Source organism: Aliidongia sp., from assembly GCF_035943795.1.
In the GTDB taxonomy this organism is placed as follows: domain Bacteria; phylum Pseudomonadota; class Alphaproteobacteria; order ATCC43930; family CGMCC-115725; genus Aliidongia.
Genome location: NZ_DASZBY010000124.1, coordinates 1 through 52,884, shown reverse-complemented (window position 1 = coordinate 52,884; position 52,884 = coordinate 1). Strand labels below are relative to the sequence as shown.

Genomic DNA, 52,884 nt, shown 5'->3' with positions numbered 1-52,884 from the left:
CCGCGTCCTTGTCCCAGCCGCCGCCGAGGGATTTGTAGAGCATCACGAGGTTGGTCGAAATGGTGGCGCGGCTGTCGGCCTCCTGCTGCTCGGCAGACAGCACCTGGCGCTGGGCGTCGAGTACATGCAGGAAGTCGGTCTCGCCGCGCCGATATTGCTGCTGGGCCAGGCCCAGGGCCTGGTGGGTCTGGTCGACCTGCACGCGCAACTGCACGTCGCGCCGCTGCTCGGCGTCATAGGCGACCAATGCGTTGTCGACCTCGGACCAGGCGTTCAGCACGGTCTTCTGGAAGGTGATGGCCGCTTCCTGCTGTTCGGCCTTGGTCAGCTCCAGATTGCCCTTGAGCTTGCCGCCCTCGAAGATCGGGATGCTGATGCTGGGGCCGAAGCTGTAGGTCCGTGCGTCCCAGCTGGCCAGATTGTTGAAGTGGATCGCCTGGATGTCGAGGCTGCCGTTCAACGTGACGCTCGGGTAGAACGCGGCCTCGGCCACGCCGATCTCGGCGGTCGCCGCATGCAGTTTCGCCTCCGCCTCGCGGATGTCCGGACGGCGGCGGGCGAGTTCCGACGGCAAGCCGATCGGCACCTGCGGCGGCACCGGCGGCACGGCGCGGGGTGCCGACAGTTCGGCCGCGAGGGCCCGGGGCGGCTCGCCCATCAGGAAGCCCAGCTGGTTGATCGCCGCGGCCTCGCGCTGCTCCAGCTGCGGGATGGTCGCGGCCACGCTGGCCAGTTGCGCCGCCGAACTGGCGACGTCGAGCTGGGTCGTCATGCCGTGGGCCGCCTGCTGACGCGTCAGCCGCAGACCCTGCTCCGACACATCGCGGTTGGCGCGCGCGATGCGCAGCTGATCCTGCACGTCGCGCAGCTGGACATAGTCGCGCGCCACCTCGGCCATGGTCGACAGCAGGATGTCGCGCCGCGCCTCGGCCGAGGCATCGACGCTGGCATCGGCCGCCTCGACCGACCGCCGGACCTTGCCCCACAGGTCCAGCTCCCAGCTGGCGTCGAAACCATATTGCCAGAGGTTGAACGGCTTGATCGGGGCCGAGCTGGGGACGCCGGACGCGCCGCCGGCGCCGCCACCGCCCAACAGGCTGAACTCGCCCTTGGGGCTCGGCTTCTGGCGCACGTAGGATGCGGCGCCGTTGACCTGGGGAAACTCGTCGGCCGCGGTGATGCGGCGCTGCGCCCGGCTTTCGGCCAGCCGCAGCGTGGCGACGCGCACGTCCGGATTCGCATCGGCCACGCGCTGCTCCAGCGAGGTCAGTTCCGGGTCGCCCAGTAGCGCCCACCAGTCCGCGCGGATCGGTTCGTTGACCGGCAGGCTCGCCACCGGATCGGGCTTGGGCGCCGGTGCGAACCAGGTGTCCGGCTGGAACATCTTCGGGGTCTCGAAATCCGGCCCCAGCGTGCAGCCGGCCAGGACCAACCCCAGGAGCGGCGCCAGCGTTCGATCAAGCCGCCTCATGGCCGCCTCCCTTCTTGTCGGAACGAAGCAGCAGGGTCAGCGGCATGGCGAGAAAGGCGAAGATCGCGCAATAGGCGAAGATGTCCATGTAGCCGAGGATCGAGCCCTGCTGGCGCAGCGTCTGATAGATCAATCCGGTCGGACTGCCGCTGGACCCCGCCACGGCGCCGTGCCCGGCGAGCGCGCCCTTCACCCGGCCCAGCAGGGTCGAGTAGCCGGGATCGAGCGGCGACAGGTGCGCCTGCAGATGGGCCAGCCGGATCTGGGTGCGCTGGGTGATCATCGAAGTCGAGATCGAGATGCCGATCGAGCCCGCGACGTTGCGGAACATGGTGAACAGCGCCGTGGCGTCGCCGTTGTCCTTGGGGTTGATCGTCGCGAAGGCGACCGTGGTCAGCGGCGCGAAGATGAAGGCCAGCCCCCCGGCCTGGGCCGCGCGCATCAAGGACAGGGTGAGGAAATCCACGTCGGGCGTCAGGTTGTGGGAATAGACCATCGCCAGGCCGATGCAGAGGAAGCCGAAGCAGATGACATATTTGGTCGGCGTCACGCTCTGCCATTTGTTCGCGACCGGGATCAGCAGGCAGATCAGGATCGCGCCCGGCGACAGGATCAGGCCGGCCAGCGTCGCGGTATAGCCCAGCACCTGCTGGGCCAGCTGCGGCAGGACGACGGCACTCGCGTAAAGGATCGAGGCCATGGCGACCATCAGCAGAGAGCTGACCGCGAGGTTCCGATCCTTGAGCACGCGGATGTTGACGATCGGGTCCTTGGTGTAGAGCAGCCAGGCGACGGCGCCCAGGATGCCGACGATCGCCAGCGCCGCGAAGATGCAGATGAAGTTGGAGGCGAACCAATCCTCGTCCTCGCCGCGATCGACCATGACCTGCAGGCAGCCGAGGCCGAGCGCGATCAGCGAGAGCCCGATGACGTCGATGCTCTTCGGCCGCTTTTCCTTGATGTTCTGCACCAGCGACATGACGCCGAAGAAGGTCAGCGCACCGACCGGCACATTGATGAAGAAGATCCAGCGCCAGCTGTAATTGTCGGTGATCCAGCCGCCGAGCGACGGGCCCAGCACGGGCGCCACCACGGTCGCGATCGCCGTGATGGCGAAAGCGCGGCCACGCTGCTCCGGCGGGAACGTGTCGAGGATGATCGCCTGCTGGTTCGGCTGCAGGCCACCACCGAAGAAGCCTTGGGCCAGGCGGCAGATGATCAGTTGCGGCAGGCTCTGCGACAGGCCGCACAGCAGGCTGCACACCGAGAACATGCCGATGCAGATCAGGAAATAGCGCTTGCGGCCCAGCCTGCGGCCGAGCCAGCCCGAGATGGTCAGCACGATGCCGTTGGCGACCAGGTACGACGTCAGCGTCCAGGTCGCGTCGTCGCTGCTGACCGACATGCTGCCGGCGATGTGCGGCAGCGCCACGTTGACGATCGTGGTGTCGAGCACTTCCATGAAGGCGGCCAGGGTCACCACCAGGGCGATCAGCCAGGGGTTGGCCGCTGGCTTGGCACCGTCGCTCATTCGAGCGTGACCGTCGGCGTGACCGACAGGCCGAGCGGCAATGGGAGATTGGGATTGAGCCCGCCGTCGATCACGATCTTGACCGGAATGCGCTGCACGATCTTCACGAAATTGCCGGTGGCATTCTCGGCCGGGAAGGCAGAGAAGCGCGACCCGGAGCCAAGCTGGACGCTGTCGACATGGCCGTTGAGCCGCAGCGACGGGTAGCCGTCGACCCGGATATCGACATGCTGGCCCGGCCTCATCCGGTTGAGCTGGGTTTCCTTGAAATTCGCAGTCACCCAGACCTGGGGCGAAACGATCGAGATGATCGGCGCGCCGGGGGCGGCCAGATCGCCGACCTCGACGTTGCGCTTGGTGACCCAGCCGTCCTGTGGCGCCGTCACATGGGCGTAGCCGAGGTTGATCGCGGCGGACTCCTGGCTCGCCTTGGCCTGGAGCAGCTGGCCCTCGAGCTGCGCCACCTGGGCCTCGGCCTGGGCTACGTTCTGTGGCACCAGATCGGCCTGCTTGACCTGGGCCTCCGCCTGCTCGACCTGGCCCTGGGCCTGCAGCAGGCCGGCATCGGCCTTGTCGATGTTCTGCTGGGAGGTCGCGGCGCGCTCGATACTGTGCTGGCGATTGTATTCGGCCTTGGCCTGGACCAGCTGGGCCTTCGCCTGGTCCAACTGCCCCCGGGCTGCAAGCAGCTGGGCCGGCGCCGTGACGCGCGCCTTGTCGAGCGCGACCCGGGCATTGGCCAGTTGGGCCTCCGCCGTCTTCACCTGACCCACCGACTGGTCGGCAGACGCCTGGAACACACGCGGATCGATCTCGATCAGCAGGTCGCCCTTGTGGACGAACTGGTTATCGTTGACCAGGAGCGCCGTGACCGTGCCCGAGACCTGCGGCGCCACCATGATGGCGCGGCCATCGATGAAGGCATCGTCGGTATCCTCCAGGTTCCGGTTCATGAACCAGTAGGCCACGCCGGCGATGATGGCGACGACGATGCCGATGGCCAGCGCGATCAACGGCCAGCGGCTGTGCGGCTGGTCCTTCTTCTTTTTCTTGTCCTTGTCTTTCTTCCCCTTGGCCTTTTCGCCACCCTCGCCTTCGGGATTGCCTTCCGTGCGATCGCGGTCTTCGGTCGGTTCTTCCTGGTCGGGCTGATTGTCTTCGGGCATGGCGTCGTCCTGGCAGGCGGCGTGAGAAGGAGGGTTGGTCCCATCGCGTCGGTCTGCCCGAGCGCATTGCACAGGGCAGGAAACTCCGCCCGTTGCAATTGCGTTCCATCGGGTCTCTTCCGGTGGGACGAGAGGCCGGTGCCCTGCCGAGGCTAAGCCCCGGCCGCCTCGTCCAGTCGATCCCATACCTCCGCCAGCGCCGGGGCACCGAGGCGTCCGCCAAAGCGCTCGCATTTGATGGCGGCGGCGACATTGGCGACCCGGACCACCCGTTCCAGATCCCATCCCTGAACCAGGCCATGGACATAGGCGCCATGCCAGACGTCGCCGGCGTTCAGCGTATCGCGCGCGACGATCGGGATCGTCGGCACGATCCATGCGGCCCGGTCGCCCCGTCGCCGGATCAACGCACCCTGGGCGCCGCAGGTGACGCCGACCACCGCTGCGTCGAGGGTGCCGACGATCGCATCCAGCGCCGCCTCGACCGAGGCCGCGGCCGGCACGAGCGACAGCAGCGCGGGTTCGGAAAACAGCACATGGTCCGCCAGCGGGATCAGCTCGCGCAGGATTTCAGGAGGTGCGATGTCCGCGTCCAGGATCGTCGGGACACCATCGCGCCGGGCCTGATCCAGCAAGGCGCGGGCGCCCTCGATCCAGCGGACGTCGACCAGGACGGCGCCGGCATCCGCGACCCGATGCAGCGGCAGCCAGGACGCATCCGTATCGAGGCCGGGATCGGCGTACGGCACGACCAGCCGCTCGCCGGCACGGTCGACCAGGATGGTCGAGATCCAGGTTCGCCCGCCCGGCACGCGCCGGACATGATCGACGCCGACCCGCTCCGCCGCCAGATTCTGCAGGAAGGCATCCCCGGTCGCGTCGTCGCCGATGCGCGTCCAGATCTCGACCGGGCTGCCCAGGCGGGCGATCGTGGCCGCGGCGGCCGTCGCCATGCCCGAAGCGGCCTGGACCGCCTGCTCCGCCAGGACCTTGGTGCCGTGGCGCGGAATCTCGTCGACCTTGAAGATGGTGTCCCAGAACGCGCATCCGAGACAGATGACCGGCCTGGCCGTCACCGCGTCGCCTCCGCCCGCAGGACTCAGGCGGCGATGGGCGTGAACAGCCGGCTGTCGCCCAGCGCGTCGACGCCGATCGTCTTGAAGTCGGTTCCGTCGACGGCATTCACCAGCTTGGCGTACTGGCGGCCGTCCACGCCGGTATAGACGTTGGCGATCACCCACGACGCGGAACGGCTCGTGGCGCTGATGCCAGTCGGGCGATAAGCTTGGCCGATGCTGATCGTCGTTTTCATGGTGGTGCCGCCTCGGTCAAAATGTGCGGCCCAGTTTAGCCGGTGGAACCGGCAAACACCTAATGCCGATCACGCACTGCCGCACGAAACCCGCCGGAGAGACCGAAGCGGTCGCCCAATCGAGTGGCGAGGTCCGGCAAGATGCAATCGGGCGTTATACTGGCCGAACGATAAAATCTGAAGACTATGTTAGGAGGTTTGGTGGACTCTCGCACGATTCGGCGACAGAGGAGCAACCTTGCCGACGCCCGAGGCCATCGACCCGCCGTCGAAGCGGACGCCCCCCAGATCCGGCAGCCGGCGATTGCGTGCGCTGATCGCGGGCGCTTGCCTCGTCGTGGTGAGCGTGATGGTGCTGGTCGGCTGGACGCTGTGGGACTCGCGCCAGACCGCGCTCGACCATGCGGCGCAGACGTCGCGGAACCTCGCCTCGGCCCTCGCCCATGACATCGAGCGCAATCTCGCAAGCTACGACCTGTCGCTCCAGGGGGTGATCGAGGGTCTGAAATTCGACGAACTCAAATCGGTCAGCCCGGCCCTGCGCAATCAGACCCTGTTCGACCGGGCCGCGACGGCGACGTTCCTCGGATCGATCATCGTGCTGAACGAGCGCGGCGAGACGGTGATCGATTCCCGGTCGCCGTCGCCCCGGTCGCTCGTCTACGCCGATCGAAGCTATTTCCGGGTCCATCGCGACAATCCGACGGCCGGCCTTTACATCAGTGGACCGTTCAGGGGCGTGCAGCACCACGAATGGGAAATCGCGCTCAGCCGGCGGCTGGAGACCGAAGAAGGCCAATTTGCCGGTGCCGTGGTAGGCACCTTGAGGCTCGCTTTCTTTCAAAACCTGTTCGACAGCGTCGACGCCGGCCCGGACAGCGCCGTGGCCCTGCTCGCGACCGACCGGACGATGATCATTCGCAAGCCCTATGACGATACCGAATGGGGCCGGAACATGACCGGCTCCGTCTTGTTCGAGCACTACGCTGCGGCCAAGACCGGCTCGTTCGAGTACCGCGCCATGACCGACGGCGTCGATCGCATCGCCGTCTATCAGCAGGTCGGGGATTTCCCGCTGATCCTGACCGTCGCCGTGGCCCGCGACGTCATCTTGGCGGAATGGCGACAGAAGGCGCTGATCGCCGGGTCCGCCGTCCTGTTCGCGATCGGGCTTACCGCCATGCTCGGCGCCTTTGCGTTTCAGGAATTGAACCGGCGCGGACAGGCGGAACAGGCTGCGCTGGAAAGCGAGCGGCGCTATCGGCTGCTGGCCGACAATTCCTCGGATCTGATCGTGCTCGCCGACCTCGACGGCGTCCGGCGCTTCATCTCCCCCGCGGCTCGCGCGCTCTATGGGTATGAGCCCGAGGAAATGATGGGCTCCAATACCTTCGGCGCCGCCCATCCGGACGACCGGCCTCTACTGACCGCCGCTTTCCAGCAGCTGTCGAATGGCGCCAATAATGCGGTCGTGCAGCTGCGGGCCCGGCGCAGGGATGGCGACTATATCTGGGTCGAGACCAACATGCGCCTGGTCAGGGATCCGCTGACGGACGAGGTCCGGGTGCTGGGCCTGATCCGCGACATCAGCCGGCGCCACGCAATCGAACAGGCGGTACGCGAGAGCGAGGCGCAATTCCGCTCGCTGGCCGACAGCGTCAGCGACGTGATCATCCGCAGCGCGCCCGATGGCCAGCGGCGCTACGTCTCGCCGTCCTGCCGCACCGTACTGGGCTATCAGCCGGAAGAGCTGGTCGGCGGCCGGCGCGGCACCTTCGCGCATCCGCTCGACCGCGAACACGTGGAAAAGCGGCTGGCCGCGATCGTCGCCGGCGACAGCAACAACGTCGTGGTCTATCGGGCTGTCCGGCGCGACGGCGCCGTCATCTGGCTCGAATCCAGCACGTCGCTGGTCCGCGCCGCGGCCACCGGCGAGCTCATCGAGATCATCTCGGTCATGCGCGACATCTCGCAGCAGAAGGCGATCGAGGAACGGCTGGAGCGGGCTCGCGAGGAGGCCGAGAAGGCGAGCCAGCTCAAGTCCGACTTCCTCGCCAACATGAGCCATGAAATCCGCACGCCGATGAACGGCATCATCGGCATGACCGGCCTGCTGCTCGGCACCGGCCTGGACGCCGAGCAGCGGCGCTTTGCCGATGCGGTCCGGATTTCGGCCGACGCCCTGCTGTCGGTCATCAACGACATTCTCGACCTGTCGAAACTCGAGGCCGGCAAGCTCAACCTCGAGACCGTGCCCTTCGGCTTCGCGACCATCGTCGAGGATTGCGCCGAGCTGATGATGGCGAAGGCCATCGACAAAGGCGTCATCCTGACCGCCGAGGTCGCCGATCGCACGCGCCAGCCTCACCTGGGCGATCCGACCCGGCTGCGCCAGATCATCCTCAACCTTCTGTCCAACGCGGTGAAATTCACCGATCACGGGTTCGTCGCGATCAAGGTCAGCGGCACGGCCATCGATGACGGCGCTGCCACGCAGGTCCGGATCGAGGTTGAGGATTCCGGCATCGGCATGGACGCGGCGGCCCAGGCCAAGCTGTTCCGGAAGTTCGAACAGGCCGACAGCTCGGTCGCCCGTCGGTTCGGCGGTACCGGTCTCGGCCTCGCCATCTCCAAGCAGCTGATCGACCGGATGAATGGCCGGATCGAGGTGCACAGCACGCCGGGCCAGGGCAGCTGCTTCACCGTCGACCTGACCCTGCCGACCAGCGACGCGACGCTGCCCACGCGCGCAAGCCGCGCGGACCATGCGAACGGCACGACGCCGCGAACGACCAGCCCACGGAAGTCGGGCAAGATCCTGGTCGCCGAGGACAATGCGGTGAACCAGCTTCTGGTCGTGACCCTGCTCGAAGAGGCCGGCTATGTCGTCGACCTCGCCGAGGATGGCGCCCAGGCGCTGGCCGCGGTGCGACAGCATCGGTACGATCTGGTGCTGATGGACGCCCAGATGCCGAACATGGACGGCCTGCAGGCGACCCGGGCCATCCGGAGCCTCGCCGAAGGCAGGGGCCGCATGCCGATCATCGCACTGACCGCCAACGCGATGGCGGGCGACCGGGAACATTATATCGCGGCCGGCATGAATGATTATCTGTCGAAGCCGCTCGACGCCCCCACCTTGCTGTCGCTGGTGTCGGCCTGGATGAGGGACCCGCGCGACGGATCCGCCTGAGCGCCAATAGGAAGGTGGTCAAAGCGGCGCGGATAGGGCAATCCTCAGCCCCCAATCCTGCGGCAGGTGTGCGATGTCGAAGAAGATCCTAGGCCGGTTCAAGCATATCAATCGCGGCATCGTCATCGAGGATGGCCGCGAGATCGAGTTTTGCCTGCAGTTCAAATCCGGTGACGAATGCACGGTGCAACTGCCGGTCGGCGAGATCCCGCGGGTCGTCCAGTTTCTCGAAGCGCTGCAGATGCAGGCGTCCGACGATTAGGCGTAGCCTCCGTCGCGACCTCGTCGGGGGCGCGACGGAGAATGCCATCGGTCAGATCGCCGCGTGGACGCGGATCTCGACGGTCAGGTCTGGCCGCGCCAGCTTGGCCTCGACGCAGGCGCGCGCCGGCGTGTTGCCCTGTGGTACCCACTTGTCCCAGACCGAGTTCATTTCGGCGAAGGTCGCGATATCGGCGATCCAGATCGTCGCCTCGATGATCTTGGTCTTGTCCGTGCCGGCGCCGGCGAGGATGCCGTCGATCTGCTCCAGGATGTCGGCCGTCTGTGCCGCGACCGACTGTCCCGCGGCCTTGCCGGCGACCTGGCCCGACAGATAGATGATGTCGCCATGGATGACCGCCTCGCAGAGCCGGGGGCCGACACCGATGCGCGTGAGCTTCGCCATTCTCAAAATCTCCAGATGAATGCGGACGCTGCCGCAGCCTGAGATGTGCCCGGGATTGCCTTCGGCGGCAAGCCTCGGATCGCCGGAAGAAGACCACCAATAGTCCGACGAATTCAGGGCAGCCATGCCGACAAGCCCGCTTGCGCGGCGGCCCGAGTTTTCCGACTTTGAATTGCTTAGCAATCTTACCTCACCTGGATCGGTTCCCATGTCGGCAGGTCTCGAGGCCCGATCGCGCGTTGCGAATCCCGGCCCGTTGTTCATCGCGGCGTTGGGCGTGCTGATGTGCTTCGGCCCCATGGCGATCGACATGTATCTACCGGCCCTGCCGGCGATCGGGCTCGCGTTCGACGTCGGCCAGGACAAGGTGCAATGGTCGCTGTCGGCCTTCTTTCTGGGTTTCGGCGTCGGCCAGATCGTCTGGGGCGCACTCGCCGACCGGCTGGGCCGGCGCCGGCCGGTCGCCGCCGGCATCCTGCTCTACGGCATCGGCTGCATCGGCTGCAGCCTGACCAACGACATCGGGCACCTCGCCATCTGGCGTTTCGTGCAGGCATTGGGCGCCTGTGCCGGACCGGTGCTGGCGCGCGCCATGGTACGCGACGTGTTCGGGCGCGACCGGGCCGCGAGCGTGCTGTCGCTCATGATGCTGGTCATGGGCGTGGCGCCGATGGTGGCGCCGATCCTCGGCGGCCACATCCTGCTGGTCGGCACCTGGCGCACGATCTTCTGGGTTCAGGCCTGCTTCGTCGTGGTCGCTTTCGCGGGCCTGATCAGCCTGCCCGAAACCCTGCCGGCGGACCGGCGACAGGCCTCGCGGCTCAGCGGCATGATCCGCAGCTATGGCCGGTTGCTGACCGACCGCCGCTACCTGGGCTATGCGCTGTGCTCGTCCTTCATCTACGGCGGCATGTTCGCCTATGTCTCGGGCACGCCGTTCGTCTATATCGAGCTGTTCGGCGTACGGCCGGAGAACTACGGCTACTTGTTCGGCGTCAACATCGTCGGCATGATCATCGTCAACACGATCAACAGTCGGGTCGTGCTGAAGTTCGGCACGGACCGGGTGCTGCGCATGGGCTGCCTGCTCGCCGCCGCCGTCGGCCTGGCGCTGCTGGGCTTCGCCGTGACCGGGGTCGGCGGCCTGGTCGCCATCGCTAGCCTGCTGTTCCTGTTCATGGGCCTGACCGGCATGATCGCCGCCAACGCCATGGCCGGCGGCATGTCGATCATACCGGAGATTGCAGGATCGGCCTCGGCCCTGAGCGGCGCCCTGCAATTCACGTTCGGCGCCATCGCCGGCTCCGCGGTGGGCTCCCTCGCCAACGGCACCGCCGTCCCGCTCGCCGGCGTCATCTGCACCTGCGGCATCGCGTCGGCCATCTTCAACCTGGCGCTGGTCCGGCGGTTCTACTGATCACCAGAGATCGGGTTTCGCCACCATCAGCCAGAAGATCGCCATGGTTCCTAGAAACGCCGGCCAGCCGAGGCCGAACCACAGGCCCATGACCCGATGGTATTCGGCTGGCAGTGGCGCGCCGTTCGCCGCGGCGCTCATCGCCAGATTCCGGGCGCGAACCTGCAGCCACACGACCGGCAACCAGCACAGACCGATCAGCAGGTAGAGCCCGTAGGCGGCCGCCAACCAGGAGGTTGCGGGCGCAATGCCGGACAGGTGGATCAAGGCGATCCCGGACGCCGGCTGCAGCACGACGGCTGGTGTCGTGAACCAGAAATCCGCCCGAACCGTGCTGCGCGCGACGGCCGCGATCGTGCGCGGATCGCCGGCGCGATGGGCCGACCACATGTGGAACGCCGTGCCGAGCCCGGTGCCGAACAACACCGTGGCGCTGAGGATATGAACGGTCTTGACCAGATCGTAGAGGCCGCTCACCGATCGGTCTCCAATGCGCCCAGGGCCAGGATGGCCGCGACGATCGGCAGGTTCTTGAGCAGCGGGCCGAACGGGTCGGTCCAAAGCCCCGGTGCCAGCAGGCCGAGGCCGACGGTATAGCCGAGCACAACCAGCAGCTGGGCAACCATGGTGATGGCGGGTCGCCAGCGCAGCGTCAGCGCCAGGGCAATCGCCAGGTCGACCAGCGAAAAGCCGATGGCCATGCCGGCACCAACCGGTCCGGCGAACCCGAGCCGCTGCAGCAGGGGCTCGAGCTGCGCCACCGGCTGCATCAGTCCGACGATGCCGGAACCGAGCCAGGTCAGAATCAGCGATCCGCGCAGCAACGGCCGCACGAAATAGAGCCGGGCGTGCCAGCGGTCCTGCCACTGCGCCGGACTGGCGAGCAGTGCCGCGCGCCAACCCCGGGGCCGAATGCCGGTCGCGGCGACGAAGGCGTCTGGCGAGCCCGCATTGCCGAAATCCAGCTGCTTCAGCGCCGTCGTGCTGATCGGCCCGCCGGCCAGATCGCCGAGCCGGGCTGCGAAGGCCACCAAGCCGCGCGGCATCGGGATGATCCGGGCCGGCGGCAAGCCGAGCCAGGCACGAAGATCGACCAGAACCTCGCGCAAGCTCACCCGCTCCGGCCCGACCGGATCGATCACGACCCGGTTGATCGATCGATCCTGCAACAGGAGAAGGATGGTCGCTGTCAGGTCGTCGATATGGATCGGCTGGAACGGCTGGTCGCCCGCACCGATCAGTGGCACGAACCCCGGCAGGGCCGCCAGCGCCCGGAACAGCGCCGTGCCGCCGAACGCGCCCGGCGCATAGACCAGCGACGGCCGCAGGATGACCCAGTCCAGGTCCAGTCCGGCCAGATGCCGATCCGCCGCGTACTTGGTCGCGGCATAGGCCGTGTCGGCGGCCGGCTCGGCAGAGATGGCCGAGATCTGGATGACTCGGCGCACCTCCGCGCGTCGGCAGGCCTCGAACAGCGCCTTTGGCGCCTCCTCATGGATCGCCCCGATTGATTGGCCCGGCCGTCCTTGCAGCACACCGGCGCAATTGACCACGGCATCGATGCCGGCGAGCCGCGGCTGCCAGTCTTCCGGCCGGACATCCCGGTTCATGTCGACGCGGATCGCGGCCGGCGCCGGCAATAGCCGATCGATCTCCGCGGGGCGGCGCACCGCCGGTACGACGTGATGACCCGCAGACATGAGTGCGGCCATGATATAGCGGCCGATGAATCCGTTGGCGCCGGTCAAAAGAACTTGCATGCGGGACGGACTCGCGCGGCGGCAGACGCCGATTTCTAGTCTACTCCACCGCGAACTGGCAACGGACCGCGGTGTCGCGCCCTACATATACAGCTTCTCGCCCTCGAGCCCCTTGTACAGGTCGGCGACCTGCTCGGCATAGCCGTTGAACATGAGGGTCGGGCGGCGGCCGCTCTGGCCGAGGAACCGTTCGGTCGCCTGGCTCCAGCGCGGGTGGGGCACGTCGGGGTTGACGTTCGCCCAGAAGCCATACTCGTCGGCGGCCAGGGTCTGCCACATGGTCTTCGGCCGCTCGGCCACGAAGCTGAAGCGGACGATCGACTTGACGGACTTGAAGCCGTATTTCCACGGGGTCGCCAATCGAAGCGGTGCGCCATTCTGGGTCGGCAACGGCTTGCCATAGACGCCGGTGACGATGAAGGACAGGTCGTTCGTCGCCTCGGCCATGGTCAGGCCTTCGACATAGGGCCAGGGATACCAGAACTGCTTCTGGCCCGGCGCCACCGAGGAATCCTCGAATGTCTCCATGCGCAGGTATTTGGCGCCCGACGTCGGCTTCGCGATCTCGACCAGGGCCTTCAGCGGAAAGCCGGTCCAGGGCACGGCCATCGACCAGGCCTCGACGCAGCGATGGCGATAGAGCCGTTCCTCGAACTGCACCTGTTTGAACAGGTCGTCGATGGCGAGCGTCTGTTCCTTCTCGACCATGCCGTCGAGCTTCACCGTCCAAGGCCGGACTTTCAGCGCCTGAGACGAGGCAACGATGTCCTTGTCGGTGCCGAATTCGTAAAAGTTGTTGTAGCCGGTCGCCAGCTTCTCGGCGGTCACGGGCCGATCGAGCGTATAAGCCGGGTTCGGTTTGGCCGGATAGAGCGCCATCGACGGATCGGGCTCGCCCGCCGCGAGCGCGCGGCCCGCGGTGCCGAGCCCGCTCGCCGCCATGAAGCCGCCGGCGACGGCGCCCTTGAGCACGCTGCGCCGGTCCAGGAACAACGCCTCGGGCGTCGCCTCCCGTTCGGGAATTTCCCAGCCGCGGTTGCGCTTGATCAACATGCCGACACCTTCGTCCAACCTACCCTGCCGAGGGAGATAGGACGGTATCCCCCGCCGGGCAAATCACCAATCGGTGTGCGCGGCGGGAGGCCGCAACGGCAGGGTCAGACCAGCGAAGCGCAGAAGCGCTGAATGCGCGTGCAAGCGTCCTTCAGGACTTCCGTCGAGGTCGCATAGGAGATGCGGAAATACGGTGCCAGGCCGAACGCCGTGCCCTGCACCACCGCGACGCCCTCGGCATCGAGCAGGTAGGTCGCGAAATCCGTATCGGTCTCGATCACCTTGCCGGCCGGCGTCTGCTTGCCGATCGTGCCGGCGCAGGACGGATAGACGTAGAACGCGCCGTCGGGCTTGGTGCAATGGATGCCCTTGGCCTCGTTCAGCATGGCCACGACCATGTCGCGCCGCGCGACGAAGCTCTCGTTGTGCTTGGCGATGAAATCCTGCGGGCCGTTCAACGCCTCGACCGAGGCGGCCTGGCTGATCGAACTCGGGTTCGAGGTCGACTGCGACTGCACCATCGCCATGGCCTTGATCAGCTCGACCGGGCCGGCGGCGTAGCCAATGCGCCAGCCGGTCATGCAATAGGCCTTGCTCACGCCGTTCATGGTCAGCGTGCGGTTGATCAGGCGCGGCTCGACTTGGGCGATGGTCGCGAACTCGTTGTCGTCGTACAGCAGGTGCTCGTACATGTCGTCGGTCAGCACCCAGACATGGGGATGATCGAGCAGCACATCGGCCAGCGCGCGCAGCTCGGCGGCGCTGTAGGCGGCACCGGTCGGGTTCGACGGCGAGTTCAGCAGCAGCCACTTGGTCCGGGGTGTGATCGCAGCGGCCAGCGCCTCGGGCGTCAGCTTGAAGTTCGAATTCTGGCCGCACGGCACGGCGACCGGCTCGCCCTCGGCGAGCGCCACCATGTCGGGATAGGACACCCAGAACGGCGCCGGGATGATGACCTCGTCGCCCGGGTCGAGCGTAGCGACGAAGGCGTTGTACAGGATCTGCTTGCCGCCGGTGCCGACGGTGATCTGGTTCGGCTGGTACTCGAGCCCGTTCTCGCGCTTGAACTTGGCGCAGATCGCCTTCTTCAGCGCCGGCGTGCCGTCGACCGCGGTATAGCGCGTGTCGCCGCTCTCGATCGCCTTGATGCCGGCGGCGGCGATATGGGCAGGCGTATCGAAGTCCGGCTCGCCGGCGGCCAGGCCGATTACGTTGCGGCCGGCGGCCTTGAGCTCCTGCGCCAGCGTATTGATGGCGATGGTCGGCGAGGGCTTGATACGGGCGAGGCGCTTGGCGAGGAACGACATCGGGCGGGGTCCGGCTTCATGGGAATTCATGCCGGCACCCCGATTCGACCGAAGGACGATCTTCGTCCCCCGGCATCCGGGCGCGAGGCACCGAACCCTATGCCGATGGCCGAGCCCAGGCAACAAAACCTGCCCTGCGCATCGATCATGGGAATGGTCGCCGATGCGCAGGTCTCGATTGCGGCTGAAACTAAGCCGCCAGTTTCTCGCCCTCGAGCGTCACCGCGATCGCGTGGATCACACTGGCGATGCGCACGACGTTCTGGATCGCCTCGCGGTTGGCGCCCTTCTTGACGATCTCGTGCTCATGGGCGTCGATGCACATGCCGCAGCCGTTGATGGCCGAGACCGCGAGCGACCAGAGCTCGAAATCGACCGCATCCACCCCCGGGTTGGCGATGACATTCATGCGCAGCTTGGCCGGCATGGTCTTGTAGTCGGGGGCCGAAGCCAGGTGCACGAAACGATAGTAGATGTTGTTCATGCCCATGATCGCGGCCGCGGCCTTGGCGGCGTTGAGTGCTGCGGGCGTGAGCCTGGTCGTGGCTTCGGCCAGGATCGCATCACGCACGGTTTCGTTGCGCGACGCGATCGCGGAAGCCACGGCGGTGCCCCAGACCTGCTGCTCGGTCAGGCCGGGTGCCGTCAGCACGGAACCGATGTTGAGCTTCAGGTCCTTGGCGTAGTCCGGCAGGGCTGCCTTCAACGAGTCGATCGACATGGGGAAATTCCTTGGAAGTGCCGGGGAGCGGGTGTCGTTGCTCAGATGCCCCCTCGCCGTCATCCCCGGGCTTGACCCGGGGATCCACGCGTCTCCGACGGAATTGCGCTTGAAGACACGGACGCGTTTTCGAGCCACCATGACCGCGGAAGAGGGTTACATCATCGGCAAAGAGCAGCCCCGGCTGAAATACGGGGAAATACTCCCGGCCCTGCCATCAGGACCGGGAGCATCCGGCCGGATCAGGCCGCCTGGAGCGTCTCGCCGCCGACCGAGCGATTGCACGGGCACAGCTCGTCGGTCTGCAGGGCGTCGAGCACGCGCAGCACTTCCTGCGGGTTGCGGCCGACCGACAGGTCGTTCACCGAGGCCCAGCGGATAATGCCGTCCGGATCGACGATGAAGGTCGCGCGCAGCGCCACGCCAGCGTTCTTGTCGAGCACGCCCAGCGAGGTCGCCAACTCGCGCTTGATGTCCGACAGCCAGGGAAACGGGCTCTTGCCCAGGTCCTCACGGCTCTCGCGCCAGGCGAGATGCACGAAATCGCTGTCGGTCGAGGCGCCGAGCAGCTGGGCGTCGCGGTCGGCGAACTCGCCGTTGATGTCGCCGAAACCGATGATCTCGGTCGGGCAGACGAAGGTGAAGTCCTTCGGCCAGAAGAACACCACCAGCCACTTGCCGGCATAGCTGGCGTTGGTCACGTCCTTGAACGCGGTCTTGGGGTCGGCATTGCCGACGGCGGTGAGAGCGAAATCGGGAAAGCGATCGCCAACGGTCAACATCTGGGGCATCCTCAGCGCAGGGAAACTAATTTAGAACGCTTCTAAGAAGCGAACGCAGATGGGAGATAGGCCCCGCCATGCGTTCGGTCAAGTGCGCTGCAGCATAAACATCGCTGGCATGCCGATGGGCGCAATGGGATGCTCCGCGCCTCTCCGCCTCCTGGAGCCGTTCCGATGTCCCTCTGGCCGCTGCTCAGCTTCACCCTCGCCATCTCGATCGCCGGGGCCATGCCCGGCCCGACCATCATCGCGCTCGTCGCCCGCGTGTTGGCGCGCGGGCCGGCGAATATCCTGCCGCTGCTCGTCGGCTTGGTATTTGGCGACCTCGTCTGGCTCGCCTGCTCGGTATTCGGCGCCGTGGCGCTGGCGACCGAGGCGCATCAGGTGATGGTCGTGCTGAAATACCTGGGTGCGGCCTACCTGGCCTACATGGCGATCAGGATGTGGACCGCGCCCGCCACGGCGCTGGATTCCAGAGAGATCCCGGCGTCGAAGGGGGGATGGCGCGGCGTGTTCGGCGGCCTCGCCATGGGCCTGTCGAACCCGAAGACCATGCTGTTCTACCTGGCCCTGGTGCCCAACCTGATCGACGTCGCCCAGCTGGGCCTGGTGGGTTTCGCCGAGCTGTGCGCGGTGGTGACCCTGGTCCTGGCCGTCGTGTTCGCCGTCTACGTCACGCTCGCCGGCCGCGCCCGCGGCCTGTTCCGCTCGGCCCGCGCCATGCGGCTGGTCAACCGCAGCAGCGGCGCCATCATCGCCGGCACGGCGGTCGTCGTAGCGACGCGGCAGTAGTCAAGCTTGAGGTAGTGGCCATCGGCGATGCGCTCGGCGTTGTTCTTCCGCGGGAAGCGCTCGCTCGTCTCCCTGTCAAAGCGGGCGATTCGCTCATTTTGACCGAAACGTCCGCTGGTTTTGCCGTGACGGTCTGCACTGCCGATGATCTGCGGCAGTGCAGGCTGGCACGCGAGATCGTGGTGGAACCCCGTGAAGTTCTCAGGCGCCTCTCCGAATAGCTGAAAATCCGGCAGCAGGCGGCATGAGGCAGCCTTAAGCAAGCCTGCCCCGAACCTTCGCCCCTGGCGTCCGGGCGGCGGTCGCATTATGTTCTGCGCCATGCCGCCTGTGCCGACCGTCCAAAAGCCGCTCGCCGATATTCCCGCCGATTTCCGTCTCGTCTCGGATTTCGTGCCGGCCGGCGACCAGCCCAACGCCATCGCCGAACTGACCGGCGGCCTGGTCAAGGGCGAACGCGAGCAGGTGCTGCTGGGGGTCACCGGCTCCGGCAAGACCTTCACCGTCGCCCACGCGATCCAGAAGCTGCAGCGCCCCGCCCTGATCCTGGCGCCGAACAAGACACTCGCGGCCCAGCTCTACGGCGAGATGAAGAGCTTCTTTCCCGACAACGCGGTCGAGTATTTCGTCTCCTACTACGATTATTACCAGCCGGAAGCCTACGTCCCGCGCAGCGACACCTATATCGAGAAGGAAAGCTCGATCAACGAGCAGATCGACCGGATGCGCCACAGCGCCACCCGTTCCCTGCTCGAGCGGCGCGACGTGATCATCGTCGCCAGCGTGTCCTGCATCTACGGCATCGGCTCGGTCGAGACCTACTCGCGCATGGTCGTCGACCTGAAGACCGGCATGCAGGTCGATCGCACCCTGCTGCTGTCGCAGCTGGTCGAACTGCAGTTCAAGCGCAACGACATGGGTTTCCAGCGCGGCGCGTTCCGCGTGCGCGGCGACACGATCGAGATCTTCCCGGCCCATTACGAGGACCGTGCCTGGCGCGTGTCGCTGTTCGGCAACGAACTCGAGTCGATCCATGAGATCGACCCGCTGACCGGCGAGAAGATCCAGGCGCTGAAGGAAGTCCGCATCTATGCGAACAGCCATTACGTGACGCCGCGGCCGACGCTGAACCAGGCGATCGAGTTGATCAAGGTCGAGCTGAAGGACCGGCTGGCCGAGATGTATGCGCAGAACAAGCTGCTGGAAGCGCAGCGGCTGGAGCAGCGCGTCACCTTCGACATCGAGATGATGGCCGCGACCGGGTCCTGCGCCGGCATCGAAAATTATTCGCGCTATCTGTCGGGCCGCAAGGCCGGCGAACCGCCGCCGACCCTGTTCGAATATCTGCCGGACGACGCGCTGATCATCATCGACGAGAGCCACGTCACCGTGCCCCAGATCGGCGGCATGTATCGGGGCGACTTCATGCGCAAATCCACCTTGTCGGAGTATGGATTCCGCCTGCCGTCCTGCATGGACAACCGCCCGCTGAAGTTCGAGGAATGGGACGCCATGCGCGGCCAGTCGATCTTCGTGTCGGCGACGCCGGGCCCGTGGGAGCTGGAGCGCACCGGCGGCGTGTTCACCGAACAGGTCGTGCGCCCGACCGGGCTGATCGATCCGGTCTGCATCATCCGCCCGACCGAGACCCAGGTCGACGACCTGCTGGACGAGTGCAAGCAGTGCGCGGCCAAGGGCCAGCGCGTGCTGGTCACGACCTTGACCAAGAAGATGGCCGAAGCGCTGACCGAGTACATGCACGAAGCCGGCATCCGCGTGCGCTACATCCATTCCGACGTCGAGACCCTGGAGCGGATCGAGATCATCCGCGACCTGCGCCTGGGTGCGTTCGACGTGCTGATCGGCATCAACCTGCTGCGCGAGGGGCTGGACATTCCGGAATGCGCGCTGGTCGCGATCCTGGACGCGGACAAGGAAGGCTACCTGCGTTCACGCACCTCGCTGATCCAGACCATCGGCCGTGCGGCGCGCAACGTCGAGGGCCGCGCGATCCTCTATGCCGACCGCATCACCAACAGCATGCAGCAGGCGCTGGACGAATGCTCGCGGCGGCGCGAGAAGCAGCAGGCGTACAACGCCGCCAACGGCATCACGCCCGAGAGCATCAAGACGCGGATCGGCGACATCCTGAATTCGGTCTATGCGCAGGACAGCCTGACCGTCGGCCTGGGCGACGCCCCGGCCAACCATTATGCCGGCTCGAACCTGAAGGCCGTGCTGGCCGACCTGGAAAAGCGCATGCGCGGCGCCGCGGCCGATCTGGAATTCGAAGAGGCGGCGCGGTTGCGCGACGAGATCAAGCGGCTGGAACAGATGGACCTGGGCATGCCGGCCTCCGCCGTACCCGGCCTGGCCGAGACCGGTGCCCGCTATGCCGCCCCGACCCAGGCGGGCCGCTCGACCGGCGGCAAGTCCGGCAGCCATCCCCGCGACGCCGCCCGGAACAAGGCGCGCGGCCGCCGACGCCAAGGACCTTGAAGCACCCGATGTCCCTGTCCCCGCACCTCCCCCGCGCCGCCCTCGTTACCGGCGCCGGCAAGCGCATCGGCCGGGCGATAGCGCTCGACCTGGCCGCCCGCGGCTTTGCCGTCGCGGTCCATTACAAGGGTTCGGCCGAGGCGGCCCGCGACGTCGTCGGCGAGATCGCGGCAACGGGCGGCAAAGCCGTGGCGCTCCAGGCCGACCTCGGCGACGAGGCGGCGGTCGAGCGGCTGATCCCCGACGCTACGGCGGCGCTGGGTCCGATCGGCGTGCTGGTCAACAACGCGTCGAGCTTCGAATACGACTCGGCCGAAAGCGCCACGCGCGCCGGGTGGGACCGGCACATGGAAGCGAACCTCCGCGCGCCCTTCGTGCTGATCCAGCAATTCGCCCGCCACCTGCCCGAGACGGCGGAGGGTGCAGTGGTCAACCTGCTCGACCAGCGGGTCTGGAACCTGACGCCGCATTTCGTGACCTATACAGTCAGCAAGGCGGCGCTCTGGACCCTGACCCAGACCCTGGCGCTGGCGCTGGCGCCGCGCATCCGGGTCAACGGCATCGGGCCGGGACCGACCCTGGCCTCGACCCACCAGACCGCGGCGCAATTCGCCCAGCAATGCGCCGACATGCCGCTCGGCCACGGCACCTCGCCGGAAGAGATCGTCGCAGCCGTGTGGTTCTTGTTGCAGGCCCGGGCCATGACCGGGCAAATGTTGGCCCTCGACGGTGGCCAGCATCTGGGCTGGGCCCAGCCCAAGCAAACCCTCTCCGTCGTCGATTAGAGAAATCCGATGTCCGAGACGATCCGCAAGCCCACGCATACCATCCTGCCTGCCGCCCCCGCCGAGAAAGCCTCGCCGCCGCCAGTCGAACTGCGCCGCGTCTTCGTGCGGGACCTGGTGATGACCTGTTCGATCGGCGTCCATGCCCACGAGCACGAACACAAGCAGCGCGTGCGGTTGAATCTCGACCTCGACGTGCTAGAAGCGACCCAGCCGATCGCGGACGATCTGCGCAACGTCGTCTGCTATGACGAGATCATTTCGGCCGTCCGGCGCATCGTCGACACGGGCCATGTACGCCTGATCGAGACCCTGGCCGAACGCGTCGCCGGCCTGTGCCTGGCCGATCCGCGCATCCGGACGGCCCGGGTGCAGATCGAGAAACTGGATGTCTATCAGGATGTCGCGAGCGTCGGCATCGCCATCGTCCGTCACAATTCCTGAAGCGATTGCCGCTTGACTCCTGGCTCGACAGGATGTCGCAGGGCCTTTTTCAAGAGGGCCAGTTGTTCACAGCCGATTTCGCCGGAGCGTACAAGAGCCGATCTCGTCGGCAACGGCGTTATTCCGAACCGGTCATTTCCGTTGACAAGAAAAATATACAAGAAAATCAATATGTTGAAGCTTTTGCCTATTTTTTAATCAGCGACTTGAATCCCTAGGCTTGGTGCGGTGTCTGCGTCTATTTCCGGACCTTGCCCACAAACTTATCCACAGATTCCGTGGATACATGTCAGCGACGTGACGAAATACTGAAGAACTCCAGCAAGCCTGGGGAACGGGAGCCGACGATGGCCGAAAGGCCGGAACCACCGCCTGAAAAAGTCGCGACCGAAAGCCAGAAGTTCGAGCTCGAAGCCGAACTGCCGCCCGACGGCGCGATCGCGTCCGGCGTCGCCGTCATCCGCGAGACGGTCCGCACCCTGCCCGGCAGTCCAGGGGTGTACCGCATGGTGAATGCGGTGGGCGACGTGCTCTATGTCGGCAAGGCGCGCAACCTTCGAAACCGGGTCACGAACTATACGCAGCTGGTCGGCCTGTCGAACCGGATTCGCCGAATGGTTGCGGAGACGGCACGGATGGAGGTCGTTACAACCCATACCGAAGTAGAGGCGCTGCTTCTCGAGATCAACCTGATCAAGACCCTGATGCCGCGCTACAACGTGCTGCTTCGGGACGACAAGTCATTCCCCTACATTCACCTGCGCTCGACCCATGCCGTGCCGCAATTGACCAAGCACCGGGGCGCCCGCAACGAGGGCGGCGAGTATTTCGGGCCCTTCGCGTCGGCCGGCGCGGTCAACCGGACGATCACCGCGCTCCATCGCGCCTTCCTGCTGCGCTCCTGCTCCGACTCGATCTTCCAGAGCCGGACGCGGCCGTGCCTGCAGTACCAGATCAAGCGATGCTCGGCGCCCTGCGTCGATCGGATCGGCAATGCGGACTATCTGGCGTTGGTCGACCAGGCACGGGCCGTGCTGACCGGCCACAGCCGAGAGATCAATGCCCGCCTGGTCACCGCCATGACCGAGGCGGCCGACCAGCTCGATTACGAGACGGCGGCGGTGATCCGCAACCGTATCCGCGCCCTGGCCCACATCCAGGCGCACCAGGACATCAACGTCGAGGGCCTGGTCGACGCCGACGTGATCGCCGCCCACCAGGAGGGCGGCCATACCTCGATCCAGGTGTTCTTCTTCCGCGCCGGGCAGAACTGGGGCAACCGGGCCTATTTCCCGAGTCACGACCGGGCGCTGGCGATCGACGAGGTGCTGGCCGCCTTCATCGGCCAGTTCTACGACAACAAGCCACCGCCGCCGCTCCTGCTGTTAAGCCACGATCCAGCCGAAGCGGAGTTGCTGGGCGAGGCGCTCTCGACTCATGCCGGCCGCAAGGTGACCCTGCTGATGCCCCAGCGCGGCGACAAGAAGAAGCTGGTCGAGCATGCCATGGCGAATGCGCGCGAGGCGCTCGGACGACGGCTCGCCGAAAGCTCGACCCAGCAGAAGCTGTTGGTCGGCGTCGCCGCGGCGCTGAGCCTCGACGCGCCGCCGTGCCGAATCGAGGTCTATGACAACAGCCACATCCAGGGCACGAACGCGATCGGCGCGATGATCGTCGCCGGGCCCGAAGGCTTCATGAAGTCGGCCTATCGCAAATTCAACATCCGTGGCGAAGGCGCGCCGGCCGGGACCGAATTCAAGCCGGGCGACGACTACGCCATGATGCGCGAAGTCCTGACCCGCCGCTTCCGGCGCGCGCAGAAGGAAGACCCCGAGCGCACGGGCGGCCAATGGCCGGACCTGGTGCTGATCGACGGTGGCCCGGGCCAGTTGAGCGTGGTCGAGGAAGTGTTCGTGGAACTGGGCATCGACGACGTCCAACTGGTCGCGATCGCCAAGGGTCCCGACCGCAATGCCGGGCGCGAGCGGTTCTTCGTGCCGGGCCAGGCGCCCTTCTCGCTCGAGCCAAAGGATCCGGTGCTGTATTTCCTGCAGCGCCTGCGCGACGAGGCACACCGTTTCGCCATTGGCACCCACCGGGCGCGCCGGACCAAGGCGATCACCGTTTCCCCGCTCGACGAGGTCGCCGGCATCGGTCCAGGGCGCAAGAAGGCGCTGCTGCATCACTTCGGCTCGGCCAAAGCGGTGGCGCGCGCCGGCCAGCTCGATCTCGAAGCGGTCGACGGCATATCGAAGACGGTTGCGAAAAAAATCTACGACCATTTCCACGCGGACGACTAGGATGCGCGCGGTCGGCGCCGTACACCTATATACATGTCGCGGATATGCTGAGTTTGCCTGAAGCAGGCCCCGGACGGTTTCGATGGTTTTTACGCTGCCCAATCTTCTGACCCTCTCGCGGATCGCGGTGATCCCGCTTCTGGTCGCCGCCTGCTACCTGCCCTATCCCTGGGGCAACTGGACCGCGTGGGTGCTGTTCGCGCTGGCCTGCGTCACCGACTATCTCGACGGCCATTTCGCCCGGCGCTGGAAGCAGATGTCGGCCTTCGGCCGCTTCCTGGACCCGATCGCCGACAAGCTGCTGGTCGCGATCACCCTGATGATGCTGGTCGCCTTCGATCGGCTGAGCACGCCCGCCCTGATGCCGGCGCTGATCATCCTGGCGCGCGAGATCCTGGTATCGGGCCTGCGCGAATACCTGGCGGGCCTGCGGGTCAGCGTGCCGGTCAGCCGGCTCGCCAAATGGAAGACCGGTATCCAGATGGTGGCGATCGGCGTGCTGCTGATCGGCGATGCCGGCCCCGCCTTCCTGCCCATGGGCTTCATCGGCGAGACCCTGCTGTGGCTGGCGGCGCTGCTGACCCTGGTCACAGGCTACGATTATCTGCGCCATGGCATGAAGCACATGGGCGAGCCGGAAACCGCGCCCGCCCCGCACGTTCCCGGAAAATCGGTCGGCGGGCTGGGCTGAGCGCCCGGATGCGCGCCTTCGCTCTGGCCGGCTGGAGCGGCAGCGGCAAGACGACCCTGATGGCCCGCCTGCTGCCGGAACTGACCGGCCGCGGCGTGACGGTCTCGACCGTCAAGCACGCGCACCATGATTTCGACGTCGATCAGCCGGGCAAGGATTCCTGGCAGCACCGCCAGGCCGGCGCCACGGAGGTACTGGTCGCGTCCGACCGGCGCTGGGCGCTGATGCACGAGTTGCGGCAGGCGCCGGAACCGGGCCTGCTCGACCTGGTGCGCCATATGAGCCCGGTCGACCTGCTGCTGGTCGAGGGCTTCAAGCGGCACCCGATGCCCAAGCTCGAAATCTGTCGGCCGAGCCTGGGCAAGGCGCCGCTATGGCCCGAGGACGCCTCGGTGCTGGCGATCGCGTTGAACGAGGCGGTGCCCGAGGACTGGCAGCGCCGGCTCCGGCTGCCGATCTTCGATCTGGAAGCGGTGCCCGCGATCGCCGACTTCATCCTGGCCAACGCCGCACCACTTGCCCTTCGGGAGGGAGCGCCATGAAACTCCGCTATTTCGCCTGGCTGCGCACCCGTATCGGCCGGGGCGAGGAAACCCTCGATCCTCCTGCCGAGGTCGCGAGCGTAGGCGCGCTCGTCACCTGGCTGGCGACGCTCGGTCCCGGCTATGCCGCGGCCCTGGCCGACCCGCGCGTGGTGCGGGTCGCGGTCAACCAGGATTATGTCGGCGCCGACCATCCGCTTCGGCCCGGCGACGAGGTGGCATTATTCCCGCCCGTGACGGGGGGCTGACCGCATGATCCGCCTGCAGGAACCGCCGTTCGACGTCGGCCGGGAGTTGGGATCGTTCGGGACCGGCGACATCGCGGTCGGTGCGGTCGCGAGCTTCGTCGGCTATGTCCGTGGCGCCGGGGCGGGCGCGCCACCGCTGATCGCCCTCACGCTCGAGCATTATCCCGGCATGACCGAGCGTCAGCTGGCGTCGATCGAGGACGAAGCCCGGACGCGCTGGCCGGTCATGGACCTGCTGGTGATCCACCGCCATGGCCGATTGCTTCCGGGCGAGCCGATCGTGCTGGTCGCCGTCTCCTCCGCCCATCGCCAGGCCGCCTTCGAAGCCTGCCAGTTCCTGATGGACTGGCTGAAGACCAAGGCGCCGTTCTGGAAGCTCGAGGAGACCGCGGCCGGCGCCGAATGGGTCGCGGCCAAGACGAGCGACGACGCGGCCGCCGACCGCTGGAAGACGGCGCCGCGCTGACCGGACTCACCCGTGGTGATGGCCGCCCCATCCCCCACCATGATGGGCGAAACCACCGCCATGAAAGCCGTGGTGGTGGAAGCGGCGATCGAAGAACACGAAGCCGGCGCCGAAGCCGAATGGCGCGTCCCACAGCCACGGGTCATAGAGGCCGTAGCCAGGGGAGTAGGCCGGATAATATGGGGCCGGATAGACCGCGACGAACTGGTTGGGGTTGGTCGCCGTGCCTTCGGCGATCCGCCAGGACCCGTCGGACTGGCGGCAGGCCCGGCCGACCACCGGCTGTGGTGCGCCGTCGATCATCGCCTGGCCGGTATAGTCCCGGCAATTCGGGTCGTCGGCCGCGACCTTGGCCTCGAAATCGGTCACGGTCGCGGCAACGGGTGGCGGGGCCGCCACACAGGCTGAACACAACAGGACGAGAATTGCGGAACCGACCAGAGCGCGCATGATCCATTCTCCGACATCCGACCAGAAACCGACTCCGCCGGGATCAGACCTATTCCCCTGGGCGTCGTCGAACCGTTTTTTTGCCGAGTGAATAGCGGACAGCGACAGTGTATCGTCGGTGACGTCGTCAGGGCCAGCCTGCTTGGGCGGCGGCCTCAGAGGAATCGTCGATGAGCGAATTGCCGCAATATACCCGTCGCCTGAGTGACAAGATCCTGATGTCGTTCCATCAGGCGTGCGAGCAGCGAGCCGTCGAGGTCGCGGCACTGCTGATCCAGGCTCTCGAACTGGCGCTGACCAAAGAAGGCGGCCTCGGCAAGGTCGATAATCGCAAGAACCTGGAAGCAGTGTTCGAGGCGTTCGACAAACTCAAGGACGTCCAGGAATAGAGCGTTCTACCCGGCTGCCGCCGGTAGCCTGATGAGATATGTCGGCACGTGCTCGCGCGCTGCCAGCGCGCGGGCGGCATCCTTGGCGGCGCCCGCCGAGCGATAGGGCGGCGTCTGCACGTAGAACCAGTCCTCGCCCGCCGCGTTCTTTGCGACCATGACACGGGCCGCCTGGCCGTGGGCGGCCAGCGTATTCACCAGCAGATTGGCGTGGTCGGACGACTGGAACGCGCCCAGTTGCACAATCCAGCGCGGACCCGCGACGGGTAGCGCCGGCTCGACTGGTTTCGGCCGGACGGCCGGCTGCGACTTCAGCGGGAGATGCGCCGCCGGTGACGGCTTTGGATTGCCGACGGCGGTCGGCGGCTCGGCGGCAGGTTCGGGCGGCGGCGCCACCAGCCGCTGAACCGGCGGCGGCGAGGCCGGCGGAAGCGCGCCCACGACCAGGGTCGGGGGAGGCGGCGGCACAACGGGTACGGGCGCCGGCGTGGCGGAGACCGGCGCCGCTGGCATCTCCGGCACGCTGCCGAGCGCCGGATTGCCGTCGGGCAGCCCTACCTGTTCCGGCAGGATCGGCGCCGATGCCGACGGCGGGTCGAACGGCACCGCAGTCAAGCGGCCGATCAGGATGCCGACGCCGATCCCGACGATCAGAAAACCGAGCCCGCCAAGCGCCAGCGCGCGCCACTCCCGCGTCGAGAGCGTCCGGTCGGTCCAACCCTGCATTCCCCTTGCGCCTCCGGAAACCGCTGTCGCCGATGGCGATGCCCGATGACACTTTAAGGCCCCGGTGCGCCGCGGTCGAGCGCGAGACGGCGCGGTCGCGCCTCCGGGCGAGCCCTCCACCGATATTTCTCGCCTCCGCTGCATCCAGGTGGCCGCGCCGCCGGTAACAGCAGGGTCGAGGCAATGACCTCGCGTGATTTTGGAGCTGGAACCATGAAACTCGCCGCCCTCACCGCCCTCGCCCTGATCGGTACCGCCGCCGTCGCCCTGCCTGCCGGCGCAGCGACCGAAGCGACCGTCATGGTCGGCGGCCAGCAGATGTTCCCGAACAAGGATATCGTCGACAACGCCGTCAATTCCGCCGACCACACGACCCTGGTCGCCGCCGTCAAGGCCGCCGGCCTGGTCGATGCCCTGAAAGGTAAGGGGCCGTTCACCGTGTTCGCCCCGACCAACGAGGCATTCGCCGCCCTGCCGGCCGGGACGGTCGATACCCTGCTGAAGCCCGAGAACAAGGCGACCCTGACCAAGGTCCTGACCTATCATGTCGTCGCCGGCGACTATACCGGCGCCAAGCTGAAGTCGCTGATCCAGAAGGGCCACGGCAGCGCCACCCTGAAGACGCTGTCCGGCGGCGAATTGACCGTGATGGCGAACGGCCCGAACAACATGGTGGTGCGCGACGAAAAAGGCGGAGTGGCCGACATCACCATCTCGGACGTGCACCAGTCGAATGGCGTGATCCAGGTCGTCGACAAGGTGCTGATGCCCGGCGCCTGAGGCCGGAACGGCAGGCGGCGGGGCGTCATGGCCGGGATGCCCCGCTGCTCGTCTTCATTCCGGCTCGCGGATTTCCGCGATGCCCCCCTGGACATCGCGGCTTCGCGGTCGATCTCATTGGGCAAGATCGGCGGCAGGTCGACGGTCGCCCTCGAGGCCCATGAGGATCCATTGAACCAATCGACGGGGACGGCGGCCTTGGAAACGCTGCTCGGACGCTGCGCCGATGGCGACCGCGCGGCGTTCCGCCAGCTCTACGATCGCAGCGCGCCACAGCTCTACGCGGTGGCCCTGCGCATCACGCGGCAGCGCAGCCTGGCCGCGGATGCCGTCCATGACGCGTTCCTCCAGGTCTGGCAGCGTGCGGGCCGGTTCGATCCGGCACGGGGCAGCGCCGAGACCTGGCTGATCAGCCTCGCCCGCTATCGCGCACTCGACCTCGTTCGCCGCCACGGCCGCGAAATCACCGGTGACGAGATACCCGATCGGGCGGACGACGCACCGGATGCGCTCGCCCTTCTGACCGAGCAGCGCGAGGGAACGGCGCTGCACCGCTGTCTGGAGCGGCTGGAGATCGACAAGCGGCAATTGATCATGATGGCCTTCATCGACGGCCTCACTCATGCCGAACTGGCCGACCGGCTCAGGACTCCGCTCGGCACGGTGAAGTCGTGGATCCGCCGAGGATTGCAGGACCTTCGCGGGTGTTTAGAAGCATGAGCGCCGAACCGGACGATTTCGACAGCCGCGCGGCCGAGTATGTGCTGGGCCTGCTGTCGCCCGCCGAGACCGAGCGGGTGCGACGGGAGATCGAGCGCGATCCGGCGCTGGCCGAGGCCGTCGCCCGCTGGGAGGCCCGGCTGACGCCGCTCGCCGCGGCCCTGCCGCCCGAACCGCCGCCTTCGGCACTCTGGCTCCGGATCGAGGCCGGCATCGACGCCGGGGCGACCGTCGTCCCGCTGCGCAAACGGCGCCTGGAGTCCGTCGGCTTCTGGCGGGCCGCCACCGGTGCCGCCATGGCGCTGGCTGCCGGGCTCGCCATCGTCGTGCTGCGGACGCCCGCTCCTGCCGCCCACTATGCCGCCGCCATCGCGCCGATGCAGGGCCCGGCCGCGACCTGGCTCGCCGAAACCCGGGCCGACGGCGCTCTGGTCATCACCGCGCTCGCCGCTGCCGATCATCCGTCGGGCAAGGATCTGGAGCTTTGGGCACTGGCTCCCGGGGCGACGAAGCCGGTCTCGCTGGGCGTGCTGCCGGCCTCCGGCGCCTATGTCGTGGCCGCGGCCGATCTGCCACGCGACCATCTGCAGCTGCTGGTCAGCCTGGAGCCTGCCGGCGGCTCGCCGACCGGACAGCCGACCGGTCCCGTGGTCTATGCCGGCGCCCTGATCCGGGCGGAGTGAGGGGCGGCCTCAAACCTGGCGCCAGCGCTCCCAGGACGGCGTGCCGGCGAATTGCTCGGCCAGGAAATCGACGAACACCCGAGCCTTGGGCGGGATCAGCCGGCGCGTCGGCTGGATCGCGTAGATGGCGCTGGGCGCCGACGCCCAGCCTTCCAGGATCGGCACCAGATCGCCGCGCGCGAGCGCCTCATGGGCCAGGAACATCGGCGTCATGATGATGCCGTGCCCGGCCAAGGCGGCGAGGTAGAGCGTTTCGCCGCTGTCGGCACGCAACACGCCCGAGACAGGAACGGTCACCGATCCTTCCGGCCCGGTGAGATGCCAGGCATCGACCGGGCTGTGCGGCGTGTAATGCAGGCAGTCGTGCCGTTCCAGCTCGGCTGGTGTCGCGGGCACCCCGCGCCGGACCAGATAGGCCGGTGACGCGCACAGCAGACGCCGGTTCGAGGCCAGCCGCCGGGCGATCAAGCTCGAATCCGCCAGATCGGCAATGCGCAGCGCCACGTCGACCTGCTGGTGCACGAGATCGACCATGGCGTCGCTCAGGCTGACGTCGAGCCGCAGATCAGGATAGCGGTCGAGGAAGGCCGGCAGCAGCGGCGCCACATGCATCCGTCCGAACGCGATCGGCAGGTTGATGCGCAACAGCCCGCGCGGCCGAGCGTCGTTCAGCATGGCCACGGTCAGATCGGCCTCTTCCAGCACGGCCAGCACGTTCTCGCACCGCTCGAAATAGGCGATGCCAGCCTCGGTCAGCGCTACGCGCCGGGTCGTCCGTGTCAGCAGCCGCGCGCCCAATTGCTCCTCCAGCCGCCGGACGCGCCGGCTGATGGTGGCGCCATTGACGCCGAGCGCACGGGCCGCCGCCGCGAAATTCAGCCGGCGCGCCACCGCGACGAAGGCGGCGACGGTGCCGAATCGATCCTCTTCCATGGATTGGTTCGTTTCATGCAACAGTGTGCTGATTTCATCGGCCTTCCGATACGCCCTGTCAACGCCACATGATGGAGCGAAGGAGATCGGCAAATGGTCATGAAACTTGAAGCGGATGCCCACACGATCCGGCGTGGCCCGGCGGAGTGGTTCACCGGGACGGTCTGGATGGAACCGATAGGCCAAGCCGAGGCTCCCTCGCGCCTGCATGCCTACCGGGTGACGTTCGAACCCGGTGCCCGGACCGCGTGGCATACCCATCCGGTCGGGCAGATGCTGCATGTCCTGAGCGGCATCGGGCGGGTCCAGCGGCAGGGCGAAGCGCCGATCGAGATCCGGCCCGGTGATTCCGTCTGGATCGCCCCTGGCGAGGTGCACTGGCATGGCGCCGCTCCCGGCCACGCCATGGTCCATCTGGCGCTGCAGGAGGCAGACGACGAGGGCAACACCGCCGCCTGGCTGACCCATGTCAGCGATGCGGACTATCGACAGGCGCCGGCACGAAACTAGGAGAAGCCTGATGTTCGCGATGCAGTACACCATTCCCCTGCCGGCCGACTACGACATGGCGATCATCCGCCGCCGGGTCGCCGAGAAAGGCCATCTGCTCGACGACTTCCCCGGCCTGGGCGTCAAGGCCTACCTGATCCGCGAGCGCGGCGTCGCCGGCGCGGACCGCAACGAATACGCGCCGTTCTACCTGTGGCCACAGATCCAAAGCATCTGGCCGTTCGTGGCCGGCCCCGGCTTCAAGGGCCTGACCGAATCGTTCGGCTGGGTTTCCGTGCGTTCCTGGGCCGGGCTGGATGTTTCGATCCGGCCGGATTTCGACGGCCGCACCATCGTGGCCGCGTCCCGCCAACTCATGCCGGTCGCACCGGCCACCGACCTCGCAGCCCTCCGCCGGGCCGAGGCCGACCGGCAGGCGGAGCTGACCGAACGATCGGACGGCCCGGCCCTCCATGCCGTGGCGCTCGATATCGAACGCTGGCAGCTCGCCCGCTTCGCGCTGTGGACCGGTGAGGACCAGCAGGCAAAGCGTGAGGAATCCGGCGTGCCGATCGAACATTATCGCGCGCTGCACCTGTCGACGCCGGACCTCGGCAGTTTGAAGGCATCGACCGAACCGGCGACTTGAAGGGGCGATTGGCGTTGATGGCAGGCGCCGCCACAGTGCACAGTTGGTATCAGGTTCCGATTACCTGCGGCGGTGCACCATCAGTACGCTTGGACAGATCAAGAGCCTCGCGCTCCATCGCTGGGAGCAATTCAGTTCGCTGACCAAGGTCATCAGCGCACTGACCGCCGTCATCGGGTTCGCCACGGCCGTCGTCACAGCCTATACCGGCGTGTCGGGCTATTTCGGCCACCAAGCCGAAGTCGGCAAGGCCATCGCCGTCGCCGACCGGCAGCTGTCGACGGGCGATTATGCGCAGGCCTGGAAATCGAACGGCAGCGCGCTGCAGATCGCGCCGGGGAACGAGCCGGCGAAACGCCAGCAGCTGACCATCGCGCTGCGCTGGGTCGAGCACGTGACGCTCAATTCGAAGGTCGGCCCGCAATCGTTCGGCGACGTGGTCGAACCGCTGGAGCGGGTCGTCATCCAGAACGAGACCGGCGCCCAGGGCACGGCACTGGCCGATCTCGAAGCGCATGTCGCCTGGTCGCATTTCCTCAGAAGCCGCGATGGCGTCTCCGGCCTCGATATCGCGGGCCAACTCGACGCGGCGCTGCAGGCCGACCCGCAGAACATGTATGCCCACCTCTATCGCGGCTTCTGGATCCTGTGGCAGGGCAAGCCGCTGGCCTCGGCGCGCCCCGACCTGGATGCCGCCCTCACCAGCACCGTCGATCCCGCCTATTCCGACCGCATCGTCATGGTTGCGCTGTTCAACGAACACGCCGACGAAATCCGCGCCGGCGCGATCGACTATACCAATCGGATCCGCAAGAGCGGACGAGACCTGCCGGAGTCGCCGACCCGGGGCGACGTCCTGGCGATCTACGAGGATGGCCTGACCGATCCCGACTTCCTGGCCCGGCTGAGCCAGGTCATCTCTTTCGACGACCATCTCGCCACCCTGGACTGGACCCAGAGCGGCTATATCACCGAGGAGCGCCGGCAGAATGTCGACGCGCTGAAGGGCTATTACCTGGAACGCCAGGGCAAGACGGCCGACGCGCTCGAAGCGTACCGCAGCGTGGTCGCCCGCGCCCCGTCCTACGGCACCGATGCCGGCGACTTCTCCAAAGCCCGGATCCGCGGCCTGACCGCTACCAAGCCCAAGAAATAGCGGGCGTCAGGCCGGCCGGGGCAACCCGACCTCGTCCAGCAGCGCGCCCTGCCGCTGCTCCAGCGCTGCCACGTCGAAATCGCGGATCAGGTCGTGGAACAGCTCGTACCAGTTGAGGTCGGCTTTGAGGCGCATGAACACGGCGCCGAGGCCGATCGCGGCCCGGTCCATGAACACGAACTCGCGCGGCGGCGTGACGCCGCCCAGGCGCTTCAGCTCGCCATGGACCTTCTCGGCGACCTCGCGCCCGAACTCGCCGGTCGCAGCCTCCTGGATGCGGCGCGCGCGGTTCTCCAGCAGCGGCGCATAGAGGAACCGGGCCCACAGGTTGAGCGTATCGATGACCTCGCGGTTCAGGTTCTTGAAGCCCCAGGTCTCGTAGGCATGGATCGCCAGCGCCTCGTCGTCACGCGACAGCGCCCAATAGAGATCGATGACCCCGCCGACGAACCGGGCCGGAAATACCCTGATGCAACCGAAATCCAGCAGGTTGACCGTCTGGTCCGGCCGCACCGCGTAATTGCCCAGATGGGGATCGCCATGGATCACGCCATAGCCGTAGAACGGCCGGTACCAGGCGCGGAACATGTTCATGGCGACGGCGTTGCGCACATCCTGCGGCGCGTCGGCGACGCTCATGACCGGCTCGCCCTCGAGCCAGCTCATGGTCAGGAGCCGGTCGGTCGACAGGTCCGGCACGACGTCGGGCACGTGGACTCCGGTCTCACTGGCCAGCATCCGGCGATAGAGCGCCAGGTGCTTCGCCTCGCGCACATAGTCCAGCTCCTCGCGCAAGCGGGCGGCCAGCTCGGCATGGATCTCGCCGGTCTCGATCGCGCCGTCGTAGCGGCCGTAGAGCGAGAAGATCAGCCGCAGCTGCTTCAGGTCCGCCTCGACTGCCGAGGACATATCCGGATATTGCAGCTTGCAAGCAAGCCGTTGCCCATCCTTGCCCGTGGCGCGATGGACCTGTCCCAGCGAGGCGGCGCGCGCCGCCTCCTTCTCGAACGAGCCGAACTTCGCCTGCCAGTCGGGTCCGAGTTCGCTCGCCATGCGCCGCTTGACGAAAGGCCAGCCCATGGCCGGTGCATTGGCCTGCAGCTGCGACAGTTCCTGGGCATATTCCTTGGGCAGCGCGTCCGGAATGGTCGACAGGATCTGCGCCACCTTCATCAGCGGGCCCTTCAGCCCGCCCAAAGCCTGGGTCAGTTCGGCCGCGTGGCGGCTGCGATCCAGGTCGATGCCCAGGTAGCGTTCACCGGCGAGCCGCGCCGCGAGGCCGCCGACCGCCGTCGAGACCTGGGCATAGCGCTTGACCCGGCCACCCAACGAGTTCCGATCCGACATGTCCCGAACCCCGCCCGCTCAGCCCAACGCTTCCAGCTCGTCGATGAAGCCGCGCAGCACGCCCAGGCCCTTGTCCCAGAATGCCGGCTCGCGCGCGTCGAGGCCGAACGGCTTCAACAGTTCGTGGTGCCGGAGCGTGCCGCCGGCCGAGAGCATGTCCAGGTATTTCTCGGCAAAGCCCTCGGGCGCTGCCTGGTACGCGGCATAGAGCGAATTCACCAGGCAATCGCCGAAGGCATAGGCATAGACGTAGAACGGCGTATGGATGAAATGCGGGATCGAGCTCCAATAGGTGCCGTAGCCCGGCTGCCAGTCGAACGCGGGCCCGAGGCTCTCGACCTGGATTTCGAGCCAGATCGCGTTCAGCCGCTCCGGCAGCAGTTCGCCGGCGCGCCGCTCGTCATGGACCCGCCGCTCGAACTCGCAGAAGGCGATCTGGCGGATCGCCGTGTTGAGCATGTCCTCGACCTTGCGGGCGAGCAGCGCCTTGCGCGTCGCCGGGTCGCGTTCCGACGCCAGCAGCTTGCGGAAGGTCAGCATCTCGCCGAACACCGACGCGGTCTCGGCCAGGGTCAGCGGCGTGTCGGCCATCAGTGCACCCTGGCGCGCGGCCAGCACCTGGTGCACGCCATGGCCCAACTCGTGGGCGAGCGTCATCACGTCGCGCGCGTTGCCCATGTAGTTCATCAGGATATAGGGATGGGCCGAGGGCACGGTCGGATGCGAGAAGGCGCCGGAATCCTTGCCCGGACGCGGTGCGGCATCGATCCAGCGTTCGGTGAAGAAGCGCTCGCCGATCACCGCCAGCTTGGGCGAGAAGGCGCGGTAGGAATCGAGCACGATCTGGCGCGCCTCGGTCCAGGGGATGTTCCGCTGGGGTGCGCCCGGCAGCGGCGCGTTGCGATCCCAATATTCCAGCTTGTCGAGGCCGAGCCAGCGCGCCTTCATCCGGTAATAGCGGTGCGAAAGGCTGGGGTAGCTTTCCTTGACCGCATGGACGAGCGCATCGACGACCTCGTCCTCGACGAAGTTCGACAGGTTGCGGGCCGAGATCGGCCGGGCGAAATTGCGCCAGCGATCCTCGATCTCCTTGTCCTTGGCCAGCGTGTTGGTGATGAGTGCGAACGTGCGCGCGGCGCCGCCCAGCACGGTCGCAACGCTTTCCGACCCCTCCTGGCGCCTGGCGCGGTCCGGATCGAACATCAGGTGCATCGCCTCGGCGATGGTCAGGTCCTTGCCGCCGACCGGGAAGCGCAGGTCGGTCACGGTCTCGTCGAACAGCCGGCCCCAGGCGGCGCGGCCGGCGACGTATTTCTCGTGCAGCAGCTTCTCGATCTCGTCAGACAGCTGATGCGGCCGGAACGCGCGCACATCGCGCAGCCACGCGGCGTAATGCGCCAGCGCCGGCGTCCTGAGCTTCGCGTCGAGATCGGCATCGTCGATGCGATTGAGCTCGAGCGTGAAGAACAGCAAGCGGACCGACGCCGCGTTCACCCGCTCCTGCAGAGTCTGGTAGAATTGCGCGACCTTGGAATCGTCCATGGCGCCGGCAAAGGCAAGACCGCCGAAGCTCATCAGCCGGCCCAACGTATCCTGCATCCGCTCGTAGGCGACGATCGCGGCCGCGAGCGCGGGGCCGGACAGGCCCGCGACCGTGCCTTCATAGTTCTTCGCAAAACCCTCGGCCTCCGCATCGACCCGCTTCAGGTCGGTTGCCACGGCCGGGGAGTCGATGCCGTCGTAGAGATCGGCCAGGTTCCAGTTCGGCAGGACACCCAGCGCGGCGGTAACGGTGGCGGTGTCGGCGGCGGAACGGGTCGACGAACGGGGCATGACAACTCCTGGCAACGAGACTGCCCGGATATATGGTGCAACCCGGACGTCCGCCAACCGCTTTCCCGCCGGCCATGCCGCCGCAGGGGTTGGAAGCCGGCGGCCGCAAGGTTATAGAAGAACCGCAAGACCAAGGTCGGCCCTTGTCGCGAGGGCCGAGCCGACAAGCGGAACGGAGTCCGCGCACAAGGTCGAGGAAACGAGCTTCCGATGATTGAAAGCGATTGGCCGAACCTGCCCGCGATGTTCCTGCATTGGGCGGCGCGGAAGGGGGATCGCCCGTTCCTGTGGGTCCGCAAGGACAAGGATTGGGTCGCGCTCAGCTGGGCGGAAGTCGAGCGGCGGGTGCGGCGGCTGGCGTCGGGGCTCACCGCCCTGGGCATCCGCGCCGGCGACCGGGTCGCCCTCGTCGCCGAGAACCGGCCGGAATGGGCGATCGCGGATCTGGCGATCATGGCGGCGGGGGCCGTCACCGTGCCCGCCTACACCACCTTCACGACCGAAGATTATCGCCACGTCTTCGCGAACAGCGGCGCCAAGGCGCTGATCCTGTCGTCGAACGCGCTGGCCCAGCGCGTGCTGCCGGCGGCCGATCAGCTGTCCTATCTGAAAACCATCATCTCGCTCGAACCGCTGAAGGGCCAGGCCAACGCCGACGTCTATCTGTGGGACGATGTCATGGCGATGGGCACGAACGCGCCCGACCGGGTCGACGAGGTGGCGGGCGTGCTGGGCCCCGACGATACCGCCTGCCTGATCTACACTTCGGGCACCGGCGGCGTGCCCAAGGCGGTCATGCAGACCCATCGCAACGTCATGCACAACGGCAAGGGCGCCCGCAAGCTGCTCGACGACGATTTCGGGCTGGGCGACGAGGTATTCCTGTCGTTCCTGCCGCTGACCCACGCCTATGAGCATTCCGCCGGCCTGTGGTTCCCGATCATGATCGGCGCCGAGATCTATTATGCCGGCGGGCCCGAGACGCTCGCGACCGAGATGCCGGAGGTGCGCCCGACCATCATGACCGCGGTGCCACGCCTGTTCGAGATGCTGCACAAGCGCATCGCACAAGCGGCCGAACGCAGCGGCGGCATGAAGACGAAGCTGTTCCGCCTGGCCTGCGACCTGGGCATCAAGCGTTACAAGAACCCTTCGAGCCTGACGCTCAAGGATCGAGCGCTGGATCTGGTCGTCGATCGGTTGGTGCGGCGCAAGGTGCGCCAGCGCTTCGGCGGACGTCTCAAGGCCTTCGTCTCCGGAGGGGCACCGCTTAACCAGGAGGTGGGCCTGTTCTTCCTGGCGCTCGGTATCAACCTGATGCAGGGCTATGGGCAGACCGAGGCCGGACCGGTGATTTCGGCTAATCCGCCCAGGCGCATCAAAGTCGACTCGGTCGGACCGCCCTTGCTGGGGGTCGAGGTCAAGATCGCCGAGGATGGCGAGATCCTGGTCAAGGGCGCCAACGTGATGAAGGGCTATTGGCAGGATCCGGAGGCGACCGACCGGGCGCTGAAGGACGGCTGGCTGCATACCGGCGACGTCGGCGAATTCGATGCCGACGGCTATCTGAAGATCACCGACCGCAAGCGCGACTTCATCAAGAACTCCGGCGGGGAGATGATCTCGCCCCAGCGCATCGAGGGCTACCTGTCGCTGGAAGAGGGCGTCGGCCAGGTCATGGTCTATGGCGACAAGCGCCCCTATCTGGTGGCGCTGATCGTGCCCGACGACGCGCTGCTGCGCGATACGCGCAGCGAAACCGACCCGGCGGCGCGCCAGGCCCGGCTCCAGCAGGAGATCCAGGTCCGGGTCGCCAAGGTGAACAAGATGCTGAACGCCCCCGAACGCATCCGCCGCTTCGCGGTGGTCGAGGAAGCCTTCTCGGTCGCCAACGGCCAGATGACCCCGACGCTCAAGATCAAGCGCCACGCCATCAGATCGATCCATGGCGCGCTGCTGGAAAGCCTGTACGACAAAGCGAGCTGAGATTCTTGCCCTCATTCCCGCGCAGGCCGCAATCCAGCAAGAGCCGCGTCCGGCGGCGACAAGAGTCTCTATTTCCGCGCTGCCGTAACGAGCTGGATTCTCGCCTGCGCGGGAATGACGGCCTGTGATGATAAGTTCGCCGCCAATGTCCCGATCACGATTTCCCGCAGTCTCGCATGCGCCGGGGTCAACGCCCGCCCGCCGTCGTGCAGACAGAGATCGAGCGTCGGGGCCGGCGGCAGGCCATCGATGGCCGCGATGCCCGCCGGCAGGCCCGCGGCGGTGCGCAGCGTCACGCCCAGGCCCGCCTCGACCGCGGCCCAGAGGCCGTGAAGGCTGGTGCTGGTGAAGGCGACACGCCAGGGCAGACCGGCCTGATCGAGCGCCGCCAGAGCCGCCTGTCGGAAGAAACAGGGCGCCTCGTAAAGTGCCAGCGGGATCGGCTCCCCCTCGACCGGGCGCCAATCATCCGACGCGGGACCGAGCCACACCATCGGCAGCGTCGCCAACCGCTCGGCATCGGCGCGCGCGCCATTGGCCATGGCCAGGACCAGATCCAACTCGCCCCGGTCCAACCGTTCGAGCAGCCGCCGGTTCCCGTCGACGACCGCCTCGACCCGGACTGCCGGATGGGCCCGCTTGAAACGGCCGAGCGCGGTCGGCAGCCAGGTCTCGGCGAAATCGGCGGGCAGGCCGAAGCGCACCACGCCTTCGATCGCCCGGCCGCGTAGCGCACCCACCGCCTCGTCGTTGAGGTCGAGGATGCGATGGGCATAGGCCAGCACGATGTCGCCGGCCTCGGTCGGCACCAGCCCGCGCCCCTGCTTGCGGAACAAAGGCTCGCCGACCTGTTCCTCCAGCTTGCGGATCTGCTGGCTGACCGCCGACTGCGACCGGCCGATCCGGCCGGCGGCCCGGTTGAAGCCGCCCAGCTGCTGGGCCATCACCAGGGTGCGCAGGATGTCGATATCAAGGTTGATGCGATACATCGTTCAGTTTATCGAATTTGAACGATAAGAACTATCGTATTTTCTTACATGTTGCGATGCCTATTTTCCGGAGGGTCGACCTCATCCGGGACCCTGCGCCATGAATCCCCTGACCGTCCGGCTCTATGCCGCCACGATCGCGACCGCCAAGATCGGCACCGGCTTCTTCTTCCTGATCAATACCTGGCTGATCATCGACATCACCGGCCGGCCGTCGAGTGCTGCGATCACCCTGGTGATGACCATCCTGCCGAGCCTGCTGCTGTCGCCGATCATCGGCCTGGCGGTCGACCGGGGCTGGCCGGCCCGGCTCGCCTACCGGGCCGAGCTGCTGCGCTGGCTGGTGCTGATCGCCTATGGCGCGCTCTACGGCACGGGGCATGCGACCGAGGGGATCGGCTATGCCGTCAGTTTCCTGATCGCGCTCGGCAACGAGATCCAGGTGTTGTCGTGGCGCGCGGCGCTGATCCGGGCGGTGCCGTCCGACCAGATGCTGCGGCTCAATGCCCTGACCTCGGTCGGTGGCCAGTCCGGGCAGATCCTGGGTGCCGCCGCCTCCGGCATCGTCCTGGCCGCCATCGGTCCGGTCGCGACCGTGACGCTCGCCAGCACGACCTATCTGGCGGCCGCCCTGCTCGGCTTTCTCGTCTCGCGCCGGCTCGCCTCGCAGGATCCGCCGCGCGATGGGCTGGAACGCGGCCCGCGCCGGCATCTGCGCGACCTGCGCGCCGGCCTCGGCCATATCGCCCAGCGTCCGGAAATCGCGTTCTTCTATGGCCTGATCCTGGCGAACCTGACGGTGATCTTCAGCATCAACGGCATGCTGGCGCCGTTCGTGCGCGAGGAGTTGAACCTGGGCGCCGAAGCCTTCGGCAAGATCGACGCGGGCTATGCCGCCGGTGCGATCGCGAGCGGGCTGCTCATCGCGCGCCTTGCCAAACGGTTCGGCCAGCGGCGGATCCTGCTGCTGGGCTTCACTGCCATGGCCACGAGTCTGATCGCCTTCGCGAACTGCCAGAGCCTGGCGGCCGCCTTCGTGACCTACGTCGGGCTCGGCATCAGCTTCCAGACCTCGGTGCTGGCACTGAGCCTGGCCCAGCAGGCGACGGACCCCGCCTTCCAGGGCCGCGTCAACGCGACCTTCAACATGCTGAACGGCCTGGCCGGCCTGATCATCTACGCCATCGTCGCGCTCAGCGCCGGTCATCACCTCTACCGCCAGCTCTATCTGGCGCAGGCCTGCATCGTGCTGGCGATCGTGCCGATCCTGCTCGTCGCCGGACGCCGCGGGCGGATCGGCCGGTTGCTGACGCCGTCGACCCCCTCCCCCACCCTCGCCCAGGAGCTTCCCGCCTCATGACCCCGTTCAACATCCTGAAGGCCGTCGCGCTCGGCCTGTGTCTGTCGATCCCGACCGCCCGCGCCGATGCGCCGCCGTTCCTGGTCGGCACCTGGTCCGTCGTCCGGGTCGATAATGTCCTGCCGGATGGAACCCATGTCGCGCTCTACGGCCCGCATCCCGAAGGCCTGCTGATCTTCGATGCCGGCGGACGCTATTCGCTGCAGTTGCTGCGGGCCGCGCGAACCCGGTTCGCCGCAAACGACAAGAGCCAGGGCACGCCCGCCGAACTCAAGGCGGCGGTCGAGGGCAGCAATGCCCATTTCGGCCATTACACGATCGACCCGGCGCACACCATCCGCTTCGAGATCGACCATGCCTCGTTTCCCAACTGGGACGGCACGGTCCAGCTTCGCAATTTCACGCTCGTCGGCGACCGGCTGACCTATGTCGTGCCCAGCCCGACGACGGACCGGGCGGCGACCGGCGAGGTCGAATGGCAAAGACTGCCCTGATCGATTGTAATAAAATTACCGTGTTTGGCACGTTCTTCGTCGCTTATACGCGTGTCGGCAACAGAGACCGGCGGTTCGTTGCGTTCTTTGGCGATGCAAGCAAGTTCGTTGAGCACAGGGGTCGCTTGGATTAACTTTTTCGCATGCTGGCACCGCGATGTACGGACCGGCGCGAGGGGATTCAGGCGATGGCTTTGGCGGCGGTCACACTCGACGACAAGTATACGCTCGAACGCGGGCGCATCTACTTGAACGGCGTCCAAGCCCTCGCCCGCCTGCCGATGATGCAGCGTCAGCGCGACCTCGCCGCCGGACTCGAAACCGGCTGCTTCATTTCGGGCTATCGCGGCTCGCCGCTGGGTGGGCTCGACCAGACGCTCTGGTCGGCGCGCGAACACCTGAAGCGCGACCATGTGTTCTTCCAGCCCGGCATCAACGAGGATCTGGCCGCGACCGCCGTCTGGGGCAGCCAGCAGGTCAACATGTTCGAGGGCGCCAAGTACGACGGCGTCTTCGCCATGTGGTACGGCAAGGGACCCGGTGTCGACCGGTCGGGCGACGTGTTCAAGCATGGCAATGCCGCCGGCACCGCGCCCCACGGTGGCGTGCTGCTGCTGGCCGGCGACGACCATGCGTGCAAGTCATCGACCCTGCCCCACCAATCCGAATATGCCTTCATCGATGCTCAGATCCCGGTGCTGAACCCTTCGGGCGTACAGGAGATCCTCGACTACGGGCTCTATGGCTGGGCCATGTCGCGCTTCTCCGGCGCCTGGATCGGCATGAAGACGATCGGCGAGACGGTCGACAGCTCGGCCTCGGTCCATGTGGCGCCCGAGCGGGTGCGCATCGTGCTGCCCGACGATTTCGACATGCCGCACGGCGGACTGAACATCCGCTGGCCCGACCTGCCGATGGACCAGGAATACCGCCTGGCCCGGTTCAAGATCCCGGCGGCACTGGCGTTCGCCCGGGCCAATCGCCTCGACCATACGGTCATCGACAGCCCGAAGCGGCGCTTCGGCATCGTGACTACCGGCAAATCCTACCTCGACGTGCGCCAGGCCCTGGAAGATCTGGGCATCGACGACACTCAAGCCGCCGAGATCGGCATCACGGTCTACAAGGTCGGCATGAGCTGGCCGCTCGAGCCGGTCGGCATTCGCCGCTTCGCCGAAGGCCTGGAAGAAATCCTGGTCGTCGAGGAAAAGCGCGGGGTCATCGAGGGGCAGCTCAAGGAACAGCTGTATAATATGCCCGACGGCGTGCGGCCCCGCGTGCTAGGCAAGTTCGACGAGGCACAGGACTGGATCCTGCCATCGATCGCCGAACTGTCGCCGGCGATGATCGCCAAGGTCATCGCCAAGCGGATCGCGCGGTTTCACCCGAGCGAACGGATCCAGGACCGGCTGAAGTTCCTCGTCGCCAAGGAAGACCAGCACGACCGGCTCGTGCCCGGCCTGGCGCGCACGCCCTTCTTCTGCTCCGGCTGCCCGCACAACAGCTCGACCCGGGTGCCGGAAGGCAGCCGCGCCGTCGCCGGCATCGGCTGCCACTACATGGCGATCTGGATGCCGGAGCGCACGACCTCGACCTTCACCCAGATGGGCGGCGAGGGCACGCCCTGGATCGGTCAGGCCCCGTTCACCGAGACGCAGCATATCTTCGCCAACCTGGGCGACGGTACCTACAATCACTCGGGTATCCTGGCGATCCGCGCCGCAGTCGCGGCCAAGGTCAACATCACCTACAAGATCCTGTTCAACGATGCGGTCGCCATGACCGGCGGCCAGACCCACGACGGCGGCGACCTGACCGTGCCGATGATCGCGCGCCAGGTGGTGGCCGAGGGTGCAAAGCATCTGGTCGTCGTCACCGACGATCTCGGCCGGTACGAGACCAACGTCGGCCTGCCCGCGCACACCAACGTCTATCACCGCGAAAAACTGGACGAGGTGCAGCGCGAACTGCGCGAAATGCCGGGCGTGACCGTGCTGATCTACGACCAGACCTGCGCCGCCGAGAAGCGCCGCCGGCGCAAGCGCGGCAAGATGGTCGACCCGCAGAAGCGCGTGTTCATCAACGACGCGGTGTGCGAAGGCTGCGGCGACTGCTCCAAGACCTCGAACTGCCTGTCGGTCGTGCCGGTCGAAACGGAACTGGGCACCAAGCGCGAGATCGACCAGTCGTCTTGCAACAAGGACTTCTCCTGCGTCAACGGCTTCTGCCCCAGTTTCGTGACCGTTCTGGGCGGCGGCCTGCGCAAGAACAAGGCGTCGGCCGTCGATGCAGACGGATTCGGCCCGCTGCCGGTGCCGGCCCTGCCGTCACTCGACGATCCCTACGGCATTCTGGTGACCGGCGTCGGCGGCACCGGCGTGGTCACGGTCGGCGCGCTGCTGGGCATGGCGGCCCATCTCGAAGGCCGCGGCGTGTCTGTGCTCGACATGACCGGCCTCGCCCAGAAGGGCGGCGCCGTCTATAGCCATATCCGCATCGCCCGGACACCGGAGGATATCGCCGCGGTGCGCATCGCCGCCGGCGGCGCCGACCTGCTGCTGGGCTGCGACTTCCTGGTGGCGGCCTCGATCGACAGCCTGTCCAAGGTCCAGAAGGGCACCACGCGCGCCTTCGTCAGCCGGGCCGAGACGATCGTCGGCAGCTTCACCCAGAACCCGGACCTGAAATTCCCGACCGACCAGACCCGTCAGGCCCTGATCGACGGCGTCGGCGCCGATGCCGTCGAGTTCCTCGACGCCGCCCGGCTGGCGGTGGCCCTGCTCGGCGACTCGATCGCCGCCAACCTGTTCGTGCTGGGCTACGCCTGGCAGAAGGGCACCATCCCGGTCAGCGCCGAGGCGATCGACAAGGCGATCGAACTGAATGCCGTCGCGGTCGAGTTCAACAAGAAGTCGTTCCTGTGGGGCCGCCGGGCGGCGGTCGACCTGGCCGCGGTCGAGGCGGTCGCGACACCGAAGCGGGCCGCCACCGGCAGCCGCCGACTGAGCGAGAGCCTGGACGAGATCATCGACCGGCGCGCCCGGGAACTGGTCGCCTATCAGAATGCCGCCTATGCCGAACGATACCTGTCGCTGGTCGGGCGCATGCGCCAGGCCGAGATCGAGCGCACGCCCGGCCGCAGCGGCCTCGTCGAGGCGGTCGCGCGCAACCTGCACAAGCTGATGGCCTACAAGGACGAATACGAGGTCGCCCGGCTCTATAGCGACGGCGAATTCCTGCAGAAGCTCAGCGACCGGTTCGACGGCGACTACAAACTGCAATTCCACCTGGCACCGCCGATGCTGGCCGACCGGGATCCGACCACCGGGCACCTGAAGAAGCGGGTCTATGGTCCCTGGATGCTGAAGGCATTCGGCCTGCTCGCCCATTTCAAGGGTCTGCGCGGCACCGCCTGGGACCTGTTCGGCCGCACCGAGGAGCGGCGGACCGAGCGCCGGCTGATCGGCGAGTACGTTGCCGTCCTCGAAGAAATCCTGAGCCGTCTCAGCCAGGACAATTACGAGACGGCGGTCGAGTTGGCGCGCATTCCACACCGCATCCGCGGCTTCGGCCACGTCAAGGAAACGAACCTGGCCGAGGCCAAGAAGACCGAGGCGGCGCTGCTCGCCGCGTTCCGCAGCCCCGCGGCGATTTCGGTCGCGGCGGAATAGCAGCGAATCCCTGTGCGAACAGGTTTGCGGCGTTACTTCCGGTAGGACGGTAGAGGGTCGTTTCGCCGCAGCGTCGGTTCCCGGCTGCGCCGAAACGACAGATTGCGCTAAACAACGCATCAGATACGCACCAAACTAACGCGCGTTCGGCGGATTTCCCCTGAACGCGCGAAATTCGTTGCACTAGAAACCGTGACAGGGAATCTTCACGGCAAAGAACGACCGCAAATGCGGCCCTTGAGAGGATAATCATGCTTCGCACGCGCGCCTTCGGCTTTGGCATGGCGGTCGCCCTGCTGTCCACGACTGCCCCCCTAGCCTGGGCCCAGGAGCTGGCCGAGAACCAGGTGCTCCGCCTCGGCAACGGTTCCGAGCCGCAGACGCTCGATCCGCAGATCTCCGAGAACACCCAGGACAGCCATCTCGAGCGCGACCTCTACGAAGGCCTCGTGATCATCGACAAGGACGGCAAGGTGACGCCGGCCCAGGCCGAGAGCTGGACCGTGAGCCCCGACGGCCTGACCTACAGCTTCAAGCTGCGCGCCGGGCTCAAATGGTCCGACGGCACGCCGCTGACGGCCGAGGATTTCGTCTATAGCTGGCGGCGCGCGGTCGATCCGGCGACCGGCTCGAAATATTCGTTCCTCTACTATCCGATCAAGAATGCCGAGGACATCGCGACCGCCGTCAACAAGGACGTGAAGTCGCTGGGCGTGCGCGCGCCCGATCCGCAGACCTTCGAGGTGACTCTGAAGTCGCCGACCGGCTATTTCGTGCGGCTGATCAGCCACGCGCGCTTCCTGCCGGTCAACCGGGCCTCGATCGAGAAATACGGCAACCAGTTCACGCGCGCGGGCAATCTGGTGACCAACGGCGCCTTCATGCTGAAGGAATGGACGCCGCAGTCGCGCATCGTCGCGGTCAAGAACCCGAACTATTGGGATGCCGCCAGCGTCAAGCTGAGCGAAGTCGACTATTATCCGATCGAGAACCAGAACGAGGAGCTGAAGCGCTACCGCGCCGGCGAGCTGGACGTGACCAACGAGGTGCCGTCCGACCAGGTCGACTTCATCCGCAAGGAGCTGCCGGGCGAGCTCACGATCGTCCCCTATCTGGGCTCCTATTACATGGGCTTCAATCTCGAGCAGCCGCCGTTCAAGGGCAATCTGAAGCTGCGCGAGGCGCTGAGCATGGTGATCGACCGCGAGGCGATCGTGGCCAAGATCACCAAGACCGGCGAGCAGCCCGCCTATAGCTGGGTGCCGCCCGGCATCGCCGGCTACCAGCCGCAATATGTCGACTGGAAGGACATGCCGATGCCGGCGCGCATCGCCAAGGCCAAGGAGCTGTACAAGGAAGCGGGCTACGGTCCCGACAAGCCGCTCAACCTCGAGATCATGTACAATACCAGCGAAAACCATAAGAAGATCATGATCGCCATCGCGGCCATGATGAAGCAGGCGCTGGGCGTGAACGTCACCCTGGTCAATCAGGAATTCAAAGTGTTCCTGGAGACCCGCAAGGAAAAGAAGGTGACGCAGCTGTTCCGCGCCGGCTGGATCGCCGACTATGCCGATCCCAACACCTTCGCCGAACTGCTGCAGTCCGATGCCGGCCTGAACGACATGGGTTACAACAACCCGGAATATGACAAGCTTGTGAAGACCGCCGCCTTGACGGTCGATCCGGAAAAGCGGATCCAGATGTTGCAGGATGCCGAGAAGCTGGTCGTGCACGATCTGCCGATGATGCCAATCTACGACTATGTGAACAAACGCATGATCAAGCCGTACGTCAAAGGCTTCGACTTGAATACGCTTGGCTATTTCTATTCGAAGAACGTGTCTATCGCGAAGCACTGAGGCGTGACGGGGGCCGGTGTCTTGGACATCGGCCCGATCCTCCTGAACCGGATACGAAATCGACATGTTTTCATTTGTCGCCAAACGTCTTTTGGGGGCGGTGCCGACGCTGTTCGTGATCATCACGATCGCGTTCTTCATGATTCGCCTGGCACCCGGCGGCCCGTTCGACAGCGAGCGCGCCGTGCCGGCCGAGATCCAGGAGAACCTGAACCGCGTCTATCACCTGGACCAGCCGCTGATCGGGCAATATTGGCTCTATCTGAAGAGCGTGCTCGAAGGCAATTTCGGCCCGTCCTTCTCGTACAAGGACTATAGCGTCACCGAACTGATCTGGGCGGGCTTCCCGGTCTCGATGGAGTTGGGCCTGACCGCCGTGTTCCTGGCCGTGATCATCGGCGGCGGCCTGGGCGCGCTCGCAGCGCTCAAGCAGAACCGCACGGCCGACTATACGATCATGACCGCGGCCATGACCGGCATCACCATCCCGAATTTCGTCATGGCCCCGCTCCTGACCCTGGTGCTGGGCGTGTATCTGCGCGTGCTGCCGGTCGGTGGCTGGGGCAACGGGCACGAGCTCAAGTACAAGATCCTGCCGGTGGTGGCGCTGGCCTTGCCGCAGATCGCCTATGTCTCGCGCCTGACGCGCGGCAGCATGATCGAGGTGCTGCGCTCCAACTTCATCCGCACCGCCCGGGCCAAAGGCCTGTCGGAATGGCTGACCGTGACGCGCCACGCGGCACGCGCCGCCTTCCTGCCGGTCGTCTCGTATCTGGGTCCCGCCTGCGCCGGCATCATCACCGGCTCCGTCGTGATCGAGCAGATCTTCTCGATCCCGGGCATCGGCCGCTACTTCATCCAGGGCGCGCTCAATCGCGACTATACGCTGGTGATGGGCGTGGTGATCTTCTACGGCGTGCTGATCATTCTCTTCAACCTGCTCGTGGACGTGCTGTACGGCGTCCTCGATCCCAAGCTGGCACATCGCTAGGAGGGGCCGTCCATGTCCGTCACCCCGTTCGACGCCGCGAGCGTCACCATGCCGGCCGAAGGCACCAGCCTGTGGAAGAGCGCCCGCCGCCGGCTGGTGCGCAATCGCGCCGCCATGGGTGGCCTGATCGTGCTGACCATCATCGCAGCCCTCGCCATCCTCGCGCCCTATATCTCCGCCCACGCCATGGACGACATCTCGTGGGAGAACATCGGCACGCCGCCCGACTGGGCCAGCGGCTATTACTTCGGCACGGATTCGAACGGGCGCGACCTGTTCGCCCGCACGCTGTACGGCGCGCGCGTCTCGCTGATGGTCGGCATCCTGGCCTCGATCGTCAGCCTGGTGATCGGCGTCATCTACGGCGCGGTCGCGGGCTACCTGGGCGGCACGGTCGACAACGTGATGATGCGCATCGTCGACATCCTCTATTCCCTGCCCTTCATGTTCTTCGTCATCCTGCTGACCGTGTTCTTCGGCCGGAACATCCTGCTGATCTTTGTCGCGATCGGTGCGGTGCAGTGGCTCGACATGGCCCGCATCGTGCGCGGCCAGACCATGGCATTGAAGCACCGGGAATTCATCGAGGCGGCACATGCCTTCGGCGCGTCCAGCACCGCGATCGTGCGCCGGCACATCATCCCGAACATCCTGGGTCCGGTGATGGTGTTCGTCACCCTGACCGTGCCGCAGGTCATCCTGCTCGAAAGCTTCCTGTCGTTCCTGGGCCTGGGCGTGCAGGAGCCGATGACGAGCTGGGGCGTGCTGATCAGCGACGGTGCCCGCGAAATGGAGACGGCACCCTGGTCGCTGCTGTTTCCCGCAACCTTCCTCGCCGTCACCCTGTTCGCCCTCAATTTCCTCGGCGACGGCCTACGCGACGCCCTCGACCCCAAGGACCGCTGATGACCGCAAGCCAAGACCTGCCGGCCTGGAAGACCGGTCACCAGGGCCCGCTCCTGGTGGTCGACCAGTTGGAAACCCGCTTTGCCACGCCCGACGGCTCCGTCTCCGCCGTGAACGGCGTCAGCTTCACCGTGGACAAGGGCGAGACGATCGGCATCGTCGGCGAGTCCGGCTCGGGCAAGAGCCAGGTGCTGATGTCGATCATGGGGCTGCTGCCCCACAACGGGACGTCGACCGGCAGCGTCCAGTTCGATGGGCGCGAGATCCTGGGCCTGCGCCGGGAAGAACTGAACAAGATCCGCGGCACGCAGATGGCGATGATCTTCCAGGATCCGATGACGGCGCTGAACCCGTACCTGACGGTCGGCCGCCAGTTGACCGAGGTGCTGACGTTCCACCAGAGCATGAACCCGGCGCTCGCACGCGAGCAGGCGCGCGAGGTGCTGGAGCAGGTGCATATCCCGGAACCGGGCAAGCGGCTCGACATGTATCCGCATGAGCTGTCGGGCGGCATGCGCCAGCGCGTCATGATCGCCATGGGCATGCTGTGCCGGCCGGACCTGCTGATCGCCGATGAGCCGACCACCGCGCTCGACGTCACGATCCAGGCCGAGATCCTGGACCTGCTGGCCGAGCAGCAGGCCGTCACCGGCACCGCGATCATCCTGGTCACCCACGACCTGGGCGTGGTCGCAGGATTGTGCGACCGGGTCATGGTCATGTATGGCGGCCGGATCGTCGAGCAGGGTCCGGTACGCGACATCTTCTACGACCCGCAGCATCCCTATACGCGCGCCCTGCTGTTGTCGATGCCGCGGCTCGACGACGACCTGTCGGGCGACCTGCCGACCATCGCCGGCCAGCCGCCGAACCTCGCCCGTATGCCGCCAGGCTGCGCCTTCGCGCCGCGCTGCGGCTTCGCCTCCGACCAATGCCGGATCTCGGTGCCGCCGCTGCGCGAGATTGCGCCCGGCCGTGCCAAAGCCTGCACGCTCGACCGGCTGGTCGCGTGAGAGAGACCATGTCCCTGCCCCATTCCGCCCCGCTGCTGAGCGTCCGCGACCTCAAGGTCCATTTCCCGGTCAAGAGCGACCTGTTTGCCGAAAAGCGCGTGGTGAAGGCGGTCGACGGCGTCAGTTTCGACCTCTATCCCGGCGAGACGCTGGGCATCGTCGGCGAATCCGGCTGCGGCAAGTCGACCCTCGGCCGCGCCGTGCTGAAGCTGATCCCCTCGACCGCCGGCAAGGTGGTCTGGCTGGGCCGTGCGCTCGAAGACGCCTCCAAGGCCGATCAGCGGGCCTTGCGCCGCGACATGCAGATCATCTTCCAGGATCCGTTGGCGGCGCTCGATCCGCGCATGACGGTCGGCGCCATCGTGGCCGAACCGCTCGACACGTTCGAGCCGGGCATGGCCGAGCAGGCGAAACGGGGTCGCGTCGTCGAGGCGATGGAACGGGTCGGCCTGCCGTCGCATCTGATCAACCGCTATCCGCACGAATTTTCCGGCGGCCAGTGCCAGCGCATCGGCATCGCCCGGGCGCTGATCCTCCGGCCGAAGCTGCTGGTGTGCGACGAGCCGGTCTCCGCCCTCGACGTCTCGATCCAGGCGCAGATCGTCAACCTGTTGCGCAAGCTGCAAGCCGAGGAGAACCTGGCGCTGATCTTCATCTCGCACAATCTGTCGGTCGTACGCCGGATCAGCGCCCGGGTCATGGTGCTGTACCTGGGCAAGATCGCCGAGCTGGCCGACCGCGACGAGATCTATCGCAACCCACGCCATCCCTATACCCAGGCACTGCTGTCGGCGGTGCCGATCGCGGATCCGGACAAGGAGCGCGCGAAGAAGCGCGTCTCGCTGACCGGCGACCTGCCGTCGCCGATCGACCCGCCGTCAGGCTGCGTGTTCCGCACGCGCTGCCCGATCGTGATCGAGAAATGCCACACGATCATGCCGGCGCTGGAGCCGGTGACCGACAGCCACACCGTGTCGTGCCATCGCTGGCGCGAGGCGATCGAGTTGCTGATGGAGTGACCGTGACCGAGACCGCCTTGCAGTATGAGGTGGTATTGGGCTAACGTTCAACGTGTAATCGATGGGGCCGACCTTACGGTGATGGGGTCTATGATGCTGGGACGCTCGGTGGCGATAGTGATCGCCGCGCTTGGTTTGCTGGCCTCCGCCGCCAAGGCGGACATCATCACCGGAACCTATTCCGGCACGCTCGCATCGGGCAGCGTCGACAGCTTGGGCATCTTCGCCGCCCACGGCACCAACCTGTCCGGCATGCAGTTCTCCGGCGGCTTCACCATCGATACCGCTGAAACCGGTCCTGCCGTGTCGTGCTCGACCACCCAGCCGTGCGAACGGGTGAAGGGGGCAAGCCCGTCTTCCTCCATGACCCTGATCATCGACGGCACGACATTCGTCGTCGCCGGCAACTTCAGCGCCGCGGCCCTCGTCTCGGAAAATACCGGTACTGCCGTCACCACTTACCAGACGGTGGCGCAGAACAGTTTGAGCGGCAAGACCCTGTCCGGACTGTTCAAGGATCCCGCCCTGCTGGGCTCTCCTGCCGCCTTGCTGGACGACGCCAACCTCAGCGGTGCAGCCCAGAGCGCAAAATTCACGGTCATCGTCGGCGGATCCAACCTCGAGCAGTTTTCGGTGGCGAACTACGCCCTGAAGGTCGTCGACGACCAGGCGACCTCGGTGCCGGAACCATCTGCGTGGGCGATGGTACTGGGCGGCATGGCGATGCTGCTGTGCTTGGCGCGTACCGGACCGCGGAAGACCGCTCGGGCCTGATCGCGGCACCGCTTCCTCAGGATTGCCGGCCGTCTAGTGGCGGACGTTGTACATGTCGATGTGGGTCCCGACGTAATAGACCAGCAGCGCGAAGCCGATCAGCACCACGGCGGCCAGGCCGATCGTGGTCTGGCGCCGGCCGCTCGACCCGTCGCGCGCCTTGATGCGGGCTTCGCGGCGCTCTTCGTACAGGATGGCCGGCCGCGGCTTCGGCGGCGGTTTGTGGGCCCATATCACCCGCGGATGGATGCTGTTGGTCAGTGCGTCGTGCAATTCGCCCACGACGCGGATCGGCACCTCGTCGCGATACTGGCCGATCAGGGCGATGGCTTCCAGCACCGCGCCCTCGCGATCTTCGACGGCATGGGTGACCTGCCATTCCGCGTCGATCCGGACCTGGACCTCGAAAGTCGCGGACAGCCGTTTCTTGTAGGGCTCCGGCATTTCTCGAATGATCTCCGCCGGTCCTGCCGATGCACGTGCAGATCAGGGCCTGCCTTGAAATATGCGACCAGCCGGACTCTCGCGCAATAAGTTCATGGCGCGATGGCGCCGGTGCAGGGGCTATGGTGCCGAGATCGGCTGGCGCGCCTTCCGGGCTTGAGGCATTCTCCAAACACCGGCGTCGGAGGCGGGTGCGCTTGTCTTGTCCGGCGAGGATTATTTGTATACGAACAATATCCGCCTGAGGGAGTACGCCATGTCCACCGCCCCCGTCCTGGGAACCGAGGCCAAGAAGTCGAGCCAACCTGCTTTCGACTGGGCCGACCCGTTGCTGCTGGGCGAGAGCCTGACCGAGGACGAGCGGCTGATCGAGGATGCGGCCCGCAGCTTCTGTCGGGACCGGCTGCAGCCGCGTGTGCAGAAGATGTTCCGCGATGAAAGCTTCGATCCTGCCATCTTCACCGAGATGGGCGAGATGGGCTTCCTGGGCTCGACCATCGACGGCTATGGCTGCGCCGGCACCAACTACGTCAGCTACGGCATCATCGCGCGCGAGATCGAGCGGGTCGACAGCGGCTTCCGGTCGATGGCGAGCGTGCAGTCCTCGCTCGTCATGTACCCGATCCACGCCTTCGGCACCGAGGCGCAGCGACAGAAATACCTGCCCAAGTTGGCGACGGGCGAATGGATCGGCTGCTTCGGCCTGACCGAGCCCGACCATGGTTCGGACCCGGGCAGCATGGTGACCCGCGCGCGCAAGGTCGACGGCGGCTATTCGGTGTCCGGCGCCAAGATGTGGATCACCAATTCGCCGGTGGCCACAGTCTTCGTCGTGTGGGCCAAGACCGACGACGGCGTCATCCGCGGCTTCGTGCTGGAAAAGGGCATGAAGGGCCTGTCGGCACCGAAGATCGAGGGCAAGTTCTCGCTGCGCGCCTCGGTCACGGGCGAGATCGTCATGGACGAGGTGTTCGTGCCGGACGAGAACCTGCTGCCGAACGTGTCGGGCCTCAAGGGACCGTTCTCCTGCCTCAACAATGCGCGCTACGGTATCGCCTGGGGCGCGCTCGGTGCCGCCGAAGCCTGCTGGCATGCTGCCCGCAGCTACACGATGGACCGCAAGCAGTTCGGCCGGCCGCTCGCCGCCAACCAACTGATTCAGAAAAAGCTGGTCGACATGCAGACCGAGATCACGCTTGGCCTCCATGCCTGCCTGCGGCTGGGCCGGTTGAAGGACGAAGGCCGCGCGGCGCCGGAAATGATCTCGTTGCTGAAGCGAAACAATTGCGGCAAGGCGCTGGACATCGCCCGCGTCGCCCGCGACATGCATGGCGGCAATGGTGTCTCGGATGAGTATGGCGTGATCCGCCATGTGTTGAACCTGGAGGCGGTCAACACCTACGAGGGCACGCACGACGTGCACGCGCTGATCCTCGGCCGGGCCCAGACCGGCATCGCCGCCTTTTCGTAAGCGACGTTCGCCCTTGTGCATCGGCGTGTTTTCCGGAACACGGCGATGCCAGGTGATGAAAAATTTCGTCCAGCGGAATTTTTGAGCAATTGCGCGGCGCGCCCGCGGCAATCGCTCATAAATCCTGCATCAGCAAACATCGTCGTTAAACGACAAGGAACCCGTCTTCGCGCCGCGCGTAAGGTCGAGCGCGGATTCCAATGCATTACCAGGTCTGGCACGGATCTTGATTGTTGCGACGCAACATGACCGTTTCGTGGCAGAGCGGCTGGGTCTTCGAGCCCCCATTTCTCGCCATCGGAAGCAGCCTTTGACAGGGACTGCCGTATCGACCGACTGAGCAGGAAACTGGGAGAACGAGATGAAGATCCGGAAATGGAGCGGTCATTGGATCGCGCTTGGCTTGATGGCCATGGCGCTCGCGGCACCGGCGCTGGCGCAGGATGCGGCCCCCGCGGTGGCGGCGGCGGCGGGTGCGGCGGCACCGAAGCTCGATTCGGGCGATACGGCCTGGATGCTGACCTCGACCGCCCTCGTGCTGATGATGACGATCCCGGGCCTGGCGCTGTTCTACGGCGGCATGGTCCGCAAGATGAACGTGC

General features: G+C 66.4%; 49 protein-coding genes and 1 pseudogene. 31 read left to right on the top strand and 19 right to left on the bottom strand.

Annotated features, from left to right (window positions below):
* From VGV37_RS24845 to VGV37_RS24825, 5 genes are all read right to left on the bottom strand, one after another.
* Positions 1-1,471 (bottom strand): efflux transporter outer membrane subunit (locus VGV37_RS24845; protein ID WP_326882482.1); only part of this gene is annotated, 1,471 nt, incomplete at its 3' end.
* Positions 1,458-3,002, bottom strand: coding sequence for a DHA2 family efflux MFS transporter permease subunit (locus tag VGV37_RS24840; RefSeq protein WP_326882481.1), 1,545 nt, complete (start codon positions 3,000-3,002; stop codon positions 1,458-1,460). The genes VGV37_RS24845 and VGV37_RS24840, both read right to left, overlap by 14 nt.
* Positions 2,999-4,168 carry an HlyD family secretion protein gene (locus VGV37_RS24835; protein WP_326882480.1) on the bottom strand — a complete coding sequence of 390 codons (1,170 nt, stop codon included), beginning with the start codon at positions 4,166-4,168 and terminating at the stop codon, positions 2,999-3,001. Before VGV37_RS24835 ends, VGV37_RS24840 begins: the two co-directional genes overlap by 4 nt.
* A gap of 152 nt (positions 4,169-4,320) precedes the next feature.
* The gene (locus VGV37_RS24830) at positions 4,321-5,244 is read right to left on the bottom strand and encodes a PfkB family carbohydrate kinase (protein ID WP_326882479.1); all 924 of its coding nucleotides are present in this window, start codon (positions 5,242-5,244) and stop codon (positions 4,321-4,323) included.
* 23 nt (positions 5,245-5,267) lie between these two features.
* On the bottom strand, positions 5,268-5,480 hold the full coding sequence (locus tag VGV37_RS24825) for a hypothetical protein (protein ID WP_326882478.1): 213 nt from the start codon (positions 5,478-5,480) through the stop codon (positions 5,268-5,270).
* A 238-nt stretch (positions 5,481-5,718) separates the two neighbouring features.
* On the opposite strand from VGV37_RS24825, the gene VGV37_RS24820 reads away from it, so the two are divergent.
* Both VGV37_RS24820 and VGV37_RS24815 read left to right on the top strand, forming a co-directional pair.
* A complete protein-coding gene (locus VGV37_RS24820) occupies positions 5,719-8,673 on the top strand; it encodes a PAS domain S-box protein (RefSeq protein ID WP_326882477.1) in 2,955 nt (984 codons plus the stop codon).
* Positions 8,674-8,746: 73 nt separating this feature from the next.
* On the top strand, positions 8,747-8,935 hold the full coding sequence (locus VGV37_RS24815; RefSeq protein WP_326882476.1) for a hypothetical protein: 189 nt from the start codon (positions 8,747-8,749) through the stop codon (positions 8,933-8,935).
* Positions 8,936-8,986: 51 nt separating this feature from the next.
* On the opposite strand, the gene VGV37_RS24810 is transcribed toward VGV37_RS24815, so the two are convergent.
* Complete coding sequence (locus tag VGV37_RS24810; protein ID WP_326882475.1) at positions 8,987-9,340, bottom strand: RidA family protein; 354 nt, start codon at positions 9,338-9,340, stop codon at positions 8,987-8,989.
* Between the two features lie 208 nt (positions 9,341-9,548).
* Here VGV37_RS24810 and VGV37_RS24805 point away from each other — a divergent pair, with 208 nt between their 5' ends.
* On the top strand, positions 9,549-10,757 hold the full coding sequence (locus VGV37_RS24805; protein ID WP_326882474.1) for a Bcr/CflA family multidrug efflux MFS transporter: 1,209 nt from the start codon (positions 9,549-9,551) through the stop codon (positions 10,755-10,757).
* Here VGV37_RS24805 and VGV37_RS24800 read toward each other — a convergent pair whose 3' ends face one another.
* From VGV37_RS24800 to VGV37_RS24775, 6 genes are all read right to left on the bottom strand, one after another.
* Positions 10,758-11,234, bottom strand: a complete 477-nt coding sequence (locus tag VGV37_RS24800) for a DUF2269 domain-containing protein (protein WP_326882473.1) — start codon at positions 11,232-11,234, stop codon at positions 10,758-10,760.
* Positions 11,231-12,517, bottom strand: coding sequence for an SDR family oxidoreductase (locus VGV37_RS24795; protein ID WP_326882472.1), 1,287 nt, complete (start codon positions 12,515-12,517; stop codon positions 11,231-11,233). The genes VGV37_RS24800 and VGV37_RS24795 overlap by 4 nt, the downstream gene beginning before the upstream one ends.
* Before the next feature lie 81 nt (positions 12,518-12,598).
* Positions 12,599-13,570 carry a protein-methionine-sulfoxide reductase catalytic subunit MsrP gene (gene msrP / locus VGV37_RS24790; RefSeq protein ID WP_326882471.1) on the bottom strand — a complete coding sequence of 324 codons (972 nt, stop codon included), beginning with the start codon at positions 13,568-13,570 and terminating at the stop codon, positions 12,599-12,601.
* A 104-nt stretch (positions 13,571-13,674) separates the two neighbouring features.
* Entirely contained in the window at positions 13,675-14,877 is a 1,203-nt protein-coding gene (locus VGV37_RS24785; RefSeq protein ID WP_326882470.1) for a pyridoxal phosphate-dependent aminotransferase, read from the bottom strand.
* Between the two features lie 190 nt (positions 14,878-15,067).
* Positions 15,068-15,598, bottom strand: a complete 531-nt coding sequence (locus VGV37_RS24780; RefSeq protein WP_326882469.1) for a carboxymuconolactone decarboxylase family protein — start codon at positions 15,596-15,598, stop codon at positions 15,068-15,070.
* Positions 15,599-15,840: 242 nt separating this feature from the next.
* Positions 15,841-16,380 (bottom strand): peroxiredoxin, encoded by a 540-nt coding sequence (locus VGV37_RS24775; RefSeq protein ID WP_326882468.1) that lies wholly within the window; start codon positions 16,378-16,380, stop codon positions 15,841-15,843.
* A 174-nt stretch (positions 16,381-16,554) separates the two neighbouring features.
* Between VGV37_RS24775 and VGV37_RS24770 the strand changes: the two genes are divergently transcribed.
* The 9 genes from VGV37_RS24770 to VGV37_RS24730 all read left to right on the top strand — a co-directional run bounded on the left by VGV37_RS24770 (position 16,555) and on the right by VGV37_RS24730 (position 25,147).
* A complete protein-coding gene (locus VGV37_RS24770; protein ID WP_326882467.1) occupies positions 16,555-17,172 on the top strand; it encodes a LysE family translocator in 618 nt (205 codons plus the stop codon).
* 321 nt (positions 17,173-17,493) lie between these two features.
* Positions 17,494-19,671, top strand: a complete 2,178-nt coding sequence (uvrB, locus tag VGV37_RS24765; RefSeq protein WP_326882466.1) for an excinuclease ABC subunit UvrB — start codon at positions 17,494-17,496, stop codon at positions 19,669-19,671.
* Between the two features lie 8 nt (positions 19,672-19,679).
* The gene (locus VGV37_RS24760; RefSeq protein WP_326882465.1) at positions 19,680-20,456 is read left to right on the top strand and encodes an SDR family oxidoreductase; all 777 of its coding nucleotides are present in this window, start codon (positions 19,680-19,682) and stop codon (positions 20,454-20,456) included.
* A 9-nt stretch (positions 20,457-20,465) separates the two neighbouring features.
* The gene (gene folB / locus VGV37_RS24755) at positions 20,466-20,900 is read left to right on the top strand and encodes a dihydroneopterin aldolase (RefSeq protein ID WP_326882464.1); all 435 of its coding nucleotides are present in this window, start codon (positions 20,466-20,468) and stop codon (positions 20,898-20,900) included.
* Between the two features lie 347 nt (positions 20,901-21,247).
* The gene (gene uvrC / locus VGV37_RS24750) at positions 21,248-23,200 is read left to right on the top strand and encodes an excinuclease ABC subunit UvrC (protein WP_326882463.1); all 1,953 of its coding nucleotides are present in this window, start codon (positions 21,248-21,250) and stop codon (positions 23,198-23,200) included.
* Positions 23,201-23,282: 82 nt separating this feature from the next.
* Entirely contained in the window at positions 23,283-23,891 is a 609-nt protein-coding gene (pgsA, locus tag VGV37_RS24745; protein WP_326882462.1) for a CDP-diacylglycerol--glycerol-3-phosphate 3-phosphatidyltransferase, read from the top strand.
* Between the two features lie 8 nt (positions 23,892-23,899).
* Positions 23,900-24,433 (top strand): molybdopterin-guanine dinucleotide biosynthesis protein B, encoded by a 534-nt coding sequence (gene mobB / locus VGV37_RS24740; RefSeq protein WP_326882461.1) that lies wholly within the window; start codon positions 23,900-23,902, stop codon positions 24,431-24,433.
* Positions 24,430-24,681 (top strand): molybdopterin converting factor subunit 1, encoded by a 252-nt coding sequence (gene moaD, locus VGV37_RS24735; RefSeq protein WP_326882460.1) that lies wholly within the window; start codon positions 24,430-24,432, stop codon positions 24,679-24,681. Before mobB ends, moaD begins: the two co-directional genes overlap by 4 nt.
* A gap of 4 nt (positions 24,682-24,685) precedes the next feature.
* Positions 24,686-25,147 (top strand): molybdenum cofactor biosynthesis protein MoaE, encoded by a 462-nt coding sequence (locus VGV37_RS24730; RefSeq protein WP_326882459.1) that lies wholly within the window; start codon positions 24,686-24,688, stop codon positions 25,145-25,147.
* 6 nt (positions 25,148-25,153) lie between these two features.
* On the opposite strand, the gene VGV37_RS24725 is transcribed toward VGV37_RS24730, so the two are convergent.
* Positions 25,154-25,597: a hypothetical protein gene (locus VGV37_RS24725; protein ID WP_326882458.1), complete on the bottom strand. Its 444-nt coding sequence runs from the start codon at positions 25,595-25,597 to the stop codon at positions 25,154-25,156.
* A 170-nt stretch (positions 25,598-25,767) separates the two neighbouring features.
* Between VGV37_RS24725 and VGV37_RS24720 the strand changes: the two genes are divergently transcribed.
* Positions 25,768-25,986 carry a hypothetical protein gene (locus VGV37_RS24720; RefSeq protein WP_326882457.1) on the top strand — a complete coding sequence of 73 codons (219 nt, stop codon included), beginning with the start codon at positions 25,768-25,770 and terminating at the stop codon, positions 25,984-25,986.
* 6 nt (positions 25,987-25,992) lie between these two features.
* Here the strand turns inward: VGV37_RS24720 and VGV37_RS24715 are convergent, their stop codons facing one another.
* Positions 25,993-26,712, bottom strand: coding sequence for an SPOR domain-containing protein (locus tag VGV37_RS24715; protein WP_326882456.1), 720 nt, complete (start codon positions 26,710-26,712; stop codon positions 25,993-25,995).
* Between the two features lie 213 nt (positions 26,713-26,925).
* Here VGV37_RS24715 and VGV37_RS24710 point away from each other — a divergent pair, with 213 nt between their 5' ends.
* The 3 genes from VGV37_RS24710 to VGV37_RS24700 are packed head-to-tail and all read left to right on the top strand — an operon-like array spanning position 26,926 to position 28,895.
* Entirely contained in the window at positions 26,926-27,492 is a 567-nt protein-coding gene (locus VGV37_RS24710; RefSeq protein WP_326882455.1) for a fasciclin domain-containing protein, read from the top strand.
* Positions 27,493-27,519: 27 nt separating this feature from the next.
* Entirely contained in the window at positions 27,520-28,212 is a 693-nt protein-coding gene (locus VGV37_RS24705; RefSeq protein WP_326882454.1) for a sigma-70 family RNA polymerase sigma factor, read from the top strand.
* Positions 28,209-28,895: an anti-sigma factor gene (locus VGV37_RS24700; RefSeq protein ID WP_326882453.1), complete on the top strand. Its 687-nt coding sequence runs from the start codon at positions 28,209-28,211 to the stop codon at positions 28,893-28,895. Before VGV37_RS24705 ends, VGV37_RS24700 begins: the two co-directional genes overlap by 4 nt.
* Positions 28,896-28,904: 9 nt before the next feature.
* Here the strand turns inward: VGV37_RS24700 and VGV37_RS24695 are convergent, their stop codons facing one another.
* A complete protein-coding gene (locus VGV37_RS24695; RefSeq protein ID WP_326882452.1) occupies positions 28,905-29,828 on the bottom strand; it encodes a LysR family transcriptional regulator in 924 nt (307 codons plus the stop codon).
* A 99-nt stretch (positions 29,829-29,927) separates the two neighbouring features.
* Between VGV37_RS24695 and VGV37_RS24690 the strand changes: the two genes are divergently transcribed.
* From VGV37_RS24690 to VGV37_RS24680, 3 genes are read left to right on the top strand one after another with little or no spacing between them, the layout of a single operon-like run.
* Positions 29,928-30,338 carry a (R)-mandelonitrile lyase gene (locus VGV37_RS24690; RefSeq protein ID WP_326882451.1) on the top strand — a complete coding sequence of 137 codons (411 nt, stop codon included), beginning with the start codon at positions 29,928-29,930 and terminating at the stop codon, positions 30,336-30,338.
* A gap of 10 nt (positions 30,339-30,348) precedes the next feature.
* Positions 30,349-30,966 (top strand): DUF4865 family protein, encoded by a 618-nt coding sequence (locus VGV37_RS24685; protein WP_326882450.1) that lies wholly within the window; start codon positions 30,349-30,351, stop codon positions 30,964-30,966.
* Positions 30,967-31,009: 43 nt separating this feature from the next.
* Positions 31,010-32,122: a hypothetical protein gene (locus VGV37_RS24680; RefSeq protein ID WP_326882449.1), complete on the top strand. Its 1,113-nt coding sequence runs from the start codon at positions 31,010-31,012 to the stop codon at positions 32,120-32,122.
* 6 nt (positions 32,123-32,128) lie between these two features.
* Here VGV37_RS24680 and VGV37_RS24675 read toward each other — a convergent pair whose 3' ends face one another.
* Together VGV37_RS24675 and VGV37_RS24670 are read right to left on the bottom strand one after the other, a co-directional pair.
* Positions 32,129-33,469, bottom strand: coding sequence for an AarF/ABC1/UbiB kinase family protein (locus VGV37_RS24675; protein WP_326882448.1), 1,341 nt, complete (start codon positions 33,467-33,469; stop codon positions 32,129-32,131).
* An 18-nt stretch (positions 33,470-33,487) separates the two neighbouring features.
* Positions 33,488-35,302, bottom strand: a complete 1,815-nt coding sequence (locus VGV37_RS24670) for a M3 family oligoendopeptidase (RefSeq protein ID WP_326882447.1) — start codon at positions 35,300-35,302, stop codon at positions 33,488-33,490.
* A 210-nt stretch (positions 35,303-35,512) separates the two neighbouring features.
* Here VGV37_RS24670 and VGV37_RS24665 point away from each other — a divergent pair, with 210 nt between their 5' ends.
* Positions 35,513-37,288 carry a long-chain fatty acid--CoA ligase gene (locus tag VGV37_RS24665; RefSeq protein ID WP_326882446.1) on the top strand — a complete coding sequence of 592 codons (1,776 nt, stop codon included), beginning with the start codon at positions 35,513-35,515 and terminating at the stop codon, positions 37,286-37,288.
* A 68-nt stretch (positions 37,289-37,356) separates the two neighbouring features.
* Here the strand turns inward: VGV37_RS24665 and VGV37_RS24660 are convergent, their stop codons facing one another.
* Positions 37,357-38,277: a LysR substrate-binding domain-containing protein gene (locus VGV37_RS24660; protein WP_326882445.1), complete on the bottom strand. Its 921-nt coding sequence runs from the start codon at positions 38,275-38,277 to the stop codon at positions 37,357-37,359.
* A 100-nt stretch (positions 38,278-38,377) separates the two neighbouring features.
* Between VGV37_RS24660 and VGV37_RS24655 the strand changes: the two genes are divergently transcribed.
* The 9 genes from VGV37_RS24655 (at position 38,378) to VGV37_RS24615 (ending at position 50,367) form a co-directional block, all read left to right on the top strand.
* Complete coding sequence (locus VGV37_RS24655) at positions 38,378-39,637, top strand: MFS transporter (RefSeq protein WP_326882444.1); 1,260 nt, start codon at positions 38,378-38,380, stop codon at positions 39,635-39,637.
* On the top strand, positions 39,634-40,131 hold the full coding sequence (locus VGV37_RS24650; protein WP_326882443.1) for a lipocalin-like domain-containing protein: 498 nt from the start codon (positions 39,634-39,636) through the stop codon (positions 40,129-40,131). The genes VGV37_RS24655 and VGV37_RS24650 overlap by 4 nt, the downstream gene beginning before the upstream one ends.
* Positions 40,132-40,319: 188 nt before the next feature.
* Positions 40,320-43,802 carry an indolepyruvate ferredoxin oxidoreductase family protein gene (locus tag VGV37_RS24645; protein WP_326882442.1) on the top strand — a complete coding sequence of 1,161 codons (3,483 nt, stop codon included), beginning with the start codon at positions 40,320-40,322 and terminating at the stop codon, positions 43,800-43,802.
* Positions 43,803-44,053: 251 nt separating this feature from the next.
* Positions 44,054-45,664 (top strand): peptide ABC transporter substrate-binding protein, encoded by a 1,611-nt coding sequence (locus VGV37_RS24640; RefSeq protein ID WP_326882441.1) that lies wholly within the window; start codon positions 44,054-44,056, stop codon positions 45,662-45,664.
* Between the two features lie 64 nt (positions 45,665-45,728).
* Complete coding sequence (oppB, locus tag VGV37_RS24635) at positions 45,729-46,655, top strand: oligopeptide ABC transporter permease OppB (RefSeq protein ID WP_326882440.1); 927 nt, start codon at positions 45,729-45,731, stop codon at positions 46,653-46,655.
* Positions 46,656-46,667: 12 nt separating this feature from the next.
* The gene (locus VGV37_RS24630; RefSeq protein WP_326882439.1) at positions 46,668-47,561 is read left to right on the top strand and encodes an ABC transporter permease subunit; all 894 of its coding nucleotides are present in this window, start codon (positions 46,668-46,670) and stop codon (positions 47,559-47,561) included.
* Complete coding sequence (locus VGV37_RS24625) at positions 47,561-48,574, top strand: ABC transporter ATP-binding protein (RefSeq protein ID WP_326882438.1); 1,014 nt, start codon at positions 47,561-47,563, stop codon at positions 48,572-48,574. The genes VGV37_RS24630 and VGV37_RS24625 overlap by 1 nt, the downstream gene beginning before the upstream one ends.
* 8 nt (positions 48,575-48,582) lie before the next feature.
* Positions 48,583-49,593, top strand: coding sequence for an oligopeptide/dipeptide ABC transporter ATP-binding protein (locus VGV37_RS24620; RefSeq protein ID WP_326882437.1), 1,011 nt, complete (start codon positions 48,583-48,585; stop codon positions 49,591-49,593).
* 108 nt (positions 49,594-49,701) lie between these two features.
* Positions 49,702-50,367, top strand: a complete 666-nt coding sequence (locus VGV37_RS24615; protein ID WP_326882436.1) for a hypothetical protein — start codon at positions 49,702-49,704, stop codon at positions 50,365-50,367.
* A gap of 33 nt (positions 50,368-50,400) precedes the next feature.
* On the opposite strand, the gene VGV37_RS24610 is transcribed toward VGV37_RS24615, so the two are convergent.
* Complete coding sequence (locus tag VGV37_RS24610; RefSeq protein WP_326882435.1) at positions 50,401-50,811, bottom strand: hypothetical protein; 411 nt, start codon at positions 50,809-50,811, stop codon at positions 50,401-50,403.
* Positions 50,812-51,067: 256 nt separating this feature from the next.
* Between VGV37_RS24610 and VGV37_RS24605 the strand changes: the two genes are divergently transcribed.
* Together VGV37_RS24605 and VGV37_RS24600 are read left to right on the top strand one after the other, a co-directional pair.
* The gene (locus VGV37_RS24605; protein ID WP_326882434.1) at positions 51,068-52,282 is read left to right on the top strand and encodes an acyl-CoA dehydrogenase; all 1,215 of its coding nucleotides are present in this window, start codon (positions 51,068-51,070) and stop codon (positions 52,280-52,282) included.
* A gap of 361 nt (positions 52,283-52,643) precedes the next feature.
* Positions 52,644-52,884, top strand: a pseudogene (locus VGV37_RS24600) (hypothetical protein); the annotation flags it as partial.

Coding starts and splice junctions, on each gene's coding strand:
- VGV37_RS24840 (WP_326882481.1), bottom strand. CDS start 3,002: ATGAGCGACGGTGCCAAGCCAGCGGCCAACCCCTGGCTGATCGCCCTG.
- VGV37_RS24835 (WP_326882480.1), bottom strand. CDS start 4,168: ATGCCCGAAGACAATCAGCCCGACCAGGAAGAACCGACCGAAGACCGC.
- VGV37_RS24825 (WP_326882478.1), bottom strand. CDS start 5,480: ATGAAAACGACGATCAGCATCGGCCAAGCTTATCGCCCGACTGGCATC.
- VGV37_RS24815 (WP_326882476.1), top strand. CDS start 8,747: ATGTCGAAGAAGATCCTAGGCCGGTTCAAGCATATCAATCGCGGCATC.
- VGV37_RS24810 (WP_326882475.1), bottom strand. CDS start 9,340: ATGGCGAAGCTCACGCGCATCGGTGTCGGCCCCCGGCTCTGCGAGGCG.
- VGV37_RS24805 (WP_326882474.1), top strand. CDS start 9,549: ATGTCGGCAGGTCTCGAGGCCCGATCGCGCGTTGCGAATCCCGGCCCG.
- VGV37_RS24795 (WP_326882472.1), bottom strand. CDS start 12,517: ATGCAAGTTCTTTTGACCGGCGCCAACGGATTCATCGGCCGCTATATC.
- msrP (WP_326882471.1), bottom strand. CDS start 13,570: ATGTTGATCAAGCGCAACCGCGGCTGGGAAATTCCCGAACGGGAGGCG.
- VGV37_RS24785 (WP_326882470.1), bottom strand. CDS start 14,877: ATGTCGTTCCTCGCCAAGCGCCTCGCCCGTATCAAGCCCTCGCCGACC.
- VGV37_RS24780 (WP_326882469.1), bottom strand. CDS start 15,598: ATGTCGATCGACTCGTTGAAGGCAGCCCTGCCGGACTACGCCAAGGAC.
- VGV37_RS24775 (WP_326882468.1), bottom strand. CDS start 16,380: ATGTTGACCGTTGGCGATCGCTTTCCCGATTTCGCTCTCACCGCCGTC.
- VGV37_RS24770 (WP_326882467.1), top strand. CDS start 16,555: ATGTCCCTCTGGCCGCTGCTCAGCTTCACCCTCGCCATCTCGATCGCC.
- uvrB (WP_326882466.1), top strand. CDS start 17,494: ATGCCGCCTGTGCCGACCGTCCAAAAGCCGCTCGCCGATATTCCCGCC.
- VGV37_RS24760 (WP_326882465.1), top strand. CDS start 19,680: ATGTCCCTGTCCCCGCACCTCCCCCGCGCCGCCCTCGTTACCGGCGCC.
- folB (WP_326882464.1), top strand. CDS start 20,466: ATGTCCGAGACGATCCGCAAGCCCACGCATACCATCCTGCCTGCCGCC.
- uvrC (WP_326882463.1), top strand. CDS start 21,248: ATGGCCGAAAGGCCGGAACCACCGCCTGAAAAAGTCGCGACCGAAAGC.
- pgsA (WP_326882462.1), top strand. CDS start 23,283: ATGGTTTTTACGCTGCCCAATCTTCTGACCCTCTCGCGGATCGCGGTG.
- mobB (WP_326882461.1), top strand. CDS start 23,900: ATGCGCGCCTTCGCTCTGGCCGGCTGGAGCGGCAGCGGCAAGACGACC.
- moaD (WP_326882460.1), top strand. CDS start 24,430: ATGAAACTCCGCTATTTCGCCTGGCTGCGCACCCGTATCGGCCGGGGC.
- VGV37_RS24730 (WP_326882459.1), top strand. CDS start 24,686: ATGATCCGCCTGCAGGAACCGCCGTTCGACGTCGGCCGGGAGTTGGGA.
- VGV37_RS24725 (WP_326882458.1), bottom strand. CDS start 25,597: ATGCGCGCTCTGGTCGGTTCCGCAATTCTCGTCCTGTTGTGTTCAGCC.
- VGV37_RS24720 (WP_326882457.1), top strand. CDS start 25,768: ATGAGCGAATTGCCGCAATATACCCGTCGCCTGAGTGACAAGATCCTG.
- VGV37_RS24715 (WP_326882456.1), bottom strand. CDS start 26,712: ATGCAGGGTTGGACCGACCGGACGCTCTCGACGCGGGAGTGGCGCGCG.
- VGV37_RS24710 (WP_326882455.1), top strand. CDS start 26,926: ATGAAACTCGCCGCCCTCACCGCCCTCGCCCTGATCGGTACCGCCGCC.
- VGV37_RS24705 (WP_326882454.1), top strand. CDS start 27,520: ATGGCCGGGATGCCCCGCTGCTCGTCTTCATTCCGGCTCGCGGATTTC.
- VGV37_RS24700 (WP_326882453.1), top strand. CDS start 28,209: ATGAGCGCCGAACCGGACGATTTCGACAGCCGCGCGGCCGAGTATGTG.
- VGV37_RS24695 (WP_326882452.1), bottom strand. CDS start 29,828: ATGGAAGAGGATCGATTCGGCACCGTCGCCGCCTTCGTCGCGGTGGCG.
- VGV37_RS24690 (WP_326882451.1), top strand. CDS start 29,928: ATGAAACTTGAAGCGGATGCCCACACGATCCGGCGTGGCCCGGCGGAG.
- VGV37_RS24685 (WP_326882450.1), top strand. CDS start 30,349: ATGTTCGCGATGCAGTACACCATTCCCCTGCCGGCCGACTACGACATG.
- VGV37_RS24675 (WP_326882448.1), bottom strand. CDS start 33,469: ATGTCGGATCGGAACTCGTTGGGTGGCCGGGTCAAGCGCTATGCCCAG.
- VGV37_RS24670 (WP_326882447.1), bottom strand. CDS start 35,302: ATGCCCCGTTCGTCGACCCGTTCCGCCGCCGACACCGCCACCGTTACC.
- VGV37_RS24665 (WP_326882446.1), top strand. CDS start 35,513: ATGATTGAAAGCGATTGGCCGAACCTGCCCGCGATGTTCCTGCATTGG.
- VGV37_RS24660 (WP_326882445.1), bottom strand. CDS start 38,277: ATGTATCGCATCAACCTTGATATCGACATCCTGCGCACCCTGGTGATG.
- VGV37_RS24655 (WP_326882444.1), top strand. CDS start 38,378: ATGAATCCCCTGACCGTCCGGCTCTATGCCGCCACGATCGCGACCGCC.
- VGV37_RS24650 (WP_326882443.1), top strand. CDS start 39,634: ATGACCCCGTTCAACATCCTGAAGGCCGTCGCGCTCGGCCTGTGTCTG.
- VGV37_RS24645 (WP_326882442.1), top strand. CDS start 40,320: ATGGCTTTGGCGGCGGTCACACTCGACGACAAGTATACGCTCGAACGC.
- VGV37_RS24640 (WP_326882441.1), top strand. CDS start 44,054: ATGCTTCGCACGCGCGCCTTCGGCTTTGGCATGGCGGTCGCCCTGCTG.
- oppB (WP_326882440.1), top strand. CDS start 45,729: ATGTTTTCATTTGTCGCCAAACGTCTTTTGGGGGCGGTGCCGACGCTG.
- VGV37_RS24630 (WP_326882439.1), top strand. CDS start 46,668: ATGTCCGTCACCCCGTTCGACGCCGCGAGCGTCACCATGCCGGCCGAA.
- VGV37_RS24625 (WP_326882438.1), top strand. CDS start 47,561: ATGACCGCAAGCCAAGACCTGCCGGCCTGGAAGACCGGTCACCAGGGC.
- VGV37_RS24620 (WP_326882437.1), top strand. CDS start 48,583: ATGTCCCTGCCCCATTCCGCCCCGCTGCTGAGCGTCCGCGACCTCAAG.
- VGV37_RS24610 (WP_326882435.1), bottom strand. CDS start 50,811: ATGCCGGAGCCCTACAAGAAACGGCTGTCCGCGACTTTCGAGGTCCAG.
- VGV37_RS24605 (WP_326882434.1), top strand. CDS start 51,068: ATGTCCACCGCCCCCGTCCTGGGAACCGAGGCCAAGAAGTCGAGCCAA.